The 54,216-nt window shown below is 73.3% G+C and carries 53 protein-coding genes and 3 pseudogenes (1 of these 56 only partly in view); 27 read left to right on the top strand and 29 right to left on the bottom strand.

The annotated features are described in order from the left end of the window. The 10 genes from ABZ457_RS05080 to ABZ457_RS05125 all read right to left on the bottom strand — a co-directional run. Nucleotides 1-227, bottom strand: the 5' portion of a protein-coding gene (locus ABZ457_RS05080; RefSeq protein WP_359153981.1) for a cytidine deaminase. It extends 178 nt beyond the left edge of the window; the window shows 227 of its 405 coding nt (coding positions 1-227); it begins with the start codon at nt 225-227; the stop codon falls past the left edge of the window. Further along, nucleotides 224-1,495, bottom strand: a complete 1,272-nt coding sequence (locus ABZ457_RS05085; RefSeq protein ID WP_359153983.1) for an ABC transporter permease — start codon at nt 1,493-1,495, stop codon at nt 224-226. The genes ABZ457_RS05080 and ABZ457_RS05085 overlap by 4 nt, the downstream gene beginning before the upstream one ends. Continuing rightward, nucleotides 1,492-2,601: an ABC transporter permease gene (locus ABZ457_RS05090; protein WP_359153985.1), complete on the bottom strand. Its 1,110-nt coding sequence runs from the start codon at nt 2,599-2,601 to the stop codon at nt 1,492-1,494. Before ABZ457_RS05090 ends, ABZ457_RS05085 begins: the two co-directional genes overlap by 4 nt. Next, nucleotides 2,598-4,259, bottom strand: a complete 1,662-nt coding sequence (locus ABZ457_RS05095; protein ID WP_359154104.1) for an ABC transporter ATP-binding protein — start codon at nt 4,257-4,259, stop codon at nt 2,598-2,600. The genes ABZ457_RS05090 and ABZ457_RS05095 overlap by 4 nt, the downstream gene beginning before the upstream one ends. 277 nt (nt 4,260-4,536) lie before the next feature. Continuing rightward, nucleotides 4,537-5,589: a BMP family ABC transporter substrate-binding protein gene (locus ABZ457_RS05100; RefSeq protein WP_359153987.1), complete on the bottom strand. Its 1,053-nt coding sequence runs from the start codon at nt 5,587-5,589 to the stop codon at nt 4,537-4,539. Nucleotides 5,590-5,891: 302 nt separating this feature from the next. After that, on the bottom strand, nt 5,892-7,178 hold the full coding sequence (locus ABZ457_RS05105; RefSeq protein WP_359153989.1) for an amidohydrolase: 1,287 nt from the start codon (nt 7,176-7,178) through the stop codon (nt 5,892-5,894). A 252-nt stretch (nt 7,179-7,430) separates the two neighbouring features. Then, the gene (locus ABZ457_RS05110; protein WP_359153991.1) at nt 7,431-8,459 is read right to left on the bottom strand and encodes a hypothetical protein; all 1,029 of its coding nucleotides are present in this window, start codon (nt 8,457-8,459) and stop codon (nt 7,431-7,433) included. Between the two features lie 225 nt (nt 8,460-8,684). Next, on the bottom strand, nt 8,685-9,608 hold the full coding sequence (locus tag ABZ457_RS05115; protein ID WP_018847338.1) for an N-acetylneuraminate synthase family protein: 924 nt from the start codon (nt 9,606-9,608) through the stop codon (nt 8,685-8,687). 51 nt (nt 9,609-9,659) lie between these two features. Continuing rightward, nucleotides 9,660-10,886 carry an acylneuraminate cytidylyltransferase gene (locus tag ABZ457_RS05120; protein WP_359153993.1) on the bottom strand — a complete coding sequence of 409 codons (1,227 nt, stop codon included), beginning with the start codon at nt 10,884-10,886 and terminating at the stop codon, nt 9,660-9,662. Nucleotides 10,887-11,136: 250 nt separating this feature from the next. Beyond that, nucleotides 11,137-12,528: a DUF6716 putative glycosyltransferase gene (locus ABZ457_RS05125; RefSeq protein ID WP_359153995.1), complete on the bottom strand. Its 1,392-nt coding sequence runs from the start codon at nt 12,526-12,528 to the stop codon at nt 11,137-11,139. Nucleotides 12,529-12,716: 188 nt separating this feature from the next. Here ABZ457_RS05125 and ABZ457_RS05130 point away from each other — a divergent pair, with 188 nt between their 5' ends. After that, on the top strand, nt 12,717-13,700 hold the full coding sequence (locus ABZ457_RS05130; protein ID WP_018847341.1) for a glycosyltransferase family 2 protein: 984 nt from the start codon (nt 12,717-12,719) through the stop codon (nt 13,698-13,700). Continuing rightward, nucleotides 13,700-15,025 carry a polysialyltransferase family glycosyltransferase gene (locus ABZ457_RS05135; RefSeq protein ID WP_359153998.1) on the top strand — a complete coding sequence of 442 codons (1,326 nt, stop codon included), beginning with the start codon at nt 13,700-13,702 and terminating at the stop codon, nt 15,023-15,025. The genes ABZ457_RS05130 and ABZ457_RS05135 overlap by 1 nt, the downstream gene beginning before the upstream one ends. 165 nt (nt 15,026-15,190) lie before the next feature. Here the strand turns inward: ABZ457_RS05135 and leuE are convergent, their stop codons facing one another. Next, nucleotides 15,191-15,856: a leucine efflux protein LeuE gene (gene leuE / locus ABZ457_RS05140; RefSeq protein WP_359154000.1), complete on the bottom strand. Its 666-nt coding sequence runs from the start codon at nt 15,854-15,856 to the stop codon at nt 15,191-15,193. A gap of 247 nt (nt 15,857-16,103) precedes the next feature. Between leuE and ABZ457_RS05145 the strand changes: the two genes are divergently transcribed. Next, entirely contained in the window at nt 16,104-17,003 is a 900-nt protein-coding gene (locus ABZ457_RS05145) for a L,D-transpeptidase family protein (protein WP_359154002.1), read from the top strand. A gap of 353 nt (nt 17,004-17,356) precedes the next feature. Here ABZ457_RS05145 and ABZ457_RS05150 read toward each other — a convergent pair whose 3' ends face one another. Together ABZ457_RS05150 and ABZ457_RS05155 are read right to left on the bottom strand one after the other, a co-directional pair. Next, entirely contained in the window at nt 17,357-18,445 is a 1,089-nt protein-coding gene (locus tag ABZ457_RS05150; protein WP_359154004.1) for a hypothetical protein, read from the bottom strand. A 629-nt stretch (nt 18,446-19,074) separates the two neighbouring features. Then, nucleotides 19,075-19,614: pseudogene (locus ABZ457_RS05155) on the bottom strand (RNA polymerase sigma factor); the annotation flags it as partial. Nucleotides 19,615-20,204: 590 nt separating this feature from the next. Here ABZ457_RS05155 and ABZ457_RS05160 point away from each other — a divergent pair. Further along, nucleotides 20,205-21,035: an SMI1/KNR4 family protein gene (locus tag ABZ457_RS05160; protein ID WP_359154006.1), complete on the top strand. Its 831-nt coding sequence runs from the start codon at nt 20,205-20,207 to the stop codon at nt 21,033-21,035. Here the strand turns inward: ABZ457_RS05160 and ABZ457_RS05165 are convergent. Both ABZ457_RS05165 and ABZ457_RS05170 read right to left on the bottom strand, forming a co-directional pair. After that, nucleotides 20,960-21,532: an ATP-binding protein gene (locus tag ABZ457_RS05165; protein ID WP_359154008.1), complete on the bottom strand. Its 573-nt coding sequence runs from the start codon at nt 21,530-21,532 to the stop codon at nt 20,960-20,962. The two genes, ABZ457_RS05160 and ABZ457_RS05165, sit on opposite strands and share 76 nt — an antisense overlap. Continuing rightward, nucleotides 21,532-21,759 carry a hypothetical protein gene (locus tag ABZ457_RS05170; RefSeq protein WP_359154010.1) on the bottom strand — a complete coding sequence of 76 codons (228 nt, stop codon included), beginning with the start codon at nt 21,757-21,759 and terminating at the stop codon, nt 21,532-21,534. The genes ABZ457_RS05165 and ABZ457_RS05170 overlap by 1 nt, the downstream gene beginning before the upstream one ends. A gap of 115 nt (nt 21,760-21,874) precedes the next feature. Between ABZ457_RS05170 and ABZ457_RS05175 the strand changes: the two genes are divergently transcribed. Together ABZ457_RS05175 and ABZ457_RS05180 are read left to right on the top strand one after the other, a co-directional pair. Beyond that, nucleotides 21,875-22,720, top strand: a complete 846-nt coding sequence (locus ABZ457_RS05175) for a helix-turn-helix transcriptional regulator (protein ID WP_359154012.1) — start codon at nt 21,875-21,877, stop codon at nt 22,718-22,720. Beyond that, nucleotides 22,707-22,988, top strand: coding sequence for a DUF397 domain-containing protein (locus ABZ457_RS05180; protein WP_359154014.1), 282 nt, complete (start codon nt 22,707-22,709; stop codon nt 22,986-22,988). Before ABZ457_RS05175 ends, ABZ457_RS05180 begins: the two co-directional genes overlap by 14 nt. 9 nt (nt 22,989-22,997) lie before the next feature. Here ABZ457_RS05180 and ABZ457_RS05185 read toward each other — a convergent pair whose 3' ends face one another. Both ABZ457_RS05185 and ABZ457_RS05190 read right to left on the bottom strand, forming a co-directional pair. Beyond that, entirely contained in the window at nt 22,998-23,849 is an 852-nt protein-coding gene (locus ABZ457_RS05185; RefSeq protein WP_359154016.1) for a helix-turn-helix transcriptional regulator, read from the bottom strand. A gap of 15 nt (nt 23,850-23,864) precedes the next feature. Beyond that, the gene (locus ABZ457_RS05190; RefSeq protein WP_359154018.1) at nt 23,865-24,623 is read right to left on the bottom strand and encodes a DUF6879 family protein; all 759 of its coding nucleotides are present in this window, start codon (nt 24,621-24,623) and stop codon (nt 23,865-23,867) included. Between the two features lie 159 nt (nt 24,624-24,782). Between ABZ457_RS05190 and ABZ457_RS05195 the strand changes: the two are divergent. Beyond that, a pseudogene (locus ABZ457_RS05195) lies at nt 24,783-25,061 on the top strand (hypothetical protein); the annotation flags it as partial. Between the two features lie 47 nt (nt 25,062-25,108). Continuing rightward, nucleotides 25,109-25,758 (top strand): annotated as a pseudogene (locus ABZ457_RS05200) (class I SAM-dependent methyltransferase); the annotation flags it as partial. Nucleotides 25,759-25,921: 163 nt separating this feature from the next. On the opposite strand, the gene ABZ457_RS05205 reads toward ABZ457_RS05200, so the two are convergent. The 3 genes from ABZ457_RS05205 to ABZ457_RS05215 all read right to left on the bottom strand — a co-directional run bounded on the left by ABZ457_RS05205 (nt 25,922) and on the right by ABZ457_RS05215 (nt 27,954). Next, complete coding sequence (locus ABZ457_RS05205) at nt 25,922-26,443, bottom strand: hypothetical protein (protein ID WP_359154020.1); 522 nt, start codon at nt 26,441-26,443, stop codon at nt 25,922-25,924. 169 nt (nt 26,444-26,612) lie between these two features. After that, nucleotides 26,613-27,059 (bottom strand): peptidoglycan-binding domain-containing protein, encoded by a 447-nt coding sequence (locus tag ABZ457_RS05210; protein WP_359154022.1) that lies wholly within the window; start codon nt 27,057-27,059, stop codon nt 26,613-26,615. A gap of 364 nt (nt 27,060-27,423) precedes the next feature. Further along, nucleotides 27,424-27,954, bottom strand: coding sequence for a hypothetical protein (locus tag ABZ457_RS05215; RefSeq protein WP_359154024.1), 531 nt, complete (start codon nt 27,952-27,954; stop codon nt 27,424-27,426). 239 nt (nt 27,955-28,193) lie between these two features. Between ABZ457_RS05215 and ABZ457_RS05220 the strand changes: the two genes are divergently transcribed. Beyond that, entirely contained in the window at nt 28,194-28,370 is a 177-nt protein-coding gene (locus ABZ457_RS05220; protein ID WP_359154026.1) for a hypothetical protein, read from the top strand. Nucleotides 28,371-28,477: 107 nt separating this feature from the next. On the opposite strand, the gene ABZ457_RS05225 is transcribed toward ABZ457_RS05220, so the two are convergent. Then, nucleotides 28,478-29,383: a DUF4328 domain-containing protein gene (locus ABZ457_RS05225; protein ID WP_359154028.1), complete on the bottom strand. Its 906-nt coding sequence runs from the start codon at nt 29,381-29,383 to the stop codon at nt 28,478-28,480. A gap of 226 nt (nt 29,384-29,609) precedes the next feature. Continuing rightward, nucleotides 29,610-31,295, bottom strand: coding sequence for a glycoside hydrolase family 20 protein (locus tag ABZ457_RS05230; protein WP_359154030.1), 1,686 nt, complete (start codon nt 31,293-31,295; stop codon nt 29,610-29,612). 408 nt (nt 31,296-31,703) lie between these two features. Between ABZ457_RS05230 and ABZ457_RS05235 the strand changes: the two genes are divergently transcribed. The 6 genes from ABZ457_RS05235 (at nt 31,704) to ABZ457_RS05260 (ending at nt 36,637) form a co-directional block, all read left to right on the top strand. Further along, nucleotides 31,704-32,213 (top strand): 2-oxo-4-hydroxy-4-carboxy-5-ureidoimidazoline decarboxylase, encoded by a 510-nt coding sequence (locus ABZ457_RS05235; RefSeq protein WP_359154106.1) that lies wholly within the window; start codon nt 31,704-31,706, stop codon nt 32,211-32,213. Between the two features lie 188 nt (nt 32,214-32,401). Beyond that, nucleotides 32,402-32,782 carry a succinate dehydrogenase, cytochrome b556 subunit gene (sdhC, locus tag ABZ457_RS05240; protein ID WP_359154032.1) on the top strand — a complete coding sequence of 127 codons (381 nt, stop codon included), beginning with the start codon at nt 32,402-32,404 and terminating at the stop codon, nt 32,780-32,782. Nucleotides 32,783-32,790: 8 nt separating this feature from the next. Next, nucleotides 32,791-33,267: a succinate dehydrogenase hydrophobic membrane anchor subunit gene (locus ABZ457_RS05245; RefSeq protein ID WP_359154034.1), complete on the top strand. Its 477-nt coding sequence runs from the start codon at nt 32,791-32,793 to the stop codon at nt 33,265-33,267. Between the two features lie 23 nt (nt 33,268-33,290). Further along, nucleotides 33,291-35,045 carry a succinate dehydrogenase flavoprotein subunit gene (sdhA, locus tag ABZ457_RS05250; RefSeq protein ID WP_359154035.1) on the top strand — a complete coding sequence of 585 codons (1,755 nt, stop codon included), beginning with the start codon at nt 33,291-33,293 and terminating at the stop codon, nt 35,043-35,045. Further along, entirely contained in the window at nt 35,045-35,803 is a 759-nt protein-coding gene (locus ABZ457_RS05255; RefSeq protein WP_018847370.1) for a succinate dehydrogenase iron-sulfur subunit, read from the top strand. The genes sdhA and ABZ457_RS05255 overlap by 1 nt, the downstream gene beginning before the upstream one ends. A gap of 261 nt (nt 35,804-36,064) precedes the next feature. Then, the gene (locus ABZ457_RS05260; RefSeq protein ID WP_359154037.1) at nt 36,065-36,637 is read left to right on the top strand and encodes a hypothetical protein; all 573 of its coding nucleotides are present in this window, start codon (nt 36,065-36,067) and stop codon (nt 36,635-36,637) included. 158 nt (nt 36,638-36,795) lie between these two features. Here ABZ457_RS05260 and ABZ457_RS05265 read toward each other — a convergent pair whose 3' ends face one another. Continuing rightward, nucleotides 36,796-37,602, bottom strand: a complete 807-nt coding sequence (locus ABZ457_RS05265; protein ID WP_359154039.1) for an alpha/beta hydrolase — start codon at nt 37,600-37,602, stop codon at nt 36,796-36,798. 133 nt (nt 37,603-37,735) lie between these two features. Here ABZ457_RS05265 and ABZ457_RS05270 point away from each other — a divergent pair, with 133 nt between their 5' ends. From ABZ457_RS05270 to ABZ457_RS05285, 4 genes are all read left to right on the top strand, one after another. Beyond that, on the top strand, nt 37,736-38,179 hold the full coding sequence (locus tag ABZ457_RS05270; RefSeq protein ID WP_359154041.1) for a hypothetical protein: 444 nt from the start codon (nt 37,736-37,738) through the stop codon (nt 38,177-38,179). A gap of 3 nt (nt 38,180-38,182) precedes the next feature. Next, complete coding sequence (locus ABZ457_RS05275) at nt 38,183-38,596, top strand: DCC1-like thiol-disulfide oxidoreductase family protein (protein WP_359154043.1); 414 nt, start codon at nt 38,183-38,185, stop codon at nt 38,594-38,596. 11 nt (nt 38,597-38,607) lie between these two features. After that, on the top strand, nt 38,608-39,390 hold the full coding sequence (locus ABZ457_RS05280) for a TetR family transcriptional regulator (protein ID WP_359154045.1): 783 nt from the start codon (nt 38,608-38,610) through the stop codon (nt 39,388-39,390). A 165-nt stretch (nt 39,391-39,555) separates the two neighbouring features. After that, nucleotides 39,556-40,506: a DUF5996 family protein gene (locus tag ABZ457_RS05285; RefSeq protein WP_359154047.1), complete on the top strand. Its 951-nt coding sequence runs from the start codon at nt 39,556-39,558 to the stop codon at nt 40,504-40,506. A 37-nt stretch (nt 40,507-40,543) separates the two neighbouring features. On the opposite strand, the gene ABZ457_RS05290 is transcribed toward ABZ457_RS05285, so the two are convergent. Both ABZ457_RS05290 and ABZ457_RS05295 read right to left on the bottom strand, forming a co-directional pair. Further along, nucleotides 40,544-42,187, bottom strand: a complete 1,644-nt coding sequence (locus ABZ457_RS05290) for a metallophosphoesterase (protein WP_359154049.1) — start codon at nt 42,185-42,187, stop codon at nt 40,544-40,546. A 12-nt stretch (nt 42,188-42,199) separates the two neighbouring features. Next, on the bottom strand, nt 42,200-42,454 hold the full coding sequence (locus ABZ457_RS05295) for a hypothetical protein (protein WP_359154051.1): 255 nt from the start codon (nt 42,452-42,454) through the stop codon (nt 42,200-42,202). On the opposite strand from ABZ457_RS05295, the gene ABZ457_RS05300 reads away from it, so the two are divergent. Next, on the top strand, nt 42,393-43,937 hold the full coding sequence (locus ABZ457_RS05300) for a D-alanyl-D-alanine carboxypeptidase (protein WP_359154053.1): 1,545 nt from the start codon (nt 42,393-42,395) through the stop codon (nt 43,935-43,937). The genes ABZ457_RS05295 and ABZ457_RS05300 overlap by 62 nt on opposite strands. On the opposite strand, the gene ABZ457_RS05305 is transcribed toward ABZ457_RS05300, so the two are convergent. From ABZ457_RS05305 to trpS, 3 genes are all read right to left on the bottom strand, one after another. Further along, on the bottom strand, nt 43,888-44,859 hold the full coding sequence (locus ABZ457_RS05305) for a YihY/virulence factor BrkB family protein (RefSeq protein ID WP_359154055.1): 972 nt from the start codon (nt 44,857-44,859) through the stop codon (nt 43,888-43,890). The genes ABZ457_RS05300 and ABZ457_RS05305 overlap by 50 nt on opposite strands. A 105-nt stretch (nt 44,860-44,964) precedes the next feature. Further along, complete coding sequence (locus ABZ457_RS05310) at nt 44,965-45,543, bottom strand: 2'-5' RNA ligase family protein (RefSeq protein WP_359154057.1); 579 nt, start codon at nt 45,541-45,543, stop codon at nt 44,965-44,967. Between the two features lie 225 nt (nt 45,544-45,768). Beyond that, on the bottom strand, nt 45,769-46,848 hold the full coding sequence (trpS, locus tag ABZ457_RS05315) for a tryptophan--tRNA ligase (protein WP_359154059.1): 1,080 nt from the start codon (nt 46,846-46,848) through the stop codon (nt 45,769-45,771). Between the two features lie 322 nt (nt 46,849-47,170). Here trpS and rocD point away from each other — a divergent pair, with 322 nt between their 5' ends. The 3 genes from rocD (at nt 47,171) to ABZ457_RS05330 (ending at nt 50,163) form a co-directional block, all read left to right on the top strand. Then, nucleotides 47,171-48,451, top strand: coding sequence for an ornithine--oxo-acid transaminase (gene rocD / locus ABZ457_RS05320; protein WP_359154061.1), 1,281 nt, complete (start codon nt 47,171-47,173; stop codon nt 48,449-48,451). A gap of 168 nt (nt 48,452-48,619) precedes the next feature. Continuing rightward, nucleotides 48,620-49,477: a hypothetical protein gene (locus ABZ457_RS05325; RefSeq protein ID WP_359154108.1), complete on the top strand. Its 858-nt coding sequence runs from the start codon at nt 48,620-48,622 to the stop codon at nt 49,475-49,477. A gap of 98 nt (nt 49,478-49,575) precedes the next feature. Continuing rightward, nucleotides 49,576-50,163 carry a DM13 domain-containing protein gene (locus ABZ457_RS05330; RefSeq protein WP_359154063.1) on the top strand — a complete coding sequence of 196 codons (588 nt, stop codon included), beginning with the start codon at nt 49,576-49,578 and terminating at the stop codon, nt 50,161-50,163. A gap of 44 nt (nt 50,164-50,207) precedes the next feature. On the opposite strand, the gene ABZ457_RS05335 is transcribed toward ABZ457_RS05330, so the two are convergent. Continuing rightward, a complete protein-coding gene (locus ABZ457_RS05335) occupies nt 50,208-51,650 on the bottom strand; it encodes a PLP-dependent aminotransferase family protein (RefSeq protein ID WP_359154065.1) in 1,443 nt (480 codons plus the stop codon). A gap of 46 nt (nt 51,651-51,696) precedes the next feature. Here ABZ457_RS05335 and ABZ457_RS05340 point away from each other — a divergent pair, with 46 nt between their 5' ends. From ABZ457_RS05340 to ABZ457_RS05355, 4 genes are all read left to right on the top strand, one after another. After that, on the top strand, nt 51,697-52,203 hold the full coding sequence (locus tag ABZ457_RS05340) for a carboxymuconolactone decarboxylase family protein (protein ID WP_359154067.1): 507 nt from the start codon (nt 51,697-51,699) through the stop codon (nt 52,201-52,203). A 10-nt stretch (nt 52,204-52,213) separates the two neighbouring features. Further along, nucleotides 52,214-52,990 (top strand): isocitrate lyase/phosphoenolpyruvate mutase family protein, encoded by a 777-nt coding sequence (locus ABZ457_RS05345; protein WP_359154069.1) that lies wholly within the window; start codon nt 52,214-52,216, stop codon nt 52,988-52,990. A 51-nt stretch (nt 52,991-53,041) separates the two neighbouring features. Continuing rightward, nucleotides 53,042-53,383 carry a hypothetical protein gene (locus tag ABZ457_RS05350; RefSeq protein ID WP_359154072.1) on the top strand — a complete coding sequence of 114 codons (342 nt, stop codon included), beginning with the start codon at nt 53,042-53,044 and terminating at the stop codon, nt 53,381-53,383. Between the two features lie 212 nt (nt 53,384-53,595). Further along, a complete protein-coding gene (locus ABZ457_RS05355; protein WP_359154074.1) occupies nt 53,596-54,210 on the top strand; it encodes a hypothetical protein in 615 nt (204 codons plus the stop codon). Nucleotides 54,211-54,216: the final 6 nt, after the last annotated feature.

Raw genomic sequence — 54,216 nt, forward strand, 5'->3', positions numbered from 1 at the left:
CCGCCGCCCGTCGCCTGGAGCTGCGAGACGAGCCCGCACTCGGCGCACAGGCTCAGTCCGTACGAGGCGTTCTCGACGTTGCAGCCGGTGACCACCCGGCCGTCGTCGACGAGGGCGGCGACCCCGACCGGGTAGCCCGAGTACGGCGCGTACGCGTGGGACATGGCCTCACGCGCCCGCTCCCGCAGGGCGTCCCAGTCGGCGGTCTCGACGGCCCGAGCCGTCATTTGCCCTGGCCCTTGCGGTACGGCATGCCGTTCGCCTTGGGCATCCGCAGCCGTTGCGCGGAGAGCGCGAGGACCAGCAGCGTGGTGACGTACGGCGCGGCGTCCACGAACTGGCTGGGCAGCACGTCGGTGAGCGCGTACCAGGTGAACAGCAGGGCCGAGAAGGCGCCCGCGATCACGGCCGAGAGGTACTTCTTCTTGTAGAGCTGCCAGACGACCGCGATCACCAGCAGGATCGCGAGGAGCAGCAGCATCGCGTGGACGTTCACCGCGCCGCCGCGCAGCTTGAGGCTGTCGGTGAAGCCGAAGAGGCCCGCGCCCAGCGCCATGCCGCCCGGCATCCAGTTGCCGAAGATCATCGCGGCGAGACCGATGTAGCCGCGGCCGCCGGTCTGGCCCTCCTGGTAGATACCGGTGGAGACGATCGCGAGGAACGCGCCGCCGAGGCCGGCCAGGGCGCCGGAGACGATCACGGCGATGTACTTGTACTTGTAGACGTTGACGCCCAGGGACTCGGCGGCGATCGGGTTCTCGCCGCAGGAGCGCAGGCGCAGACCGAAGGAGGTCCGCCACAGCACCCACCAGGTGCCGGGGATCAGCAGCAGGGCGACCACGGTCAGCAGGGACAGGTTGGTCACCAGACCGCCCAGCACACCGGCCAGGTCGGAGACGAAGAACCAGTGCTTGCCCTGGAGGTCGGCCAGCCAGTCGGAGAGTCCTGGAATGGTGATCCGGTCGATCTGCTCGATGCGCGGGGACTGCTTGGAGGAGCCGCCGTCCGCCTCGGCGAAGGTGAAGTTGGACATGTACCGGGTCAGGCCGGTGGCCAGGATGGTGACGGCCACACCCGAGACGATGTGGTTGACGTTGAACGTCACCGTCATCACCGCGTGCAGCAGACCGCCGACCGCGCCGCCGGCGATGCCGACGAGGACACCGGTCCAGGGGCCCCACTGGTAGCCCGCCCAGGCGCCGAACCAGGTGCCGAGGATCATCATGCCTTCGAGGCCGATGTTGATGACGCCCGCGCGCTCGGCCCAGAGGCCGCCGAGACCGGCGAGGCCGATCGGGACGGCGAGCTGAAGGGCGCCGGAGACCTGGCCGGTCGACGTGAGGTCGTCGGCGCCGCTGATCATGCGGACCAGCGAGAACAGCAGCAGCCCCGCGGCGATGATCAGGAGGATGACGGGCAGGGACAGCTTGCGGCGGCCGCCGCCCTTCTTGGGCGCGGTGCTCGCCATCGAGACCGTGCTCGTGCTCTCCGTCATGCCGCTGCCACCTCCTTGTTCTTGCGGGCCTGCGCGGCGAGTTCCTCGCCGACCTTCTGCTGCTGGCGGCGGAGCCCGTACTGGCGGACGAGTTCGTAGGACACGACGACCGAGATCACGATCAGGCCCTGCATGATGAGGGCGATCTCCCGGGGGTAGCCGGCGATGCCGAGGCCCTCCGCCGTCTTGTCCAGGAAGGCGATGAGGAGGGCGGCGAAGAAGATGCCGACCGGGTTGTTGCGGCCGAGCAGCGCGATGGTGATGGCGGTGAAGCCGACGCCGGTCGGGAAGCTCAGGCTGTAGGTGTGGGTCTGGCCCAGCAGCATCGGCATACCGGCCAGGCCCGCGACGGCGCCCGAGATCAGCATGGCGGTGAGCACCATCTTCTTGGCGTCGACGCCGCTCGCCTGGGCGGCGGACTGGCTGGCGCCGGTGGCGCGCAGGTCGAAGCCGAAGCGGGTGCGGTTGAGGACGAACCAGTAGACGATGCCGAGCGCGAAGGCGACGAAGGTGAAGCCGTAGATGGTGCCGCCGTCGAGTTCGAGGCCCGGGAACCAGCCGGACTCGGGGATCTCGCCGGTGGTCAGCTCGTTGGAGCCGGCCACCTGCTCGCCGAGGTTGGCGGGGAGGATCATCCAGGCGATCAGGCTGGTCGCGATGGCGTTCAGCATGATCGTGGAGACGACCTCGCTGACCCCGCGGGTGGTCTTGAGGATGCCCGCGATGCCGGCCCACATGGCGCCGACGAACATGGCGGTGAGCACGATCAGCAGGATGTGCAGCGGACCGGGCAGGTCCACGGAGGCGCCGACGACGGCGGCGAGCATGACCGCCAGGCGGTACTGCCCGTCGACGCCGATGTTGAAGAGGTTCATCCGGAAGCCGACGGCGACGGCGAGAGCGGCGAGGTAGTAGATGCCGGTCTGGTTCAGGATGAGGACCTGCACATCGGTGAACTCGACCTGCTCGATCATGAGCTGGTACGGCTCGAAGGCGCTGAGGCCGGAGAGGACCAGCACCACCGAGGTGAGCAGGAAGGCCACGACCAGGGCGAGCACCGGGCCGGCGAGGCCCAGGACCAGCCGGTCCTTGTCGAACTTCTTCATCGGCCCTCACCGTTCCTGGGCGTCGTGCCGTCCTGCGGCGTCGTCGTGCCGTTCTGCGGCGCGGTGCCGTCCTGCGGCGCGGTGCCGTCCTGCGGCGTCTCGGGTGCTTCGAGGTGTCCGGTGGCGGCGCCGGTCATGGCCGAGCCCAGCTCCTCGGGGGTGATGGTGGCGGGGTCGGCGTCGGCGACCAGGCGGCCGCGGTACATCACCCGCAGGGTGTCGGAGAGCCCGATGAGCTCGTCCAGGTCGGCGGAGATCAGCAGCACGGCCAGTCCCTCGCGGCGGGCCTCGCGGATCTGGTCCCAGATCTGCGCCTGCGCGCCGACGTCCACGCCGCGCGTGGGGTGGGCGGCGATGAGCAGCTTGGGCGCGTGGCTCATCTCGCGGCCGACGATCAGCTTCTGCTGGTTGCCGCCGGAGAGGGAGGCCGCGGTGACCTCGATGCCGGGCGTGCGCACGTCGTACTCGCGGACGATGCGCTCGGTGTCCTTGCGGGCGGCCTTGAGGTCGAGGACGCCCTTGCGGCTGTTGGGGGCCTCGGTGACATGGCCGAGGATGCGGTTCTCCCACAGCGGGGACTCCAGCAGGAGCCCGTGGCGGTGGCGGTCCTCGGGGATGTAGCCGATGCCGCGCTCGCGCCGCTTGCGGGTGGGCGCGTGCGAGATGTCGGCGCCGTCGAGGGAGATGGTGCCGCCGTCGGGGTCGCGCAGGCCGATCAGGGCCTCGATCAGCTCGGTCTGGCCGTTCCCCTCGACACCGGCGATGCCCATGACCTCGCCCTTGTGGATGGTGAAGTCGATTCCGGCGAGGACCTCGCGGACGATGCCGTCGGGGTCGGTCTCGGTGAGGGTCAGGCCGGTGACGTCCAGCATCGCGACGTCGGTGACGGTGGACTCGCGGGTCTCCGGCGAGGGGAGTTCGCTGCCGACCATCAGCTCGGCGAGCTGCTTGGTGGTGGTGGTCCTCGGGTCCGCCGTGCCCACGGTGGTGCCGCGGCGGATGACGGTGATGTCGTCGGCGACCGACAGGACCTCACCCAGTTTGTGCGAGATGAAGATGACGGTCAGGCCCTCGGCCTTGAGCTCGCGCAGGTTGGCGAAGAGGGCGTCGACCTCCTGCGGGACGAGGACCGCGGTGGGCTCGTCGAGGATCAGGGTGCGGGCGCCGCGGTAGAGGACCTTGAGGATCTCGACGCGCTGGCGGTCGGCGACGCCGAGGGTCTCCACCATGGCGTCGGGGCGGACGCCCAGCCCGTAGGCGTCGGAGATCTCCTTGATCTTCTTGCGGGCTCCGGCGCCGATGCCGTACAGCTTCTCGCCGCCGAGGACGACGTTCTCCAGCACGGTGAGGTTGTCGGCCAGCATGAAGTGCTGGTGGACCATGCCGATCCCGCGCGCGATGGCGTCGGACGGGCTGGAGAAGGTGACCTGCTCACCGTCGACGGTGATGGTGCCCTCGTCCGGCTTCTGCATGCCGTAGAGGATCTTCATCAGGGTCGACTTGCCGGCACCGTTCTCCCCCACCAGGGCGTGCACGGTGCCCTTGCGGATGGTGATGTCGATGTCGTGGTTGGCGACGACGCCGGGGAATCGCTTGGTGATGCCGTGCAGTTCGACGGCGGCAGCAGCCGGCGACTTTGACGGACTGGACGCGTTGATGACGCACTCTCCTTGGCGGGACAGGGCCGGGCGGGAGGGCAGGGCGGGCGCCTGCGGGCGGTGGGGGGACGGCAAAGCGGGCTGGGCGGGCAGGGGGCGGGGCGAAGTTATCGCGCCGGAGAGGGTTCTACGCGCGTAGCGATGCCGAATAGCAAAAACCGATGGCCATGGCTCTGGTCCGGGGCCCGCGGGGCGGCTGACCGCCGCCGCGGGCCCCGGGTACCGGACCGTCCGGCCCGGGAGGGGCCGGACGGATCCGACGAGCGGGCCTCGGCGGTTACGGAGCCGTCTTGACCTTGATCGTGCCGGCGATGATGTCGGCCTTGGCCTTGTCGACGGCGGAGATGACATCGGTCATCTCGGTGAAGGCCGGGTTCGAGCGGGACAGGGCGACACCGTCGTCCTCCAGCCCGTAGCGGATCTCACCGGTCTGCGGCTTGCCGTCCTGGACCGACTTGATCAGGTTGAACACGGCGCCCGAGATGTTCTTGGTCACCGAGGTCAGGATCTGGTCCTTGTAGGCGGCCAGACCCTCCTGGTTGTACTGGTCGGAGTCGACGCCGATGGCCCACTTGCCGGCCTTGGAGGTCGCCTCGATGGCACCCGCGCCCGCGAGACCGGCGGCGGAGTAGATCACGTCGGCGCCGGCGTCGAGCTGGCCCTGCGCGGCGGCCTTGCCGAGGTCGGGCTTGGAGAAGCCACCGAAGTCCGGCGGCTGCGTCAGGTACTGGACCTTGACGTTGACGTTCTTGTTGGTGTCCTTGACGCCCTGGACGAAGCCCGCCTCGAACTTCTTGATCAGCGGGGTCTCGACACCGCCGATGAAGCCGACCGTGTTGGACTTGGTCACCTTGGCGGCGGCGACGCCGGCGAGGTAGGAACCCTGCTCCTCGTTGAACACCAGGTTGGCGATGTTCGGGCCGGTCTTCGACGTGTCGTCGATGAGGCCGAAGGTGGTGTCCTTGAACTTCGGGGCGACCTCGGCGATGGCCGGGGCGTAGGCGAAGCCGACACCGATCACCGGGTTGTTGCCGGCACGGGCGAGCGAGGTCAGGCGCTGGACCTTGTCCGGGTCGCCCTCGCCTTCGCTGGGCTCCGCCTCGGTGCCGTCGACGTCGAGTTCCTTCTCGGCCTTCTCGAGACCGGCGTAGGCGGCGTCGTTGAACGACTGGTCGCCGCGGCCGCCGATGTCGTAGGCGATGGCGGCCTTGCCGCCCTTGTCGTCCGAGCTCGACGAGCCGGAGGACGAGTCGCTGCCACACGCGGTGACAGACAGTGCGAGAGCCGTGGACGCGATGCCCACGGTGGCGATCCTGGTGATCCGGCGCACTGGGAGGCTCCTTTAAACCTGACCGAAAGCGCCACTTCCGGCGCTGGGTTCGCGGCGATCGTAACGCGCGTAGATGTCAGTTAAAGACCCGTTCATCAGTCGTTATCGGATCGTCGCGAACAAGCCACGGGCCCGGCACGGCGTGCCGGGCCCGTGGCGCTTCCCGTACGGCTCCGGCGTGTCGCCGGGCCGCTACCCGGTGACAGCGGGCGGCGGGTGGGACGGTGGCGGGCGTCCTGTGTCCGGCGGACGCCCCGGAACCCGTACCGCGCGGAGTCCGGGCCGGGCCCCGCCGGGGGTGTTCAGCCGCCCGCCATGCCGTCCAGCAGGGCGGCGGCGGTGAAGAGTTCGACGCCCGCGGTGATGGACTCCTCGTCCACGTCGAAGTCCCCGCGGTGCAGATCGCGGCGGACGGTGTCGCCCGGGACGCGGACGCCGAGCCGGGCCATCGCGCCCGGGACGTGCTCCAGGTACCAGGAGAAGTCCTCGCCGCCGAGGCTCTGCTCGGTGTCCTCGATCGCATACGGTCCGCGCCGCGCGGCGTGCGCGTCGCGCAGCAGTTCGGTGACGCCGGGGTCGTTGACGACCGGCGGGACGCCGCGGATGTAGTCGATCTGGGACTTGGCGCGGTGCAGGGTGGCGATCTCGTCGATCGCCGCGTGCACCAGGTCCGGGGCCTCGCGCCAGGCCGCCAGGTCCAGGCAGCGCACGGTCCCGGAGAGTTCGGCGTGCTGGGGGATGACATTGGGCGCGTGGCCGGAGGAGATCCGGCCCCAGGTGACGGCGAGCCCGGAGCGGGCGTCGACGCGGCGGGCCAGCAGGGCGGGGACCTCGGTGGCGACCTTGGCGGCGGCGGTGACCAGGTCGGTGGTCAGATGCGGGCGGGCGGTGTGGCCGCCGGGGCCGTCGAGGGTGACCTCAAGCCGGTCGCAGGCGGAGGTGATCGGGCCGGGCCGCAGTCCGATGGAGCCCGCGTCGACCTTGGGGTCGCAGTGCACGGCCACGATCTTGCCGACGCCGTCCAGCACACCGCAGTCGACCGCGTCGGCGGCGCCGCCCGGCAGGACCTCCTCGGCGGGCTGGAAGATCAGCCGCACCGGCTGGGTCAGCAGCCCCTGCCGGTCCAGGTCGGCGAGGACCAGGCCGGCGCCGAGGACGGCGGTGGTGTGGACGTCGTGGCCGCAGGCGTGCGCCCGGTCGGGGACGGTGGAGCGGTAGGGCACCCCCGTCTTGGTGTCCGGAATCGGCAGGGCGTCGATGTCGGCGCGGAGCGCGAAGAGGGGGCGGCCCTGCGCCTCGGGCGCGTCGGTGCCGATGTCGCAGACGAGTCCGGTGCCCATCGCGAGCACCTGCGGCCGCAGTCCGGCCTGCTCCAGGCGGGCCTTGATCGCCGCCGTGGTGCGGAACTCCTGGTTGCCCAGCTCGGGGTGCATATGGAGATCGCGGCGGAACGCGATGAGCTCCGCGCGCAGCGGCTCGGACAGCCGACCGGGCAGGACGGCGTCACCCGGTGCCGCGCCCGGGTGGGCCGGGGCGCCGGGGCCGGGTCGTTCGGCTTCTTCGGACTCGCGGGACATCAACTGGTTCACCCAGTGAAGGTTATGCCCCCTTGACCGCCAACTGCCGTGCGATCAACAAAAGATCAGCCTCATAGGGGAAGAAAAGCCGGTCAGAGCGGCATGCTCGCGACACCCGGTGGGTAAACTCACTGGCTCGTCTCACCAGGTGGACACTTTTCGGCCAGGCAAGGGATCGGAGGGGGTTCCGCCGTCTCAGGGTACGGACGGCAGCGCCGCGGGATACGGACGGCAGCACACCGCTCAGTGCGGCCGGTCCGCTCTTCAAGCGGGCGCGGCGGGCCGGTGCACCCCCCGGGCCGATCCGGTGACGACGGAGAGGAAGCCCTCGGCGCGGGGCGAGGCGGAGGCGCGCAGCCACTCGGGGGCGATGTCGCAGACGGAGACCGTGACGCCGGTGCCCGCGAGGGCCAGCGGCAGGGTGTGCAGAACGGTCGACGGGAAGCTCAGCACGGCCTCCCCGATCGGCCCCCGGCGGGCGATCAGCTCCAGCGGCAGGTCCGGCCGGACCACCTCCAGTCCGGTCGCGGCGGCCAGCCGGCGCAGCTTGTCGGGGCTCTCCCGGCGGTGCGCGAAATACCGGGTCGCCCCGTGCGCCCGGGTGAGTGACACGACCGCGTCGAGGTACCGCTCGGGCTCCACCACGCCCGTCTCCACGAGGGAGGTGCCGACCAGGTCGGCCCCCCGGGTGATCCGGGGCGGCCCGAACCGGGAGCGGGTCCAGGCGTAGTCGTTGGCCCGGACGGTGATCCCGGGCGCCGGGTCGACCGGCATGGAGGTGAACACCTCGACCGGGCGGTCCGCGGAGGGGCCGAGGCGGCGGCGGGCCGCCCGGGTGACGGGCGCGAGCGCCAGCTCGCGCGGCCCGCGCCGCCCGCCGCGCCGGTGCCAGCGCACCAGCCGCTCGCCGCGGACGGCCTGCTCGACGAACTCCATGGTGGCCGTGCCGTCGTCCACGACGGTCAGCTCACGGCCGCCGGTGAGGGTCAGCAGCAGCTGGACGTAGCGGGAGAACGGGTCCCCTATGACGATCCGGTCGGCGCGGCGCAGCAGCGGGCCGAGGTCGCGGACCGTCCGCAGCGGGGCGGACGCGCCGCCGCGGGCCTCCTGCCAGCGGACGGTGTACCCCTCGTCGCGGGCCAGTTCGGCGGTCCGGCGGAGCTGGCCGCGCGACATGGGGTCGGTGGGCGACAGCACGACCACGGTCAGGGCGTCGGGGGACGCCCCTTCGGCATGGGCCCACTCCAGGGTGTTCAGGAGCTGGACCGGGCTCTCGACGAAGGCGAGATTCACGTCAGGTCACCTCGTGGTTCCTGGCTGGTGCTTCCGGGGGTCCGGGGGCCCGGGGGTGGCGTCCCGGGGTTCCCGGACAGGTCCGGGCAGGGGTCCCGGACGGGTCCGGGCGGGTGCCCGGACGGGTACGGGTGGGGTGCCCGGGTGGTCGCGGGCGGGGCCGGGACCACCCGGGGCGGGGTGCCGGGAGCGGACCGGCCGGGTCCGCCCGCGCGGCGGAGGCGGTCAGACCGCGGCCGGCTCACGGTCGCCCGCCTCGGCGACGACGCCCGCGACCCGGCGGAGCTTCTTCATCGGGCCCAGCTCGCTCTCGTAGACCTTCTTGACGCCGTCGCCGAGGGACTCCTCCACCACGCGGATGTCGCGGACGAGGCGGGCGAGGCCCTGCGGCTCGACGGAGGCGGCCTGGTCGGAGCCCCACATGGCGCGGTCCAGGGTGATGTGGCGCTCCACGAAGGCGGCGCCGAGGGCGACGGCGGCCAGGGTGGTCTGGAGGCCGGTCTCGTGGCCGGAGTAGCCGATGGGCACGTTCGGGTACTCGGCCTGGAGGGTGTGGATGACCCGCAGGTTCAGCTCCTGCGCCTTCGCCGGGTAGGTGGAGGTGGCGTGGCAGAGCAGGATGTTGTCGCTGCCCAGGACCTCGACCGCGTGCCGGATCTGCTTCGGCGTCGACATGCCGGTGGAGAGGATGATCGTGCGGCCGGTGGCGCGCAGGGCGCGCAGCAGCTCGTCGTCGGTGAGGGAGGCGGAGGCGACCTTGTGGGCGGGGACGTCGAACTTCTCCAGGAAGGCGACGGCCTCGGTGTCCCACGGGGAGGCGAACCAGTCGATGCCCCGCTCGCGGCAGTGGGCGTCGATGGCGCGGTACTCGTCCTCGCCGAACTCGACCCGGTGGCGGTAGTCGATGTAGGTCATCCGGCCCCAGGGGGTGTCGCGCTCGATGTCCCACTGGTCGCGCGGGGTGCAGATCTCCGGGGTGCGCTTCTGGAACTTGACCGCGTCGCAGCCGGCGTCGGCGGCGGCGTCGATCAGCTTGATGGCGTTGTCCAGGTCGCCGTTGTGGTTGATGCCGATCTCGCCGGTCACGTAGACGGGGTTGCCCGGGCCGGCGGTGCGGGTGCCGAGGGTGCGCAGGCGGGTGGTGCTCATGGGGATGGTTCCTTACCTGTGAGGAGGCGTCCGGAGGGACCGGGGGGTGGATCAGGGGACGGCCGGGAGGGCGTCCGGGGAGGCGGTGTCAGGAGTGGTGTCGGGCGTGGTGTCGAGGTGCGGGCCGAGGAGCCAGCCGGCGATCTCGCGGACCGCTCCCTCTCCGCCGGGGGTGGCCGTGACCGCGCGTGCGGCGGCCCGGACGGACCCGTGCGCGCTCGCGACGGCCACGGGCCAGCCGACGAGGTCGAAGCACGGGAGGTCGTTGACGTCGTTGCCGGCGTAGAGGACCCGCTCGGGGGCGAGGCCCTGCTCGTCGCACCACTGCTTGAGCGCGGCGTCCTTGCGGTCGATGCCGTGCAGGACGGGGATGCGCAGCTTGCGGGCGCGGGCGGCGACGACGGGGTTCTCCTCGGTGGAGAGGATCAGCAGCTTCAGCCCGGCGGCGCGCAGCCGGGCCACGCCGAGGCCGTCGCCGCGGTGCACGCCGACGAACTCGCGTCCGTCGGCGTCGATCAGGACCCGGTCGTCGGTCTGGGTGCCGTCGAAGTCGAGGACGACGGCGTCCACGTCGGCCCGGGTGGGCAGCGGGGCCGCGTCCAGCAGCGGGGCGAGGGCGCGGGCCCGGGCGAGGTCGTGCGGGTCGTCGACCTCCAGGACCCGGGCGGGGTCGGTGCGCACCAGGGCGGTGCGGCCGAAGAAGCGGTGCCCGGCGGCGCGGAAGCCGGCCGCGTCCATGGCGTAGGCGGCGCCGGTCTCCAGGAAGTCCCGGGGGCGGTCCTGGCGGCGGGGGCGGTGGGCGGAGTCGTGGTTGACCCCGGCGCCCGACGCGGAATCCGTGTCCTCGCGCCAGACGAAGCCGTGGAAGGGGGCGACGGTCACCGCGCTGTCCGCGCCGTCCCGGGCGACGGCGGCGGCGACGCCCCCCACGTCCTCGGGGGTGAGGAAGGGGCTGGTGCACTGGACGAGGAGGACCACGTCGACGGGGGCGCCGTGCGCGGCCTCGTGGGCGTCCATGGCGTGCAGGACGGCGGACTCGCTGGTGGCGGTGTCCCCGGCGATGGCCGGGGGCCGCGTGACCACCTCGGCGCCGGCCGCGCGGGCGGCGGCGGCGATGCCGGGGTCGTCGGTGGAGACGGCGACATGGGTGACCAGGGGCGCGTCCAGGCAGGCGCGTACGGCGCGGGCGACGAGGGGGCGGCCGGCGACGGGGGCGAGGTTCTTGGCGGGCACCCCCTTGGAACCGCCCCGGGCGGGGATCACGGCGAGGACGTTCATCGGGGCTCCGTAGGGACGACGGGGTGGGTCCGGGCGGCGCGACTCGGGCGCGGGGTGACGGCGGTGGTTCGCGTCGCCGGCCGGTGACGGACGGTGGCCGCGGGGCGAGGTGCCACCGGGGCCGGGCGCCCGGCGGCCGAACGGCGGCGCGCCACGGCCCGGAACACCGGCGCGGACGTCGGCGGGGCGGCCCGGAACACGGGCGCGGGCCCGGGCCGGCGGAGGCCGGGCTCCCCCGGCGCGGGGCGGGTCACAGCTCCCCCATGCGGCGGATCACCGGCGCCACCCGCTGGACGCCGTGCCGGTAGGCGCCCCGGGCCGCCTCGCGGACCGCGTCGCGCACCACCCGGCGGACGCCGGTCGGCGCCGCCTTCGGCGCGGCGCCGGAGAGCGGGGTGCCGTCGGGGGCCAGGTGGTGGCGGGCGAGCAGGGCGGGGAGGTAGCCGGGGGCGGTGGCCGGGGTGTACCAGGGCGCGAGGGCCGGCAGCCGGGGCGCGAGCAGCAGTTCGGCGACCCGGGTCCGGGCCTCGTCGAAGGCGTGCTCGTAGCCGCCGTCCGCCGCGACGCCCTGCCGGGCGAGCCATACGGGATCGGGCTCCGGGCGGTGCCCGCCGTCGAGCAGGTCCCAGGAGGCGAGCAGGCCCGAGCCGAGGAAGTGGTGGTTGCCGAGGACCTCGCGGACCCCGAGGTCGGTAAGGACGGCGGTCGGGATGCGCCGGTGCAGGGCTTCGAGGGCGGCCGTGGACGAGACGGTGACCAGCAGGTCGGTCCGGTCCAGGACCTCTCCCATGTTCCCGTACACCAGGCGGAAGTTGGGCGGGGTGCCGCCGGGGAGGCGTTCGGCGAGGCGCTGGTAGGGCAGCTCCTCCAGGTGGGTGGTGTGCTCGCCGGGCCGGGAGCGCAGCTTGAGCAGCACCTCGCGGTGCGGGTGGAGCCGGGCGTGCTCGACCAGGCGGCGCAGCAGATGGCCGCGGTCGGCCCGGGTCTCGGGCACGGAGGGCTGGGCGGCGAAGACGACGGTGTCCCGGCCCTCCTCGGGGGCGTAGGGCGCGCCGCCGAGGAAGGGCAGCGCGGCCTCGGTGACCGCGCCCGGGTCGGCGCCGACCCCTTCGTACACGGCGCGGAAACGCTCCGCGTCGTGGCGGGAGTTGGCGAGGACCACGTCCGCGCCGTGCCGCAGCAGCAGGCCGTCGGCGAGCTTCTCGTAGACGACGCCGACATAGCCGGTGACGACCACGGGCCGCCGGGCGGGGCCGTCCCCGGAAGCGGCGAGGGCCGGGGGGGCGTCACCGGACGCGCCCGGGGCCGCGAGGCCGTCACCGAAAGCGGCGGGGGCCGCGAGACCGTGCAGCATCGCCTGCACCCCGCCGCCGACGAGGGCGAGGACGACCACGTCGTACCCGCCCTCCCGTACCGCGCGCAGGAACTCCGCTCCGGTGACCTCCCGCAGCTCGTCCGCGCGGACACCCACCTCGGCGAGCTGGCGGGCGGTCGGGGTGGCCCGGCCGCGCAGCAGGAAACCGCTCAGCTCCACGGAGGTGCTGGGGGCGATCCGGCGGGCGGTGAGGGCGCCCCATTTCCACCGGGTGTCGGAGTCGGCGAGTACGGCGATCCGTACGGCCTCGCGATTGCGTGTTGGCACGTCCAGGACGCTAGGAAGGCATTCCGTTTCACGGCCCAACTCGACTGCAACAAAGGGTTAACAGAGCGCCTACGGAAGGAGCACCAGGGCAATTGCCCGGCGGGTTAACGGTCTCGATGCCGGCCGTTCATATTCCGTCCCGCCGGGCTTCAGCACGTATGACGGGCGGGCGTCCTAGCGTCGGCCGGGTGGTCAAGCTCTCCGTCATCGTGCCGTTCTACAACGTGCAGACATACGCGCCCGACACCCTGCGAAGCCTGCGGGCCAACGCCCGGGACGACTTCGAGTTCCTGCTGGTCGACGACTGCTCGACGGACGGGACGCCGGAGATCCTGCGGCAGGCGGAACGGGAGGTCCCCGGCGCGGTCCTGATCAGACACGAACGGAACGGCGGTCTGGCCACCGCGCGCAACACCGGTCTGGACGCGGCCCGCGGCGAGTACCTGGCCTTCCTGGACGGGGACGACTGGCTGGCCCCGGGGCACTTCGCCGGTCTGCTGGCCGCCATGGAGGACCTGGGCTGCGACTTCGTGCGCACCGACCATGTGCAGTGCACGGCGCGGGCCCGCACGGTGCACCGGGTGCCGGTCGGGCCGCGCGGCGAGGTGCTGCGCCCGCGCGACTGGATCCTCCCGGCGGACCGCTCGACCGGTGTGGACTACCCGTACGCCTGGGCCGGGATGTACCACCGGCGGCTGGTGGACCGGGGGCTGCTCCATTTCACGGACGGGCTGCGCACCGCGGAGGACCGGCCGTGGATCTGGCGGCTGCACCGGGACGCCGAATCCTTCGCGGTCGTCGGCCGGCTGGGCATTTTTTACCGGCGCGGGGTCGCGTCCTCGCTCACCCAGATCGGTGATGTCCGCCAGCTCGATTTCCTCCGCGCATTCGATCAGGTATTGGCGGAAACAGCGCAGGACCCGGAAGCGGAAAGGCTGTTGCCGAAAGCGGTGCGCACCTATTGCGCCGTCATCGCCCATCATCTGGGCGGCATCGGGCGGTTCGAACCGGCGGTCGCCAGAAAACTCCGCACCCTGAGCGCCGCCGCGCTGCGCTCGATGCCGCAGCCCGCCCTCCGGGAGGCCCTCGCCTCGATGGACGCGGACCGCGCCGCCCGGCTGCGGCGGGTGCGCCGCCGTCCGTCCGCCCGCACCACGGAGGCCGCGGCCTGATGTCCACGACCCAGATCTTCCTCGCGTCCTCCCTCTACGGCGCGGCCACGGTCGCCGCCGCGATCGACAGCGGCTGCTTCGAGGACGCGGACCGGCGGCTGCTGCTGGTCACCAACAACGCGGCCGTCCCCGAGACCGTGCCTGCCCTGGACACGATGCCCGGCTTCGGGCCGCTGCGGGAGCGGTTCGACGGGGTGGTCTCCTGGAACGAGGCCGTCTCCCCCTTCCACCCCTCCGCCTGGGCCCCGCGCGCCGACGACGTCCCGCTGTGGGAGCGCCATCTGCGCCGGCTGTGGGACCTCGGGGACGACCGGATCCATCTGGTCCTGGAATCCCTCCAGGTCGCCCCGGCGCTGACGGTGGGACAGCTCTTCCCGGACGCGTCGATCGACGTCTACGCGGACGGGCTGATGAGCTACGGCCCCACCCGCAACAAGATCGACCCGCTGGTCGGCGAACGGGTCCGGCGGCTGCTCCACCTCGACCTGGTGCCGGGGCTGCGGCCGCTGCTGCTGGGCGAGTTCGGGGTGGTCCCGGAGGTCGTGCCGGGTGGCGCGTTCCTGAAGGTGGTCGCCGAACTGTCGGACGCGCCGGCCGCCGGCGCCGTGGCGGACGCGCCCGGGGACGGGGAGCCCGGGCCCGTGCTGCTGCTGGGCCAGTACCTGGCCGCGCTCGGGATTCTGACGCCCGCGGAGGAAGAGGGGCTGCACCTGCGGATGCTGCGCGGGGTGGCGGCCCTGGGCCACCGGCGGGTGGTGCTCAAGCCGCATCCGACGGCCCCGCCCGCCTGGCACCGGGCCCTGGAGGCGGAGGCCCGCGCCCTGGGCGTCGAGCTGACCGTGGCCGGTGAGCCGGTGCTCGCTGAGGTGCTGCTGCGCAGGCTGCGGCCGTCGCTGGTGGTGAGCTGCTTCTCCACCGGGCTGTTCACGGCCGCCGCCTTCCACGGCGTCCCGGTGGCGCGGGTCGGCACGGAGCAGGTGCTCGCCCGGCTGACCCCGTACCGGAACAGCAACCGGGTGCCGCTGCTGCTGGCGGAGGCGCTGGTCCCGGACCTGGCGGCGGACGGGCCCGGGGCCGTCGCGGCGGCGGACGAGCGACTGACCGGGCTGCTCGACTCGGTGGCGTTCATGATGCAGCCGCAGGTCAGACGGGATCTGCGCCCGTCGGCGGAGCGCTTCCTGCGCACCGCGCGCCCGGCGGACCTCGCGGGGCACGCGACCCGCCGCCGTCTCACCGTCCTCGGCCTCCCGGGCGGGGTGCCGCTGCCCCGGAACGCGGCGGTGCGGGGCGTGGTGCGGCGGGCCCGGAAGTTGCGGCGGGGGTGACGCGGGGCCGACCCTCCGCCCCGATCGCGTCCACCGCGGCCGCGACGGCCTCGGTGGTGAACCGGATGCGCCGGGGGACGGAACGCCCGGCGGACCCGGCGCCCACCCCCGCCTGGCAGCCCGTGGCGGGCCCCGCGCCCAGTGGCCCCCGCGCCGGGGCACCGTCTAGGCGCTGCTGAGGGAGAGCTTCACCGCGAAGCCGAGGAACAGCGCGCCCGCCGCCGAGGTCGCCCCCGCCGAGAGGCGACGGCGGCGGCGGAACGCGGCGGCGAGACGGCTGCCGCTGAAGATCAGCATGGTCAGGTAGAGGAAGCTGCCGAGCTGGAGCAGCGCGCCGAGGACCACGAACGAGAGCGCCGGGTACGCGTACGACGGGTCGACGAACTGCACGAAGAAGGAGATCAGGAAGAGGATCGCCTTCGGGTTGAACAGGCTGATCACCAGCGCCCGGCGGTACGGGTTCTCCCGGGGCCCGGCCGCGGCACCCCGGGCCGGCTCCAATGCCTCCTCCGCGTTCGGCTCCCCGCGGGTGCGCCACATCGCGACCGCCGCGCGGAGCATCCCGACGGCCATCCAGGTCAGATAGCCCGCGCCCGCGTACTTGACGATCGTGAAGAGCAGCGGCGTGGTCTGGAGCAGGGACGCGGCGCCGAGCGCGGCCAGGGTCATCAGGATCGCGTCGCCGGTGAAGACCCCGGCGGCGGCCCGGTAGCCCGTGCGGGCGCCCTTGCGGGCGGCGACGGACAGCACATAGAGGGAGTTCGGCCCCGGCAGAAGGATGATGAGGACGAGGCCCACGAGGTAGGTCGGCAGATCGGTGACACCCAGCATGGGCGGAGTGTCGCACAGGAGTGCGACCCGGCGCCCGGGCGTTTCGGAGGGTGGGCGGTGACCTTCCGCGCCGCCCCCGGACCGCCCCCGCACCCGGCCGTCGCGTCGCCCCGCACGCGGCCTTCGCGCCGGTGTTCCCGCAGGCCGTGTCGTGCTCGTCCCCCAACCGTTACCCCCATGATGCCGGGGCCGTGCAACCCGGTCCGGCGGCTGTCTGTCTCTACGGGTACAGGTACGACAGGGGGGCATGATGCTCAGAAGGAACCTCACGGTCCGGACGCTGGCCGCCGCGGCCGCGCTGACCGTGGCCGCGGTGACGGCCGGCTGCGCGGGCGGCACGGCCAGGGACACGCTCGCCGCGGACGACGGCAAGCCCGGAGCGGCGAGCAGCGCGCCGGAGGCGACCGCGTCTCCTTCCGCGTCCTCCTCCCCCTCGGCCGCCGGCGAGCCCTCCGGCACCCCGAGCGCCTCCGCCTCTCCCACCCCGTCCGCGACCGCCTCCACGCCCCCGCCGAAGATCGTCATGGCACCCGGCGCGGAGGGCGAGCAGGTGCGCGAACTCCAGGCCCGGCTGGCCCAGATCGGCTGGTTCGACGACAAGCCGACGGGCTCCTACGGCCCGGTCACCACCACCGCCGTCAAGGGCTTCCAGGGCAAGCGCGGCCTGCCCGCCACCGGCAGCACGGACGAGGTCACCTGGCAGAAGCTGCTCGGCATGACGACGAAGCCGACCCGCGCGGAGCTGGACGGCAAGGACGTCGAGAAGCCGAAGGCGAAGCTGGACCCGCGCTGTATGGAGGGCCGGGTGATGTGCATCAGCAAGACCACCCGCACCCTGTCCTGGATGATCGACGGCAAGGTGCTGTCGACGATGGACGTCCGCTTCGGTTCGCAGTACACCCCCACCCGCGAGGGCGAGTTCAAGGTCGGCTGGAAGTCCCGGGACCATGTGTCGACGCTCTACGACACCCCGATGCCGTACGCGATGTTCTTCAGCGGCGGCCAGGCGGTCCACTACTCCTCCGACTTCGCCGCCCGCGGGTACAACGGCGCCTCGCACGGCTGTGTGAACGTCCGGGACAAGGCCGGGATCGCGGCGCTCTTCGACCAGGTGCGCACGGGCGACAAGGTCGTCGTCTACTGGTGAGACGCGGGGCCGGGGCCGGGCCCCGTACACCCGCCGCGTGCCGGTGATCCGGGGCGCGGCCGGGGCGCCGGTGATCCGGGGCGCGGCGCCGAGCTGCCCCCATCCTGGAGGCCGCTCGCGCGCATCTGGCCCCCGGCGGGCCGATCGGCCGATCGGCCGGGCGGGCGGCTCAGGAAGCGAGGAGAGGTTGAGAGGCGCGGGCGGGACCGGGGGAACGTGTCCCGCCCGCGCCGTGTGCGCTGAGCCGTAGGTACGGGGGGAACCCCGGCTCTTTCGCGCGGCCGATGACCAGTCGGCTCACTTCTTACTGCGCCGTAGCCCCGAAAAACGTCACACCCGGCGGAGCAGCCGCGTCACACAGGAAGAAGTCGCAGGTCAGAGGCTTGCGACAGGGTCATCGGCGACAGAGCCGCCTGCGGCAGCGGCGCCGGGGCCGTCTGCGGCAGGGACACCTGGGGCAGGGAGACCTGCGGCAGGCCGGGGAGCCCGCCGGCGCGGCCCGCGTCGCCGGAGTCGCCGCGTCCGTCCTCGTCACGGCCCTTGTCGTCGTCACGGCCGTCGTCGCCGTCCCAGTCGCCCGAGCCGCCGTCCCCGCCGCCGCTGTTGCCGCCGGAGCCGAATCCGCCACCCGAGCCGGTGGAACCGCTCGTGAGCAGGCGGTCGCAGAACCGTTTGATCCGCTCCGGGCCCTTGGCCCAGTCCTCCAGGCGCTGCTTGCGCTCGGGGGCCAGGCGCCCGCTGCGGTAGTCCTGGCACGCCTCGACCGCCTTCCGCCACCGGTCGGCGCCCTGATCGGGCCCGGTCCCGGGTGCGGAGGGGGTGGCGCGATCGCGGTCGTCCTCGCGTTCGGGGGGTGTCGTGGCGCCCGGCCGGGGCGTCTCCTCGTCGGGGCGACGGGTGTCCGGCGGCGGCGCGGGGGACGTGGTGACGGCCTCGGGGGGTGTGGTGACACCGCTCCCGGCCTCGCCGTCGGGGGACCGCGAGCTGAGCGGGTCGGGCGTGGCGGCGGCGGAGATCGAGGAGGCCGGGAGGGGGTGGTCGTCGCCGCGGAACGGGGACGGCAGCACGCCGGTGCCCGCCGCGACGGCGACCCCGCCGAGGGCGCAGCCCGCGAGGGCCGCGGCGAGCCCGAAACGAAGGGGTCCGCCGAAACGCACCCGGCGCACGCCGGGCGCGGGACGGGTGACGGTCACCGTGCCGAGGGAGTCGCCCGCGGGAGCGGCGCCATCCGCCCGGGTCTTGCGGAACGCGGCCAGGGCGGCGGCCTCGCCGGGGAGTTCACCGTCGTCGAGCCGGTACGCGGGCTCGGCGGCGCTCTCCAGGGCGGCGAGCAGACGGGCGGCCTCCAGGCGGGCGTGCTCGTCGGCGGCCTCGACCGGTACGCCGCGCAGCAGGTGCTCCGCCGCGTTCCCGTCAAGCCACTCGTAGCGCTCGTCCGCCATCACATGTCCTTCTGCGTACGCGCACGCGAATGCGTCACACCGGTGGAAGCGGCGGCTCCGCCGCTCCGGGCGCGTTGCGCAGGCAGTCCGTCCAGGTCCCGGCCGGGCGGATCGCCTCGGGTTCCGCTCCCGAGGTGGCCGCTGACCTGGTGTTTCATCCCGCCGGGCCGGGTGGCCCCGCCGGGCGTCCGCTGAACCGGACCGGGTGTCCGCTCAGGGGCCGGGGGCGTGGCGTCCCGCGGGCGGGCGGAGCTCGGGGGCACGGCGTCGCGCGGGGGCGCGGGGGCGGGCGCGCCGGCGGAGGCGTCGGGCACGGGAGTGGCGTCGGGGACGGGGGTGGTGGGCGCGGAGGCGTCGGGCGCGGGACCGGTCGCGGCGGGGCGCGTCACCGCGACGGGACCGGCGGGGCCTGCCGGACCGGCCGGGCCGCGGGTCTGGCGGGGGACACCGGGCGCGTCGGCGCCGGTGCCGCCGGGGCGGGGGCCCGGGTCGGGATCGGTGGCGGGGCCCTGGCCGCCGGCCGGGCCGTGGCCGTCACCCCGGTCCTGGTCGGGGTCCTGGCGGTGGTCCCGGGCGCGGTCGGCGACGGGCGCCGGGCCCGGCGCCGCCTCGGCCGTCCCCGCCTCGTCCAGCAGTTCCGCGAGCCGCTTCAGCCCCCGGTGCGCGGCGGTGCGCACGGCGCCGGGGCGCTTGCCGAGGGTCTGCGCGGCGCTCTTCGCGTCCAGCCCGACGACCACCCGCAGTACGACGGCCTCGGCCTGGTCCTGCGGGAGCCGGGCTATCAGGGCCATGGTCGAGCCGGTGCTGAGGGACTCCATCGCCTCGCCGGCGGTGTCGGAGTCGGCGGGGCGGCCCGTCAGCTCGGTCTCGTCGCCGCCGACGGCGGGCCTGCGCCCGCGCATCCGGATGTGGTCGAGGGCCCGGTTGCGGGCGATCCGGGCGGCCCAGCCGCGGAAGCGGTCCGCGTCGCCGCTGAACCGGTCGAGGTCACGCGCGATCTGGAGCCACGCCTCGGAGGCCACGTCCTCCGCGTCGGTGTCACCGACGAGCGTGCGCACATAGCCGATGAGCCGCGGATGCACGGCGCGGTACACGGTACGGAACGCGTCCTCGTCCCCGCCCTGAGCCGCGAGCACCGCGGCGGTCAGCTCCGCGTCGTCCCCCAGCACTACCTCAACCTGTCTGAATCGCGGCTGGTCACCACTGCCGCGCCACCCTGCGCGAACCAGCACGCTACGTCCTTTTCCGGGTGCCCGTCCATGCCTAGTACAACCCGCAACAACCTAACAACGCGGTCCTGTGTGACAGAAAACGCATGCACGGCGCTGAAGGGAGTACGGGGTGCCACTGCGACCCCGTTGCGAACGACGACCGGGGCCTCTCCTGTGGGGGGTGGCGGCCCCGGTCGTCCTTCATGATCGACACGGCGAGTGTTCTCGCCACCGCCCCGCGGTGTCCCGCCGGGCCCGAATCCGTAATGCATTCGATACCGGAATCCGCCGTTCATTGCTGACCGACGGATCAGTCGGACCACCATGGTCGCACGTGCGGCGGGTCCGCCGGGCGGCGGGCGTCGTCCCTGCGAGGGCCGGGGCGTTGCCCCTGCGGGGCCGGGCGTCCCGGGCCCGGCGGGCGGGCGGGCGTCCCGGGCCCGGGCGGGCGGGCGTCCCGGGCCCGGGCGGGCGGGCGCGGCTCCGAGGACAGGGCCGGGGGCCGGGGCCGGGGCCGGGGTGTCCGAGGCGCGGGCTACGTTCGCGCCATGACATCCGAGCCCGTCCCCCTCCCTCGCGACGCCGTCCGGCCCGACCCCCTCCCCTTCGACCTCGCCCGGTCGCTGTCCGAGGCGGTGTCCGGCGCCGCGTCCGGCGACCGCGCGGCCTGCTGGGACGCCGTCCGGGGCTTCGCCGCGCACTGGACGGACCGCCCCCTGGCCGAAGCCGACGGATCACCGGAGGCGGAACTCGCCGAGGCGGAACGCCGGCTCGGCCTGCGCCTGCCCGCCGCCCTCCGCGAGGCGTACGCGCTGCTGGGCCGCCGCAGCGACCTGACGGCCTTCCACAACCGCCTGCTCGCCCCGGCGGCGCTGCGCCTGGACGCGTCGGGCGAGGCGCTGGTGTTCCGCGAGGAGAACCAGGGTGTGGCGCACTGGGGCGTCCTCCTCACCGACCTGCGCGGCGCGGACGGCCCCGGTGGCGCGGACGGCCCCGGCGACCCGTGCGGCGGCCTCGCCGCGGACCCGCCCGTGCGGATGCGGGTCGACCTCGCCGACAAGCCGGCCGAGCGCTGGGAGCCGTGGTCGGACCGGACCTCACTCGCCCTCGTCGACCTGGTCCTGTTCGAGTCGCTGCACGGGCCGGAGGAGCTGTCCGACTGGCTCGACGGCCCGGAGCCGGAGACCGTCGCCGAGCTGGAGCGCCACGGCACGCTCCTCCCCCTCTCCGGCCTGCCCGCGGGCTCCGGCGCCCGCTGGTTCCTCTACGACGAGGTGCTGATCCGCGACGAGTCGGGCGTCGGCTACTGGGCCAGGTCCCGCGACGAGGCGGCGCTGGACCGGGTCCGGGAGGCGCTGGACGGGGAGTGGCTGTACTGACCCTCGGCCCGGGTCTCCGCCGCGATCTCCTCCGGTGCCTCCACCGGCCCGCGCCGGACTCGGTAGGCCGTGCCGCCGAGCACGAGCGCGTGCGTCGGGGCGGACCGGGTGGGCCCGTCGTCCGGCAGCCCCCCGTCCAGCTCGCACCACACGGTCTTGTCGGCGGGCCCCTGGTCCACGCCCCAGCGCAGGGCGACCGCGTCGAGCAGCGCGAGCCCCCGGCCGCCCTCCTCGTCCACGGTCGCGCCCGCGCGCAGGACGGGGAGCGCGCGGGGGTCGGGGTCCGTCACCTCCAGCCGCGTCCGCCTCTCGCCGGGGACCACCCGGACCGCGACGGGCACGCCCTCGCCCACGTGCCGCAGCACGTTCGTCACCAGCTCGGTCGCACACAACTGGAGGTCGTCGCAGGGCCCGCCGGCGTACGCCGCGAGGGTGCGCCGCACCTGGGCGACGGCCTCCGGGGTCGCGAGCAGCGCCATCGCCAGCGGCCCGCGCATCACGCGACTCCCTTGCGCAGCGCGGCGGTCAGCGCACGGGCGGTCGCGAGGTTGCAGTTGCCGAGCGCGAGCAGCGGGCGGACGGGGTGGCGGCCCGCGTAACTCGGCAGGTCGACGCGGAGCGACAGCAGGGTGATGCCGTGCGCGGCGAGCGCGTCCCGCAACTCGCCCGCGCAGACGTCGGCATCGTGGCCGGGGTCGAGATCGGGGCCGGTGGAGTCGTGCATGCGGGGGTCACCCTTCCTGTGCTTTCCGTGACGAACTCCTCACACAGTGGCGTCGGCCTGGCTACCGTGAAAGGGGTTTCGGCAACACGGCGCGAAGTGTGGAGGGCGGGCACCCATGGCCGCACGCAAGGAGATCGACGGCTCGGCGAGCGTCCCGGCCTTCTACGGCAAGGAGCTGCGCTACCGCCGCGAGCAGGCGGGCCTGACGCTCCAACAGGCGGTCGACGGCAGCTTCTACGGCGCGAGCTACCTGAGCGAGATCGAGCGCGCGACCCGCCGCATGCCGGCGGACCTGGCCCAGCACATGGACCGCCGCCTGAACACGGACGGCTTCTTCGAGCGGCGTTGCGAGGACGTGCGCAACGCCAAACAGGACGCGCACGCGGAGTACTTCGCACCGATCGCGGAGTCTGAGAAGCGTGCGGAGACCATCGAGGAGTGGGCCAACGCCCTGATCCCGGGCCTGTTGCAGACCGAGGACTACGCGCGGGCGGTCATCCACTCGACCCACCCGCTGGATCTACCCCACCAAGTCGATTTCAAGATCCGCAGCCGGGTGGAACGAGCGGAGCTGTTCGACGACCCCAAGAAGCCGGAGTACTGGGTGATCATGCACGAGTCCCTGCTCCGGGGCTCCTTGCTACCCCCGGCTCTCATGGCCGAGCAGTTGGATCGCATCACCGAGCTGGCCGCGCACCGGCGCATCGTTCCACAGATCCTCCCGTGGAACGCGGCGACCCAGCCTTTCATGCAGCTCTCGCTCAAGTTTCTGGACTTCGCCGACAAGCCGCCCCTGATGTACACCGAAGGCCCCTACCACGGCCAGACCTTCGACGATCCGACCGCTGTGCGTCAGTACCACAAGGCATACGATCGGCTGAGGGCCGCCGCGCTGTCTCCGGAGGCGTCCCTGGCCCAGATCGAGACCACAGCCGAGGACTACCGAAATGCCGCGCATTGACTTGAGCGCCGCCACGTGGCGCAAGTCCACCTACAGCAACGGCGACGGCGGCGACTGCCTCGAAGTGGGCGAGGGCTTCACCGGAGCCGCGCGGTGGCGCAAGTCGTCGCACAGCAACGGCGACGGCGGCGAGTGCGTCGAGGTCTGCGACGCCCACCCCGGCATCGTCCCGGTCCGCGACTCCAAGGTCCCCCACGGCCCGGTCCTCACCGTCACGGCCCCGGCCTGGACCGCGTTCGTCGGGCACCTGGTCTCCGACCCGGCGTGACCGCCGGGCTCACCGCGCGGCGACGGCCCTCCGCGCCGCGGTGATGAGGTTCTGCGCCCTGACCCCGTAGACGGCGGACTCGTGCAACGTCCGCCACACCCGCAGATGCGTGTCCACGCCGGGCTCGTCGTCGAGCCACAGCTCCGCGTGCCAGTTCTCGACGATCACCCGGCGGTCGTCGTATATCCAGAACGCGGTGGCCGGCGGGATCTTCAACGGTGCGGAGAAGGGGAGGATGCCGAGGTCCACTGTGTCCAGTCCGATGACGCCCGCCAGGCGGTCGAGCTGCGCGGCGAGCACCGACGGCGGGCAGATCAGGGCGTGCAGGGCCGCCTCCCACAGCACGAGGTGAAACCGTTTCGAGGAGTCGTACAGCGCCTCCTGCCGCTTCATCCGGGAGCGGACCGCCTCCTCGGTGTCCCGCGGTGAGCGTTGCAGCTCCGCGTAGCGCGTGAAGATCGACCGGGCGTAGTCCGGCGTCTGGAGGATGCCGAAAATCATCGACGCCTCCCAGCCGCGGAACACGGTCGCGTCGGAGTGTGCGCTCAGATGCACGTCCTGGACGGCCTTGTGCCCCGTGGCGAGCTGGCGTCGCCATGACCGGATGTGGGACTCGAAACCCTTCAGGCGCGCCAGCAGTTCATCGAGCGCCTCGGGTCTGCCGGTCGATTCCGCCCACTTGGCCAGGTCGTCGGGCGTGGCGGTCTGCCTGCCGTTCTCCAGCCTGCTGACCTTGGACTTGTTCCAGCCGTGGCGCTCGGCCAGTTCCGTACCGGTGAGACGGCCTCCGCGGGCGGATAGCCGGAGTTCACGCAGTCGAGCCCCGAGCGCCGCTCGCGCCTGCTGGTAGTCCGTGCTCACCGGTACGCACCTGCCTCAGTCCTCCTGTGCGGCCAGTCGTGCCGCGAACTCCTCGTACGGAAAGGCATGATGCAGTGCCGCGTCCCGCGCCGTCGCGTAGCGCAGGACCGCCGCGGGTTCCGTGATCAGCTCCACGCGGACGAGGTCGTCGGCGTCGTCGAAGTGGAGCAGGGCGACCAGGCGGGAGTCGAAGATCCAGAAGTCCTCCTCCGGGAGGCCCAGGCGGTCGGCGTCCTCCCGCCACAGGTTGTGGATCCGCTCACCGACGGCGCTGTTGCGGCGGGCGTTGTCGAGCAGGTAGCGCTGGCCGGGAGTGGGCGGGCGGTCCACGATCCGGACCCGCTCGAACCGCTTGCCGAGGGCCGTCTGCTCGCGCCGCTCCGCGCACCACTGCGCGTCCCGGCCTTCCCAGTCGACCGGTTCGCCCCGGCTGAACTGCGCATAGGTGGGTGTGAGTTCGTCGGAGGCGTACCGCCTGCGCGTCTCCAGACGCCAGGCCGTGTGCTCGAACCGTGTGAAGAGCCGGTCGAACTCGTCCAGTCCGATGATGCGGGGCACGCGGTTCACTTCCTTCGGGCCGAAGTCGACCAGCAGCTCGCGCGGAACCACGATGGGCACCTCGCCCTCGTTCAGGTGCCGGAGCCGGGCGATGTCGTCGGGGTCGGTGAGGGCGGGGCCGTGCACGATCACCTCGCCTGTGTCGAGGTCCTCGTGGATGGACGGGCATCCGTTGACTCCGCTGCCCGTTCCGTTGAATCGCAGCCGTCGGGCCATGAGCGTTTCCTTCCCTCGGTGGTCGCTCCCTCAAGCCTCCCTGCGGCCCGGACCCCGCACGCCGGAATCGGCCCGCCCGTTCGGCAACCTCGCACAACCCACCGGGCGGCGTGCGCAACTTCGCGCAACTCCGCTCGCACGGCCGGTTCCACGCTCCCTATGGAACGTCCGGACGTGCACCTCGGGGTCGGCAAGCTCGTCGACATCGGTGTGCACCAGCTGATCCTGGACACGCCCGTGTGGTGGGCCCTGTGCGACGTGTACAACGGAGGGCGCTACAAGCACCACGCGCCGTTCGTCGAGCGTCGCCGTGACGGCCTGTGCCTGCGCACGGCGGACTTCCTGAAGTCCCTCGGCTTCGCCGTCGACGCGGAACTGTGGGCGATCGACGGCACGGAGTGCTCGCCCTGCGACAACAAGGTCCCCGACAGCCACTGAACGGCCACCGCACCCGCCCTGCCCGGCCCCCACCGAAGGACAGCGCCTTGCCCGCACAGCACGACATCGCCGCGGAAGCGGACCTGTGGGACGCGTACGCCGCCTCCGCGTTCAAGGACAACGCGACGCCCGCCTTCTGCTGGACCAGTACGCCGGGCACGGGCCCGGCCCTGAACTGCTCGGCGATCCCCGGTCCGTGCTGGAGATCGGCTGCGGCACGGGCAGGGCGCTGGCCCACCTCGCCACCCGCGGGGTCGCCGCCCGCGGCGTCGATCTGTCCCCCGTCATGGTGGCGAAGACGACGCGCAAGTGGAACGCGACCGGGGCGGAGTTCGTGTGCGGCGAAGTGCTGGAGTACCTGGCCGGGCACGAGGAGACCTACGACGCGATCTACTCGGTCTTCGGGGCGGCCTGGTTCACCGACCCGGGCCGCCTCTTCCCGCTGGTGCGCCGGCGGCTCCGGCCCGGTGGCGTCTTCGTCTTCTCCCAGCCCCCGGCCATCCCCGGCGCGTACGGGCCGCAGGGGATGTACAAGGGCGGTTTCGCCGGCAAGGCGATGTTCACCTACCGCTACAGCTACCGTCCGGCCGTGTGGGCGCGACTTCTCACCAGGGCCGGGTTCACCGACGTCGAGGTGGACGTCCTCGCCGCTCCCGAGCCGGGTCACATCGGCACGTTGCTCGCGCGGGCGGTCGCGCCGCCGCAGGTAGTCGATCGCGATCGCACGCCGGAAGGCCCGTCACCCACGCCAGGAGGTCACGCGGGTACCTGAGTTGAAGCGGGTGACGGCGAGCGCGCCATCGGAATGGAGCCGGTCACCGAGCCGGGTATGCCCCGCCCAAGAAGAGCAGCCAGGCCGCTCAGCCCGCCGCCCGCGCCTGCCCGCCGCAGCTCAGGCCCGCGCGGTGGTGGGTGCCGCGGGTCGTGTAGGTGAGGCCCTTGCGGGAGGTCCGGCCGGCGAAACTGACGAACTCCGGCACGGTGACGCCGATATTGCTGCTGGGGCTGGCCGCGAAGAAGACCGCGAGGGGTAACAGGATGATCGACGCCGGGATGGCCAGGACCTGGAAGAGGATGCTGCCGCCGCCGAAGCCGATGATCCAGAACGACGCCACGACCGCCAGCAGCACCACGGCGGTGATCAGGGAGCGCGTCACCGGGGCCCGCCGCAGGCGCTTGGTCGTCTCCAGATCCTGGACGACGAAGACTCCCTGCCGCTTGCAGTGCCCGCACTCCAGGATCACGCGGGCCTCCCCCTGTGCGGGGCGTCCGACGAGGCAGGACGTCTCCCGGTAGCGGCCCCGGGTCAGGCCCGGTTCCTGGGAGAACTCCATCTGGTGCACCATCGTCAGCTTGATGGTCTCCGGCACGGTCCACGACATGACGCGCCCCCCTCCGGCCGTCCGCCGGACCCGGGTGGCCCGGCGCCGCCTCGGCCCGGTTGTAGTGATGCCCGGCAGGAGGGGCGCCGTACACGCGGAACGCGCCGGCGGGCGGCACGCGCCCGGTGGGGCACGTACCGCCCGTCGGCGGTCACGGATTCGGGCCCGCTCAGAGGCAGTTGGCGAACCGCTTGAACGCGGCCTGGGTGGCCGGGCCCGCGATGCCGTCGATGGCGCCGGTGTAGCCGAAGGCGCGCATGGAGCGCTGGAGCGCCTGCACCGTGCCGCTGCCGACGATTCCGTCGATCGCGCCGGTGTAGCCGTAGTGCCTCTTGAGGAAGCGCTGCATGGCCTTCCAGCTCTCGGTGCCGAGCTGTCCGTCGATGGCTCCGGTGTAGCCCCAGTTCGCCCGGAGCCCACGCTGGACCTTCTTCGCCTCCGTCGTCGTCAGGCCGAGGTTGACGACCGCGAGCGGGGCCAACTCCGCGCTCGCCGCCGGCTTCGCGGCCGGGGCGGGTGCGGCGACGGCGGCACCGGCTCCCGCCAGGGTCCCGGCGGCGAGTCCGGCGACGGCGGCCGCGCTGACGAGGGACCTCGTCAGGATGTTCGTTCGCATTCGGGTTCTCCGTTTTCCGTCAGGGGACGGCGGCCGACGCGGCCCTCGTGCGCGCTGGTCGGCGTCGGCACTGCCCTCGGTTACGGCGCAACTACCGCACGGCACGGGAGGGGTGGTCAACGCGGACGATCGCGTTCAGCGGGGCGGGCCTGTCGCCGCGACGGGCGCCCCGGCGGCCCCGGGGAAGCGCCCGTCCCGCTCGCATCGCACCCGGTGGACGGCGGTACCGGGGGCGTTGCCGGGACCTGGCGGAAGCAGATCCTCCGGGCCACCCCGCACCCGATGCAGGACGGCACGGCCCGTCAAGAGCCACGGCGCGAACGGTCAACTCGCCACATCTAATGCGGAGTTGAGGCGAGAAAGGTCAGCCGCGTACTGCCTGCCCCACCGCCCGCGCCCTGCGCGAGAGCGCCGCGCGGAGGACGCGGTTGCCCTCGGTGGAGACGTCGAGGGCGCGGCGCAGGCCCGCGCCGGTCGGGTCCTGGGCCGCGAGGTCCAGGACGCCGAGCTGGCGGCGGAGTTCGCCGTCGACCAGGGGGCCGGTCGCGCCGAGCGGGTCGACCTCGCGGTGGACGTCGGTGGCGAGCGCGGCGCAGAGGGCGGCCCAGTCGGCGAGGGGGCCGGCCGCCCAGTCGGACGGGGCCTCGTCGAGCATGCGGCGTACCAGCGCGGCGAGTTGGTCGCCCTGGGGCGCGTCCGGGAGGGCGGTGCGGGCGGTGGAGAGACGTTCCGCCCAGCCGTCGCCGCCCGCCGCGATGCCGGACCAGAGGGGGCGCAGGGGCTCGGAGTCGTCCGCGAGCAGCGGGAAGCAGCGCTCCAGACAGGCCAGGCCGCTCACCGCGAGCGCCCGCTCGCCCGCCGAGGCGATCAGTTCCGACAGGCTGCTCGACGTCATGCGGACGCCTCCCCTCACGGACGGGGCAAGCCACCCCCGCGCCCGCTGGCTCATTCTCGTCAGTCACTGGCTGAAACTCCGCCCTGACCCTACGGGAGCGGGGTGGGATTCCGCCATACCTCCGCGTCACGTTCTCACCACGGAGCATGACCTTGCATGCTTGCAGCGTGCTGACGGTGTGACACGGCTGCTTGCACCGCGACGATCTGCTCGTACGCGACCTGTCCGAGGAAGTCCTGATGGAGCCGAAGGTACGCACCACCCCCAACCCCCGCACCCCGTTGGACCAGGAGACCGCCGCCACCCCCTTGCCGGCAGAGGTGGTGGCTCGGGTCGAGAAGCGCGCCACGGCCCGGCTGTCGACCGGGGATGTGCTGGACGAGCTGCGCACCGGTCGGCGCCACCGCCACGAGTGATCGTGACCGCCGAGGGCAGCCGTGGCAGGGGGCGAAGTGCCGGGTTGAGGTTCAACGAGCGGACCGTGGCCGCGGGTGGCTGACACCGCGGCCCCGGTCCCGCCCTGCTACACCGCCGGAACCGGGCCCGCCGGACCCGGCGCGGTCGCCGCCGGGACCGGCGCCCCCGCGCCCGCCAAGGCCAGCGCCTTGGTGTGCTGCATCCGCGTCAGGCGGCGGACGAAGAGGATCGCCAGGACCGCCGCGAGGATGTCGACCGCGGTCGCGGCCATGACCGCGGTCGCCGCCGAGACGATCTGCTCGGGGGACTCCGCCTTGTCCCAGACGCGGTCGGCGTAGCGGGAGGCCAGCCAGGAGGCGACGAAGGCCGCCCACCACAGGTGCAGCAGGGTGCGGGGCTCGTGGTCGTCGGCCGCGTACGGGTCGGTGCGGCTGGCGCGCCAGGTCTGTATCGCGACGCCGCAGGGGATCCACAGCGCCGCGAACGGGATGAACCAGCCGCCGATCGCCCAGCCCGGACCCCGGGTGAAGCGGTCGGGCGCGAAGACGCCTCCGTTGCTGCGCACCCGGTGGAACCACACGATGAAGACCACCACGGAGGCGACGTACAGCAGGATCTGCGCCACCGTCGCCATCAGGAACAGGCTGTCGGCCAGTTCGGCGTCCCGGTCGGTGACCTCGGCGAAGGGCTGGTCGAGGAGGGACGCCATCAGCCGGCGGATGTTGTACGTGGCTCCGATCACCAGCACATCGGCGACGGCGACCAGCGCCAGCAGGATCACGACCGCGCGGCCGAGCCCCACCGGTGAGACGAGCGGGCGGTAGGGCGACGCGGGCGTGGGTGTCAGACCCGGCGTGGCCGTGAGCCCCGGCGTAGGCGTGAGACCCGGCGCGGGGACAGGGTCCAGCTCCGGGACGGGCTTCGGTTCCGGGACGACGGCCTTCGACAGGCGGTCGGAGCCGGGCTCCGGTTCCGGCGCGCCGGAACCGGACGCGGGCATGGGTGTGGACATGGGCGTACCCCCTGAGGACGTGGCAAGGCGCGGCGCCCCCGCTCTCCCCAAGCGGTGCGCGGCGCGGTAAGCGGCCGCGCACTCCGGCACGGCCGCCTGCGGAAGATACGCCCGGGTCGTGGTCCCCGTCCATTGCGAATCGGCCCGGGCCCGCCCGGTCGGACCAGGTCAGACCCGCCCGACCTCGACCCGGTCCAGGGCCGACCCTGGACCGGGCCCGCCCCCCTCACCCCGTCGCCCGGTCCGCCAGCGCGGTGAACTGCTCCCAGGTCTGCTGCGGCGGCCGCGGGTCCCACAGCTTCTGGGCGGTCGCCTGGAGGGGGCGGCGGATGCCGGCCGCGACCTGGGCCTGGGTCTGGGAGTCGGCCAGGTCGCACCAGATGGCGAAGCGGCCGCCGAGGATCTGGTCCGAGTAGCGGGCCGGGACCGGGTCGCTGCCGCGCAGGACCAGGGGGGTCCACTCCTCGTAGATACGCCGGCCGGTCGGGTAGACGAACTCGTTGGGCTCGCCGAGGACGTAGTAGAGGTACTCGTCGTTGAGGTTGACCACCTTGCGGCCCTCGGCCAGGTACTCCACGGGCGGGCGCATGCCGATCTCCTTGCCCGTCCAGTACTCGACCTCGATGTCCTTGGCCGCGGTGACGGTGCCCCCGGTGAAGAAGCCGTCGTTCCACGCCTTGGGGATCTTGCCCGCGTCCCGGACCACGGCCGCGCGGTCGTTCAGCCAGCCCTCGGCCAGGTCCTGGATGTCCGCGCCCGCGCCGTACTTCTCGCGGGCGGCGGTGGCGAGCTGCGGGTAGGAGGCGGCCGGGTCGCTCACGGTCAGGGCCTGGTACTCGTCGGCGCCGACGTGGAACCACCGCCCGCCGAACAGGGCCGTGTACTCGCGCAGCAGCTCGTCGATCAGCTCCGCGGACTGCGGCTTGGAGATGTCGATCGCGCCCTGCCGCGGCACACCCTGGACGTTGCGCAGCTGGAGCTGCGGGTACGCCCGCAGCACCGCGCCGAGGTGTCCGGGCGAGTCGATCTCGCCGAAGACGTCGATGTGCAGCCGCTCGGCCAGCGCCAGGATGCGGCGGATCTCCGCCTTGGTCAGATGGGGGTCGGTGACGATCTCCGGGTGCGTCTCGGACTCGATGCGCCACGCCTGGTCGTCGGAGAAGTGCAGGCCGAGCTGGTTGAGCTTGAGGTCGGCCATCTCGCGCAGCCGGTCCTCGATCCACTCGGCCGTGAAGTGCTTGCGCGCGATGTCGACGTTGAGTCCGCGCTGCGGGCGGTCGGGCCGGTCGCGGACCACGCCCTCCGGCATCGCGCCGCCGGTGCGCACCGCCTGCTTCAGGGTGCGGGTGCCGTAGAAGACGCCGGCCTGGTCGGGGCCGGTGATCCGGACCCGGCCGTCGCGGGTGGTGACGGTGTACGACTCGGCCGGGCCGCTCCCGGCGAGGGCCAGCTCCACATCACCGGCCCGGGCCGTGTTCACGCCCCGGTAGCCGAGGTCCAGCTCCTGGGCGATCAGCCGGCCCTCGTCGGCGAGCTGCTCGCTGCCTTTGGCGACGACGACGGCGGAGTCCGCCGCCTTCTTCCAGCCGGGCCCGCGCGCCGCCTCGTGCTCGCGTACGGCGGGGACGGTGGCGGGCGCCTGTGAGAGGGGGTGGCTGCGGGTGGGGCTGGGCGTCGGGGACGGGGTGGGCGCGGCCTCGTCCGGGGCGGCGGCGCTCTCGGGGCCGCCGGAGTCGTCCGCGTCGGAGCAGCCGGTGAGGGTGAGGGAGAAGGCGGCGAGGAGGGCGACCGCCGTGCCGCCCGTCCGCACCCACGGGTGCCGGCGGACGCGGACACGCCCGCGCCGCCCGGGTATGGGCCCGTCGGCTCCCTGCTCCGTGCCCCCGTCGTCGTTCCGTGAGCCCCAGATCATGACGTGACCTCCCAAAGGCGGCGAAAGCCGCACGTCGTACCCCCTCCAGCGTCCACCCTTCGCGTCCATTCCAGGAGTTCAAACTCTCCCGTCCGAGTGAAATTCGCGCATCCTTCGGACAGCTTTCGACACAGATCGATAGCGTTGCAACTCATCCGCACCTCTCTTCCCGGCTGTCCCGCCGGGCCCCACGAGGAGTCCCCGCTGTCCAGCGACACCCCCGCCGCCCTTCCGGAACGACCGCCGACGGCCCCGCCCACGGCCCCGGCGCCCGGACCGGCCCCGGCGACCGAGGAGCCGACCCGGGCGGTCCCGCCGACCGAAGCGCCCGCGCCGGACCCGCCCCGGGCCGAGGCGGCCTCCGCGCGGACCGAGGCCCCCGCGGCCATACCGTCCCCGCGGCGCACCCTGCCCGGCCTCACCTGGTTCAACCGCCTCCCCGCCCCGGCGGCCGAGGCCCTGCTGCTGGACTGCTACGGGAGCCACCGCTGGTCCCTCCGGGTGGCCGCCCACCGCCCCTACCCCGATCTGGACGCCCTCCTCGCCGCCTGCGACGAGGCCGCCTACGACCTCTCCCCGGCCGATGTCCACGAGGCTCTGGCCCTGGAGTGCTCGACCGGCATCTGCCCGGACGCCCCGCCGGCCGCGCAGACCGCCCTCGCCGCCGCGCACGCCGCCTACGAGAGCCGCTTCGGCCACGCCTTCGTGATCTGCCTCGACGGCCACCGCGCGGACGAGTACCTGGACCAGGTCCTGGCGGGCATCCGGCGGCGACTCGCCCATGAGCCGGACGAGGAGCGGTCGGTCTCCGCCGACGAGCTGCGCGCCCTCGCCCGCTGCCGGCTCGCCCACGCGCTGACCGAACACACGCAGGCCGGACCCGTACCGGAGTACGCGCGCGAACACGCCCGCCGGTAGCGCGGGCCCGCCCGCCAGTAGCCCGTACGAGGCTGTTTGATTGCCTGTTTGATCACACCGGTACACCCCGGGCGAACGAACCGACAACACGTCGCTACGATGGCCAGGGCCGGTGGACCGTACCCGGCCGGGCCGACCGACACCCACAAGCCGGCAGGCCCCAGTCCCCGCTCCCGGAGGGTTCTTCCGTGCCGGCTGGAACGCTGTACCGCGGCCGGGAAGGAATGTGGAGCTGGGTGGCTCACCGAGTCACCGGCGTCCTCATCTTCTTCTTCCTGTTCGTGCATGTGCTGGACACCGCCCTCGTCCGCGTCTCGCCCGAGGCGTACGACGAGGTGGTCGCCACCTACAAGACGCCGATCGTCGCGCTGCTGGAATACGGCCTCGTCGCCGCGATCCTCTTCCACGCGCTCAACGGCCTGCGCGTCATCGCCGTGGACTTCTGGTCCAAGGGCCCGCGCTACCAGAAGCAGATGCTCTGGACCGTCATGGGCATCTGGATCGTGCTGATGGCGGGTGCCCTGTACCCCGTGCTCGGCCACGCCGTCCGTGAAGTGTTCGGGAGCTGAGGCGAGAGATGTCCACTGACACGACTTCCGGGATCGGCCAGGTCGAGGGCGCGCCCGTCTACGACGTCGACAACCCGGCCCCGTACATCGAGGCGCCGCGCAAGCGCACCGGGAAGACCCCGCGGTCGACCCGCGGCAACTTCGAGATGGCCGCATGGCTCTTCATGCGCCTCTCCGGCGTGGTGCTCGTCGTCCTGGTCATCGGCCACCTGCTGATCCAGCTCGTGCTCGACGGCGGCGTCTCCAAGATCGGCTTCGCCTTCGTGGCCGGCCGCTGGGCGTCCCCGTTCTGGCAGACCTGGGACCTGCTGATGCTGTGGCTCGCCATGCTGCACGGCGCCAACGGCCTCCGCACGGTCATCAACGACTACGCGGAGCGCCCGAACACGCGCCTGTGGCTCAAGGGCCTGCTGTACACCGCCACGGTGTTCACCATCCTTCTGGGCACGCTGGTGATCTTCACCTTCGACCCGAACATCCGCTAGGCACGGGGCTGAGGCAACCACTGATGAAGATCCACAAGTACGACACCGTCATCGTCGGCGCCGGCGGCGCCGGCATGCGCGCCGCGATCGAGTCGACGAAGCGCAGCCGCACCGCCGTGCTGACCAAGCTCTACCCCACCCGCTCCCACACGGGCGCCGCGCAGGGCGGCATGGCCGCCGCGCTGGCCAACGTGGAGGAGGACAACTGGGAGTGGCACACCTTCGACACGGTCAAGGGCGGTGACTACCTGGTCGACCAGGACGCCGCCGAGATCCTGGCGAAGGAGGCCATCGACGCCGTCCTCGACCTGGAGAAGATGGGCCTGCCGTTCAACCGGACCCCGAACGGCACCATCGACCAGCGCCGCTTCGGCGGCCACTCCCGCAACCACGGCGAGGCCCCGGTCCGCCGGTCCTGCTACGCGGCGGACCGCACCGGCCACATGATCCTCCAGACGCTGTACCAGAACTGCGTCAAGGAGGGTGTGGAGTTCTTCAACGAGTTCTACGTCCTGGACCAGCTCATCACCGAGGTGGACGGCGTCAAGCACTCCGCCGGTGTGGTCGCCTACGAGCTGGCCACCGGCGAGATCCACGTCTTCCAGGCGAAGGCCGTGATCTACGCGTCCGGCGGCACCGGCAAGTTCTTCAAGGTGACCTCCAACGCGCACACCCTGACCGGTGACGGCCAGGCCGCCTGCTTCCGCCGCGGTCTGCCGCTGGAGGACATGGAGTTCTTCCAGTTCCACCCGACGGGCATCTGGCGCATGGGCATCCTGCTCACGGAGGGCGCCCGCGGCGAGGGCGGCATCCTGCGCAACAAGGACGGCGAGCGCTTCATGGAGAAGTACGCGCCCGTCATGAAGGACCTCGCCTCGCGTGACGTCGTCTCGCGCTCCATCTACACGGAGATCCGCGAGGGCCGCGGCTGCGGTCCCGAGGGCGACCACGTCTTCCTGGACCTCACCCACCTGCCGCCGGAGCAGCTGGACGCCAAGCTCCCGGACATCACCGAGTTCGCGCGGACCTACCTCGGCATCGAGCCCTACACGGACCCGATCCCGATCCAGCCCACCGCGCACTACGCCATGGGCGGCATCCCGACCAACGTCGAGGGCGAGGTGCTCGCGGACAACACCACCGTCGTCCCGGGCCTGTACGCCGCCGGCGAGGTCGCCTGCGTGTCCGTGCACGGCGCCAACCGTCTGGGCACCAACTCGCTCCTGGACATCAACGTCTTCGGCAAGCGCTCCGGCATCGCCGCCGCCGAGTACGCGGCCAAGCACGACTTCGTCGAGCTGCCCGAGAACCCCGCCTCGCTGGTCGAGGAGCAGGTCGAGCGGCTGCGCGAGTCCACGGGCAACGAGCGGGTCGCCGCCCTGCGCCTGGAGCTGCAGGAGACGATGGACGCCAATGTGATGGTGTTCCGCACCGAGCAGACGATCAAGACCGCGGTCGAGAAGATCGCCGAGCTGCGCGAGCGCTACAAGAACGTGTCCGTCCAGGACAAGGGCAAGCGGTTCAACACGGACCTGCTGGAGGCCATCGAGCTGGGCAACCTGCTCGACCTGGCCGAGGTCATGGCCGTCTCCGCGCTGGCCCGCAAGGAGTCCCGCGGCGGTCACTACCGCGAGGACTTCCCGAACCGCGACGACGTCAACTTCATGCGCCACACCATGGCGTACCGCGAGGTGGGCGCCGACGGCTCCGAGACCGTCCGTCTCGACTACAAGCCGGTCGTCCAGACCCGCTACCAGCCGATGGAGCGTAAGTACTGATGGCTACCCCCGTTCTGGAGAAGACCGCCGAGACGCAGGCAGCCTCTCCGTACATCACGGTCACCTTCCGCATCCGCCGCTTCAACCCGGAGCTGTCGGACGCGGCGGTCTGGGAGGACTTCCAGGTCGAGATCGACCCGAAGGAGCGTGTGCTCGACGGTCTCCACAAGATCAAGTGGGACATGGACGGCACGCTCACCTTCCGCCGCTCGTGCGCGCACGGCATCTGCGGCTCCGACGCGATGCGGATCAACGGCAAGAACAGGCTCGCCTGCAAGACGCTGATCAAGGACATCAACCCGGAGAAGCCCATCACGGTCGAGGCCATCAAGGGCCTGACGGTCCTCAAGGACCTGGTCGTGGACATGGAGCCGTTCTTCCAGGCGTACCGCGACGTGATGCCGTTCCTGGTCACCAAGGGCAACGAGCCGACGCGTGAGCGTCTGCAGTCCGCCGAGGACCGCGAGCGCTTCGACGACACCACCAAGTGCATCCTGTGCGCCGCGTGCACCTCCTCGTGCCCGGTGTTCTGGAACGACGGCCAGTACTTCGGCCCGGCGGCGATCGTCAACGCGCACCGCTTCATCTTCGACTCGCGTGACGAGGCGGGCGAGCAGCGCCTGGAGATCCTGAACGACAAGGACGGCGTGTGGCGTTGCCGCACCACGTTCAACTGCACGGACGCCTGCCCTCGCGGTATCGAGGTCACCAAGGCGATCCAGGAGGTCAAGCGGGCGCTGATCACGCGCCGCTTCTGACCGCTTCCGACCGCCGCGGACCTCTTCGGAGACCGCCGCTGCCGACGAGCGCTGATGCGCCGGGCGTGCGCCGGAGCGCGCGCCGGGTGCGTGCCGAGGGCCCCGACTCCCCCGTGGAGCCGGGGCCCTCGGCCGTGCGGGGACCGTCTCGGGGCCGTCTCGGGGCCGTGTCGCGGGCGGGCTTCACCCGGCGGGCCGGGAACTGGCAGGATCGGGGAGAACGTCTCACCCGACGCGTCGGCACACCAACGGGGAGCAGCGATGACCGAGCCCAATCCGTACCGGGAAGGGGAGCCGGAGTACAACTGGGGGCCCGACCAGGCGTCCGGGACCTCCGGTTACGGCTATCCGAACGCCGCTCCGGGCTACGGCTATCCGCAGCACCCGACCCTGGCGGACGGCGCGGCCGGCCACACCCCGCCGTACGCGATGACCCAGCCGGCCGGGGTCCCCGTGCCCCACCCGGGCATGTCGCCGGTGCCGACGGGCGGTCAGCCGCTGGTGTCCATCGGGGACATCACCGTCCTGCCGGACTCGATCGTCACCCCGGCCGGGACGCTGCCGCTGAAGGGCGCGGTGTGGAACGCGACGGACATGTCGCGCACCGAGGAGACGATCCCGGCCTATGCGATCGTCCTCGCGGTGGTGTTCTTCCTGGCCTGCCTGCTGGGGCTGCTGTTCCTGCTGATCAAGGAGCGGAAGACCACCGGCTTCATCCAGGTGACGGTCACCAGCGGCGGCCGGCACCACTCGACGATGCTCCCGGCGCGGGGCCCGGAGACCTTCCAGCAGGTCATGGGCCAGATCAACTACGCCCGTTCGATCAGCCTGTGACGCCGCCGCGCGGTGCGGCGGCGGCCGAATCGCCCAGCCACGCCGACGAGTCGACCCTCACGAAGGCGAGCACGCCCTGACCGGGGGCCGCCGGGCCCCGGCCGGGGGCGCGAGGCCGGGCCCGGCCGGGCTCCGGCGGGTGCCTCAGGCCGGGGGTCTCAGGCCGGGAGGGTGGCCAGGAAGCCGGTGAGCAGGGCCGTCGTCTCCGCCGGGCGCTCCAGGGCGGGCAGGTGGCCCGTGCCGGGCAGTTCGACGTGGCGGGCGCGCGGCAGCAGCGCGGACAGCGCGGCGGCGGGGCCGCGGAAGTCCGGCAGGTCGTCCGCCCCGGTGACGGCGAGTACGGGCACCTCCCGCAGCCCCGTCAGGTCGGGCGGCCAGACCTCCTCGTCCTGGTCGAGGACGTAGCCGGCGCCGTCCCGCTCGACCGCCTCCTCGGCCGCGGACTGCACCGCGAAGGCGTGCCGCTGCATCCGGTGCACGGCCGCGCGCGCCTCCGGTCCGGCCCCGGGGCCCAGCCAGGTGCGCACATTGAGTTCCGTCGCGCCGTCCAGGTCGTCGGCCTCGAAGAACGCGTCCTCGGCCTCGTCGAAGGCGGCCAGTTCGGGGCTCTTCCCGTCCTCGCCGGGGAGTCCGGGGAGGACCGAGTCGAGCAGGGCCAGTCCGGTCACCCGGTGCGGGGCGCGGGCGGCGGCGAGCAGGGCGACGCGCCCGCCCCAGGAGGCGCCGACCAGGGCGGCGCGCTCCACGCCGTGGGCGTCCATCAGGTCCAGCACGTCCCCGGTGTCGGTGTACGGGGCCTCGGCCACGGGCGTCTCGCCGTAGCCGCGGAAGTCGCACCGGAGCACCCGGTGGCCGGCCTCGACGAGTGCGGAGAACTGCGCGTCCCACATGCGCCGGTCGCACACACCCGCGTGCAGCAGCACGACGGCGGGGCCCTCACCGGCGATGTCACAACTGATCGTCATCCGGCCGACCTTACGCGGGGCCCGGCCGGGCGTCACGCGATTCCCCGGACCCGCCCAGCCGCTTGAACATGTTCAAAAGGAGGTCTACAGTCGGGGTCACCAGCTTTTGAACACGTTCAAGGGAGGGTGGGGCATGGACCTCACTGTCGTGGCGTATGTCGTCTACCTGCTGATCAGCGTGGCGCTCACCGTCTGGGTGGCCCGCACCCTCAGCCGGAACGGGAAGATCTTCCTCGCCGATGTGCTCAAGGGGAACGAGAAGCTCGCCGACGCGGTCAACCACCTGCTGGTGGTGGGCTTCTACCTCGTCAACCTGGGGTTCGTGGCCCTCTACCTCAAGGCGGCCGACGCCGTCGCCGACGCCCGCGGCCTCTTCGAGGCCCTGTCGGTGAAGATCGGCGTGGTGCTGCTCGTCCTCGGTGTGATGCACCTGGCGAACGTCTACGTCCTCAACAAGATCCGCCGGCGCGGGGTGATGGAGCGGGAGCAGACCCCGCCGGTCGGCCCGCAGGGGTGGACCAAGCAGGCCGCGACCGGACCGTGGGCCCCGCCCACCGCCGGCCCGGCACAGGGCTGAGCCGTGCTGACCAGCACCCCGGTCCGCGAGCTGACCGTCCTCTACGACGCCGGCTGCCCCCTCTGCGTCCACATCCGCAACTGGCTGCTCCGGCAGCCCCGGCTGGTGCCGCTGCGCGCGGTCGCCGCGAACTCCGAGGCGGCCCGCGCCCGGTACCCGGAACTGGACCACACCCGCACCCTGAGCGAGATCACCGTGATCGGCGACCGGGGCCAGGTGTGGACCGGGCAGGCCGCGTGGGTGGTCTGCCTCTGGGCCCTGACCGAACACCGGCCGCGGGCCCACTGGCTGGCCACCCCGGCGGGGGCGCCCTTCGTCCGGGTCTCGATGCTCGCCGCGGCCAAGTACCGGGAGACGCTCGCGCAGCGCGGGGACGCCCCGGCGGCCTGTGACGACCGGTGCGCGACACCCCGTTAGGCTCGTCGACCGTGACAGATGCGAAGGCCCCCACCGACGCGAAGGCGTCCAAGAGCGAGCAGACCCGCACGCTGATCCTGGAGACCGCGCTCCGGCTGTTCCAGGAGCGCGGTTACGACAGGACCACGATGCGGGCCATCGCCAAGGAGGCCGGCGTCTCGGTCGGGAACGCGTACTACTACTTCGCCTCCAAGGAGCACCTGGTCCAGGGCTTCTACGACCGGATCGCCGAGGAGCACCGCGCGGCGGTCCGGCCGGTGCTGGCGAAGGAGACCGATTTCGAGGCGCGGATGGCCGGGGTGCTGAGCGCCTGGCTGGACATCGCCGCGCCGTACCACGAGTTCGCCGCGCAGTTCTTCAAGAACGCGGCGGACCCGGACAGTCCGCTCAGCCCCTTCTCGCCCGAGTCGGAGCACGCGCGGGAGGCGGCCATCGATGTGCACCGCGAGGTGCTCGCCGGGGCGAAGTCCAAGGTTCCGGAGGAACTGCGGGACATCCTCCCGGAGCTGATGTGGCTCTCCCAGATGGGCCTGGTCCTGTACTGGGTGTTCGACCGCTCACCGGGCAGCGAGCGCAGCCGCCGCCTCGCGGTCCGGGGCGCCCGCCTCACCGGCCGCGGCGTCGCCCTGGCCCGCTTCCGGGTCCTGCGGCCCCTGGTGCGCGAGGTGCACGAGCTGTTCACGGACTTCCTGCCGGGGATGGCGCAGGGGGTCGCGGCGCGCAAGGCGTCGGGGGGCGGGGGCCCGGAGGACTCCGGCACGGGGAGCGCGGGGGCCGCCGGCGCGGTGGACTGAGCAGGGCGCGCGCCCGGGCCCCGGCCCGTCGTCCACGGGGGTGGTGACGGGCCGGGGGCCGGGCGCGTCCGGCCGGTGCGCGGCTCGGTTCGCCGCGGTCCACCGGGCGGACGAGAATGTTGCCGAGAACATTCCGCCCGCTGCGCGACACCCGGGAGGCTCACGGTGAGCGAATCCGACCAGCCGTGGCCCGAGGTGGACCACGGCGATCTGGCGCCCACGATCGGCTATGTGAACCGGATCGTCCAGGTCGCCGGCAAGTACACCCTCGACGCACCCTTCGAGGTCGCCTGGGGCAACATCGTCCTCGACGTCACACCACGCGGCTTGCGGACGCCGACGCTCCGGAAACCCGGGGTGACCTTCACGGTGCACTACCGGCTCCTCGACGGCGATGTGGTGATCGAGGCGGACACGGGATGCCGGACCCTCCCCCTCGGCAAGGGGTCCGTCGCCTCGTTCTACGCGGCCTTCTGCGAGGCGGTGGCCGAGCTGGGCGTGCACCCGCCGCGTTCGGAGACGATCTGCGAGATCCCGGGGTCCGCGCCGACCTTCCCGGACGACCGCGCCGAGCACACCTGGAACCCGCACGCCGCACGGCGGATGTGGGAGGCGTGGAACCTGGCCGCCCGGGGGCTGGAGGCCTGGCAGGCGCCCTTCCTCGGCAACCACCCCAGGGTCGGCCTGATGTGGGGCGGCTTCGACCTGTCGGCGACACGGCACCGGGCGCAGCCCACCGAGCCGCCGGCGGGCCGTCCGCCGTTCCAGCAGAACGCCCAGCTCGACTCGTATGTGGCGGTGGGCTTCGCCTTCGGCGACGGCAAGGCGCAGCCCCCCGGCATGTACGCCTACATCTGGCCCCCGCCGGACGGGCTCGGAACCCGCTCCTGGGGTGTGGACGGCGCGGCCTGGCACCCCGACGCCGGTCTGGTCCTGCTGCCGTGGGACAGGCTCGGCGCGACGCCCGACCCGCACGAGTCCATCGTGGCCTTCGGCGACGCGGTGTACGAGGCCGCCGTCGAGCTGGCGGGGTGGCCCGACACCCTGGGACCGCGCGTCGACGGCTGGTACATGAGCCGGACCCCGCCGGAGCTGGTCCGGAGCCGGCACTCCTGAGCGGACCCCTCGACCCGGCGGGCGCGGGGGTGCCGGCTCAGGCCCGCAGGGAGGCCAGGCGGACGATGGTGATGTCGGACTCCGCGCCGACGCGCACCGGCGGTCCCCAGGCGCCCGCGCCCCGGGAGACATAGAGCTGGGTGTCGCCGTAGCGCTCCAGACCGGCGACGGTCGGATTGGCCAGCTCGGCGAGGTAGTTGCCGGGCCAGAGCTGGCCGCCGTGGGTGTGGCCGGACAGCTGGAGGTCCACGCCGTGGTCCACGGCGTCGTGGATGACGACGGGCTGGTGGGCGAGGAGCACGGAGGCGCGGGCCCGGTCGCGGTCGCCGAGGGCGCGGGCGAAGTCCGGGCCCTGGCCCATGTCCTCGCCCGCGACGTCGTCGACGCCGGCGAGGTCGAACCCGCCCGCGATCTCGACGCGTTCGTTGCGCAGGGGCCGCAGACCCAGGTCGCGGACGTGGTCCACCCACTCGTCCGCGCCGGAGAAGTACTCGTGGTTGCCGGTCACGAAGAACGAGCCGTGCCGGGCGCGGAGCTGCGCGAGGGGCTCGGCCGCCGAGCCGAGGTCGGCCACCGTCCCGTCGACGAGGTCGCCGACGACCGCGACCAGGTCGGGCTGCGCGGCGTTGATCGAGTCGACGATCCGCTGGGTGTGGGCCCGGCCGAGGACCGGACCGATGTGGATGTCGCTGACGACCGCGATCCGGTAGCCGTGGGCGGCGCGGGGCAGCTTGGCGAGGGGCACGGTGACGTTCTTGACGCGGGGGCCGCGCAGGACGCCGTACGTGCCGTACCCGACGGTCCCGAGCGCGGCGGCGGCCGCGGCGCCGCCGACGATCCGCGACACGAAGAGGCGGCGGGAGGGGCCCGCGGGTGGGGGTGTGGAGGTGGCGGGCGTCCCGGCGTCCGGCTCCGGGCCGGAGGGGGCGGCGGCCGTGGGCGCGTCCGCGTCCGGCTGCCTGCCGGAGGGGGTCGCGGGCGGGGCCGGGTCCGCGTCGGACCGGGCCGGGCCGGGCGCGCCCGTCTCCGGGGCGGCCTCGTCCCGGACCGGGCCGGGCGCAGCCGCTGGCGATGCGCCACCCGCGTCCGCCGCGCCCTCGCCCTTGCGCTCCGAGGCCGGCGGAGCAACGGCCCCCACGGCGACCGGCTCCCCGCCGGAGGAGGTGGCGGCAGTCGACTCCCCGCCAGAGAGGGGCGCGCCCGTCTCCGAGGCGGCCTCGCCCCGTGCTGCACCGGGCGCAGCCGCCGACCCGGCGCCGGGCTCCCCGCCGGAGGAGGGGGCGGGCGGCTGCCCGCCGGCCGCCGCCCCGGGCCCGGCCGCGGCGCCCGCGCCCCGCGCGGCCCCCGCGCGGTTCGCGTCGCGGCGGGCGAGGGCGCGCAGGAGGAGGGGGCGGACGGCCTCGCCCACCAGGAGGGCGAGGACCAGGTAGAGCAGGACCGGCAGCCACAGGTACCCCGGCCACGCCAGGACCTGCTTCGCCCAGAACGGCACCCCCGACCGCGACGACAGGAACGCGCCGAAGGTCACCAGCGGCAGGACGAAGACCGCGACGGTGCCGGCCCGCCGCAGGGCCGACCCGGGCGCGGTCGTGTCACCCACCAGCCGCCGCCAGACGTACCGGTGCGCCCCCACGAGCACCGTGAGGACCAGAATGATCACGAGGACGGCGACAGCCACCATGGTCGGTTTCCCCTACCCCTTGTGCGTGCGCTCACGGCGCAATGCGCGCACCCCGCGCAACCCGATGGTCCCCACAACCGTCCCCAGGACAAAGGACGTGATGGCGAGCAGCAGATGGACCCAGAAGTACCCCGTCGGGTCGCCCGCGTCGTCGAAGGCGAGACCGCTCCCGTCCTGCCACAGGTTTTTGACGAAAGTGACCCAGATGAACCAGCTCCACACCCCGAAGGCGAGCAGGAACCAGGAGACGGGGCGGCTGAGCTTCATGCGTCAAGTATCGCGGGCGCCCGGCGCGGCGGACGCCCGGGGTGTCCTCTCCCGGGACGAGGCCCGAAGTCCCCGTGAGAGCGCCCTGAGTTCCCGTGAAGGGGCCGCGCGTGGGCTGTCCCGGCGGTCCCCTCGGCGGGTCTCCGGTGTGATCTCCATATTTTCTGCAACGCCCTGTACGTTCTCGTCCGTGTCTGCACTGTCTGCTGCCCTGCCCGCCGCCTTCAGGTCCGCCGCCGGGTCCGCCGCGCGCCGCGCCGTGCCCGCTCTCGCCGCCGTCGCCCTGCTGCCCGCCCTGACCGCCGCGCCCGCCGTCGCCGCGGTCCACGACGACAAGCCGGGCACCGAGAAGAAACAGCCGCAGCCCCCGGCCGGGATGTCCACGGTCGGCGGCGTCCAGCTCGGCAAGCCGGGCACCCAGGTCAATCTGCGCCCCGGCGCGCCCGTGCTGCCGAAGGAGGTCAGCGGCCGCTCCTGGATCGTCGCCGACGCCGAGAGCGGCGAGGTGCTCGCCGCGCACAACGCCCACTGGCGGCTGCCCCCCGCGTCGACGATGAAGATGCTGTTCGCCGACGCCCTGCTGCCCAAGCTGCCCAAGAGCACCGAGCACAAGGTGACCACCGCCGAGCTCTCCGGGGTCGGCGAGGGCAGCAGCCTGGTCGGGGTGAAGGAGGATCACACCTACTCGGTCCACGACCTGTGGCTCGGGGTGTTCCTCCAGTCGGGCAACGACGCCGTGCACGCCCTCGCGGCGATGAACGGCGGCATCGAGAAGTCCGTCGCGGACATGCAGGCCCACGCCGAGGAGCTCCAGGCCCTCGACACCAAGGTCGTCTCCCCCGACGGCTACGACGAGCCCGGTCAGGTCTCCTCCGCGTACGACCTCACCCTGATCGCGCGCAGCGGGCTCCAGAAGAAGGACTTCCGGGAGTACTGCTCCACGGTGACCGCGGAGTTCCCCGGGGAGCAGAAGCCCGGCAAGAAGCGCGAGAAGTTCACCATCCAGAACACCAACCGGCTGCTGACCGGCGCCAACGGCGTGACCCCGTACAAGGGCGCGGCGGGCGTCAAGAACGGCAACACCACGCACGCCGGGTCCACCTTCACCGGCGTCGCCGAACGCAACGGGCGGGTCCTGCTGGTGACGGTGATGAACCCGTCCTCGGAGGAGAGCCAGGCGGTCTACAAGGAGACGGCCCGGCTGTTCGACTGGGGCTTCGCCGCGCACGGCAAGGTGACACCGGTCGGCGAGCTGGTCCCGCCGCGCTCGGCCGAGCAGGAGGAGCCCAGCACCGAGCCCGTGCGGGACGGCGCCGGCAAGGGCTCCCCCGCCACGCCGGTCGCCGCGGCCCAGAGCGGTTCGAGCGGGATGGGCACGGGGCTGGCCGTCGCGGGCGGGGCGCTGGTGGTGCTCGGGGCGGGCGCGTACCTGGTCAGGCGCCGCTGGCCGCTGCCGGACCGGGCCTCCCGTCCGCGTCCCTGACGACGGGTCCCTTGTCCTCGGTGAGCAGCCCGTCGTCCTCGGCGGGCTGTTCGTCGTCCCCGGCCGGCTGCTCGTCCCTGCTCGGCGTGGCCGTCCACGCCGAGCAGAACAGCAGCAGCTTGGCGGTGAAGTTGATCCACAGCAGCAGCGCGATCGGGACACCGAACGCGCCGTACATGCTCTTCGCCGCCACCCCGCTGATGTAGCCGCTGAGCAGCAGCTTCAGCAGCTCGAAGCCGATCGCGCCGATCAGCGCCGCGACCATCAGACGGCGGCGCGGCGGATGCACCCCGGGCAGCAGGGTCAGGACGTAGAGCAGGATCAGGAAGTTCGCGATCACCGCGACGGCGATGGCCGCGATCCGCAGCAGAATCCCGCCGACGCCGCCGTGCTCCAGGCCGATCCGGTCGGCGACCCAGCCGACCGCGGAGGACCCCAGGGTGGACGCGGCGAACGAGGCGAGGCCGATGCCGCCGAGGCCGGCGAGCACCCCGACGTCCTTCACCTTGCGGACGATCGGGTTCTCGTCCTCCTCGTCCCGCTCCCACACCGCCCGCAGGCAGTCCCGCATGGAGCCGATCCAGCCGACGCCGGTGAAGAGCAGCAGCGCGCCGGCGACGATCCCGACGGTGCCCGCGTTGTCCACCAGCGCGTTGATGTCGAGCTGGTCCGAGATCCCGGGGACCTGCTCGGACAGCTTGTCGTTCAGGGTGTCCAGCGCGTCCTGGTCGAGCGCGGCGGCGACGATCGCCGCGGCGACGGTGATCAGCGGGAAGAGCGCGAGGAAGCTGAGGAAGGTGATGGCCGCGGCGAGCCGCGTCCAGTGCACCCGGTCGAGGGTCTCGTAGCTTCGCCACGCGTGCGTGCGCATCAGCCGTTCGACGAGCGGGCCGACGACGGGGAGCTTGATCAGCCAGTCCATACGGCTACGCCTACCCCCGGACGGCGGCTCCAGCGCCCGCGACCCGCCGGGGGCCGGCCCCTCGAACAAAGGACCCGCCGGGGCCCGGCGCTCGGGGCGGCGGGCTCAGGTGGTCGCGTGCTCGTCGACCGGTGAGCCCTGGGCGGGCACCCCGGTGATCCCGCCGCCGAAGGCGAAGGTGCGCAGCTTGCGCCAGACCGCGTCCGAGCCCTGCTCGTAGAGGGCGAAGGAGGCGCACGTCCACTGGGCCCCGTACTCGGACAGCTCCTCGTACGCCCGGTCCATCGCCTCCTCGGAGATGCCGTGGGCGACGGTGACGTGCGGGTGGTACGGGAACTGGAGCTCGCGCACCAGGGGCCCCGAGGCGTCCCGGACCCGCTTCTGGAGCCAGGAGCAGGCCGAGCCGCCCTCGACGACCTGGACGAAGACGACGGGTGACAGCGGGCGGAAGGTGCCCGTGCCGGAGAGCCGCATCCGGAACGGGCGGCCGGCCGCGGCCACGGTCGCGAGGTGCGCCTCGACGGCGGGCAGCAGGGCCGCGTCGGCCTCGGTCGGCGGCAGCAGGGTGACGTGCGTCGGGATGCCGTAGGCAGCGGGGTCGCCGAAGCCCGCGCGGCGCTCCTGGAGCAGGCTGCCGTGTGGCTCCGGGACCGCGATCGAAACGCCGAGCGTTACGGTCCCCACGTCGTTCTCCTTGGTCTTCGTGCCGGAAGGTCCGGTACCGGGTCGGTTGTGGTGGTGCAGGGTGGTCCAGCGCCAGTGTGGCGGGTGCACCCGGGTCGTGGCCAGAGTCCTTGGTCACGGGCCCTGTGGCCCCCGCGCGGACGTGCCGCTTCCGTGACGGCGCGGTGACGGGGCGCTGCGCCGGCGGGGGCGGTGCGGCGGCCCGGACGGCCGCCGCACGGGCGCTCAGTGCTTCGCGGGGAGGAATCCCACCCTCTCGTATGTGCTGGCCAGGGTCTCGGCGGCGACCGCGCGGGCCTTCTCCGCTCCCTTGGCCAGGATGGAGTCCAGCGTCTCGGTGTCGTCCAGGTATTCCTGGGTGCGGGTCCGGAACGGTGTGACGAAGTCGACCATCACCTCGGCGAGGTCGGTCTTGAGCGCACCGTAGCCCTTGCCCTCGTAGTTCTGCTCCAGAACCGGCACGGGTGTACCCGTGAGGGTGGACAGGATGGTGAGGAGGTTGCTGACGCCGGGCTTGGCCTCCGGGTCGAAGCGGATCACGGTGTCGGTGTCGGTGACCGCGCTCTTGACCTTCTTCGCCGTGGCCCTGGGCTCGTCGAGCAGGTTGATCAGGCCCTTGGGCGTGGAGGCGGACTTGCTCATCTTGATCGCCGGGTCCTGGAGGTCGTAGATCTTGGCGACCTCCTTGAGGATGTGCGGCCGCGGGACGGTGAAGGTGGCGCCGAACCGGCCGTTGAAGCGCTCGGCGAGGTCCCGGGTGAGCTCGATGTGCTGGCGCTGGTCCTCACCGACCGGCACCTCGTTCGCCTGGTACAGCAGGATGTCCGCGATCTGCAGGATCGGGTAGGTGAACAGGCCGACGGACGCGCGGTCCGCGCCCTGCTTGGCCGCCTTGTCCTTGAACTGCGTCATCCGGGACGCCTCACCGAAGCCGGTGAGGCAGTTCATCACCCAGGCGAGCTGCGCGTGCTCGGGCACGTGGCTCTGCACGAACAGGGTGCAGCGCTCGGGGTCGAGCCCGGCGGCGAGCAACTGGGCGACCGCGAGCCGGGTGTTGGCGCGCAGCTCGGCGGGGTCCTGCGGGACCGTGATCGCGTGCAGGTCCACGACCATGTAGAACGCGTCGTGCGTCTCCTGGAGCGCCACCCACTGGCGGACCGCGCCGAGGTAGTTGCCGAGGTGGAAGGAGCCCGCGGTGGGCTGGATCCCGGAGAGCACACGGGGACGCCGCGCGGCAGCGGAGCCGCCACCCTGCTGGGGGTGGTGCTGCTCGGCGGCGACGGGCGGAAGGTCAGACGAGGCCATGCACATCATTCTCTCAGGTGCGCCACGCGCCCCGGGACGGGCGGGGCGGGGGCGTCGCCCTGCGGGGCGGGGGCCGGGGGCTTCGCGGGCCCCGGCCGGCGGACTGCGGCACAACCGGGCGGGGCGCGGGCCGGGGACTTCGCGGGCCCCGGCCGGCGGACTGCGGCACAACCGGGCGGGGCGCGGGCCGGGGACTTCGCGGGCCCGGGCCGGCGGACTGCGGCACAACCGGGCGGGGCGCGGCGGGCACGGGGTGTCCCCGCACGGGCGGCGAGCGACGATGGAACGGAGGGACGGTACGCACCGACGATCGGAGCAGCCTGTGTCGACCACCACGTCTTCCGCGTCCGCGGCGTCCGGCGACGCGTCCGGGGGCACACCAGAGGGCGCGTCCGGGGGCGCGTCCCGGGGCGCCTTCGCGCATGCCGAGGCGCACTGCGCGCACACGTACCACCCCCTGCCGGTCGTCGTCGCCTCGGCCGAGGGCGCGTGGATGACCGATGTCGAGGGGCGGCGGTACCTGGACCTGCTGGCCGGGTACTCGGCGCTGAACTTCGGGCACGGGAACCACCGGCTGATCGAGGCGGCGAGGGCGCAGCTGGACCGGGTGACGCTCACCTCGCGCGCCTTCCAGCACGACCGTTTCGGGGACTTCTGCGAGCAGCTCGCCGAGCTGTGCGGCATGGAGACGGTGCTGCCCATGAACACCGGCGCGGAGGCGGTGGAGACGGCGGTGAAGACCGCCCGGAAGTGGGGCCACAAGGTCAAGGGCGTCCCGGACGGCCAGGCGAAGATCGTGGTCGCGGGCAACAACTTCCACGGCCGGACGACGACCCTGATCAGCTTCTCCACCGACCACGAGGCCCGCGCGGACTTCGGCCCGTACACCCCCGGCTTCGAGATCGTGCCGTACGGGGACCTGACCGCGATGGAGGCGGCCGTGTCGGCGAACACGGTGGCCGTGCTGCTGGAGCCGGTGCAGGGCGAGGCGGGGGTGATCGTGCCGCCGGCCGGCTATCTGCCCGCGGTGCGCCGGCTCACGCGCGAGCGCGGGGTGCTGTTCGTCGCGGACGAGATCCAGTCCGGGCTGGGGCGCACCGGCCGGACCTTCGTCTGCGAGCACGAGGGCGTCGTCCCGGACATGTACGTGCTCGGCAAGGCGCTGGGCGGCGGGGTGGTGCCGGTCTCCGCGGTGGTCTCGTCCCAGGAGGTGCTGGGCGTGTTCCGGCCGGGCGAGCACGGGTCGACCTTCGGCGGGAACCCGCTGGCCTGCGCGGTCGCCCTGGAGGTGATCGCGATGCTGCGCACCGGCGAGTACCAGCGCCGGGCGGCCGATCTCGGCGGCCATCTGCACCGGGAGCTGCGCACCTGGCACGACGAGGGGCTGGTGGACGCGGTGCGCGGGCGCGGGCTGTGGGCGGGGATCGACGTCCCGGCGACGGTGGGCACCGGGCGGGAGGTGTCGGAGCGGCTGATGGACCGGGGTGTGCTGGTGAAGGACACCCACGGCGCCACGATCCGGCTCGCGCCCCCGCTGGTGATCTCCCAGGAGGACCTGGACTGGGGGCTGGCGCAGTTGCGGGCGGTGCTGGCGGAGGGGTGAGGGGCGGGCGGCCTCGCCCGGGCCGGGGGGGTTGGGGGGTGGGGGTGCCCCGGGCCGGGTGTACCCAGGGCCCGGGCGCGCCCAGCGCGGGCGGACGCCCGGGCCCTGGGTGCGGCGGTCCCCCGGCGGAACGGCCCCGCTGCCTAGAGTCCCCTCGTGCTCCTCGGGATGATCTGCGCGCTCGCCTCGGCCGTCTGCTACGGCACGGCCTCCGTCCTCCAGGCCATGGCCGCGCGCAGCGCCGCGCCCGGCAGCGGCTCGGGCGTCGACGCGGCGCTGCTGCTGCGGGCGCTGCGCCAGTGGCGCTACCTCGTCGGACTCACCCTCGACGGCGCGGGGTTCGTGCTCCAGGTCGTCGCCCTGCGCGCGCTGCCGATCTACGCGGTCGGGGCGGCGCTCGCCGCGAGCCTGGCGGTCACGGCCGTGGTCGCGGCGCGGCTGATGCGCATCCGGCTGAAGCGCGCCGAGTGGACGGCGGTCGCCGGGGTCTGCGTCGGCCTGGCGCTCCTCGGCCTCGCCTCCGGCCACGAGGGCGACCGGGCGGGCTCGGACGCGCTGCGCTGGTCGATGCTCGGCGCGGCGGTGGGCGTCCTCGTCATCGGCGCGCTCGCGGGACGGCTCCCGGCCAAGCCGCGGGCCCTGGTGCTGGGCCTGGGTTCGGGCTTCGGGTTCGGTGTGGTGGAGGTGTCCGTCCGGCTCATCGACTCGGTCGCGCTGCCGGGGCTGTTCGCCAACCCTGCCCTGTACGCGCTGCTGCTCGGCGGCGGGGCGGCGTTCCTGCTGCTGACCTCGGCGCTGCAACGCGGCTCGGTGACCACCGCGACCGCGGGCATGGTCATCGGCGAGACGATCGGCCCGGCCCTGATCGGCGTCGTCTGGCTGGGCGACCGCACCCGCGAGGGCCTGGCCCCGCTGGCGGTCGCGGGCTTCACGATCGCGGTCGCGGGCGCCCTCGCCCTGGCCCGCTTCGGCGAGCCCCCGGCCCAGCCGAAGCCTGCGCCGGGCCCGGGGCACTCTTCCGGGTGAACCGCGGGGGCGCGGGAACCGGGTGCGAGGGCCCGCGCGTTGGGCGGTCGACGGGGATACGCGGCGGGGGCCGCGGCACACGGGGGAAAGGGCACACGATGAACGGCACACGGAAGAGGCGGCGGCCGGCGCTCGCGGTGGCGGCGGCGGTCCTCACCGTCGCGCTCGGCGCCGGGCTGTACTGGTTCCAGCCGTGGAAGCTGTGGCAGGACCGCACGGTCGAGGAGTCGCTGACGGACGCGACCGCCGCGCAGCCCGCCCGCACCGGCGACGCGACCGACCCGGCGGACGGCGGCGGGGCGGACGGCGGTGGCGGCGGGGCCACCGGGCCGCGGACGCTCGCCGACGGCAAGCTGATAAGCCACGAGCACGCCACCTCGGGCACGGTGAAGCTCGTCCGCCTCGCCGACGGCTCCCAGGTGATCCGTCTGGAGGACCTGGACACCAGCAACGGCCCGGATCTGCGGGTCCTGCTGACGGACGCTCCGGTCAAGGATGGCCGCGCGGGCTGGCACGTCTTCGACCAGGGCAAGCACATCAGCCTGGGCAAGCTCAAGGGCAACAAGGGCAGCCAGAACTACCGCATACCCGAGGGCATCGACCCGGCCGCCTACAGCAGCGTCAGCATCTGGTGCGACCGCTTCGACGTCTCCTTCGGCGCGGCGGAGTTGACCAGGGCGGTGTGACACCGGGGCCGGTCGCGTACCGGGGTCCGGCACCCCCGCGTGCCTCAACTCCCGCTCGCCCGCAGCACCTCGCACAGCACCTCCAGCGTGCCCGCCCACGCGCTGTCCGAGGGGGTGCCGTAGCCGACGACCAGGCCCTCGGGGGCGGGGAGGTCCGCCGGGGCGGACGGGTGGCGGAAGCGGGCGAGGCCCTGGACCTGGAGACCCTGCCAGGCCGCGGCGCGCAGGGCGTCCTGCTCGGTGCCCGGCGGGAGTTCGAGGACCGCGTGCAGCCCGGCCGCGATCCCGCTCACCCGGACCCGCGGAGCGCGTTCCGCCAGCACCGCCACCAGTTCGTCGCGCCGGCGCCGGTAGCGCAGCCGCATCCCGCGCACATGCCGGTCGTACGCGCCCGAGGCGATGAAGTCCGCCAGGGTGAGCTGGTCCATGGCCCCGCACGCCCACTCCTCCACGCCCTTGACCGCCAGCACCTCCGGCACCACGTCCGGCGGCAGCACCATCCAGCCGAGCCGCAGCCCGGGGGCGAGCGACTTGCTGGCCGTCCCCAGGTACACCACCCGGTCCGGGTCGAGCCCCTGGAGCGCGCCCACGGGCTGGCGGTCGTAGCGGAACTCGCCGTCGTAGTCGTCCTCCAGGACCAGGCCACCGGTGCGGCGCGCCCAGTCGACGGCCGCGACCCGCCGGTCCGGGTGGAGCGCGCCGCCGAGCGGGAACTGGTGCGCGGGCGTCATCAGGACCGCGCCCGCGCCCCGCGTCCCCGCCAGCGCCTCGGTGCGCGTGCCCCGTTCGTCGAACGGCAGCGGGACGGTGGTCAGCCCCGCGCCCGTCAGCAGGTCCCAGTGGATGTCCAGCCCGTACGACTCGACGGCCGCCTCCCGGGCGCGGCGCCGCCGCAGGACCGCGCCCATCAGCCGCAGGCCGTGCACGAAGCCCGCGCACACCACGATCTGCTCGGGTGCCGCGTGCACGCCCCGTGCCCGGGCGAGGTAGTCGGCGAGGACGGTCCGCAGTTCGACGCGCCCGTGCGGGCCGCCGTAGCCGAACGCCTCGTCCGGCGCGGCGTTCACCGCCCGCCGGGCCGACGCCAGCCACTGGGCGCGCGGGAAGGACGCCAGGTCGGGGCGGCCGGGCATCAGGCTGTACGCGGGCCGGGCGCGGGCCCCCGCCCGGTCCGGAGCACCCGCCCCGGCCGGAGCCGGCCCGCGTCCCGGCCGGCGCGGCGCGGACCGCTGGGCGACGCGGGTGCCCGAGCCCTGCCGGGCGGTGAGCCAGCCCTCGGCGACGAGTTCGGCGTACGCGTCGGCCACCGTGTTGCGGGCGATACCGAGGTCGGCGGCGAGGGTACGGGACGAGGGCAGCCGGGTCCCGGGCGCGAGCCTGCCACCGCGCACCGCCTCGCGCAGGGCGTCCGTCAGGCCCGTGCGCAGCCGTGGACCGCGCAGTTCCAGGTGCAGGTCGGCGCCGAAAGTGGCCCATTGTTCGGTCATGGAAATGGACCATAGCGGGGTGCCACACAGCCCGTACGGTCGAGGCATGACGACGCACACACACCCCACCGGGGACCTTGCCCCCGAGCACACCCCGCGCATCTCCGTCGCCGCGCTGCTGCCCGACGTCTACCAGGCCATGGTCAAGCTGGACGCGGCCGCCGCGAAGGGCCTCGACCCGCTGCTGCTGGAGCTGGTGAAGATCCGCGCCTCGCAGCTCAACCACTGCGCCTTCTGCATGGACATGCACACCAAGGACGCGCTGGCGGCCGGGGAGTCCGTGGAGCGGATCATCCAGCTCAGCGCCTGGGAGGAGTCGCGGCACTTCTACACGGAGAAGGAGCTGGCGGCGATCGAGCTGACCGAGGCGGTGACCGTCCTGACCGAAGGCTTCGTCCCGGACGAGGTCTTCGAGAAGGCGGCGGCCCACTTCGAGGAGGCCGAACTCGCCCGGCTGATCGCGGCGATCACCGTCATCAACGCGTGGAACCGCTTCGCGGTGACCGGCCGTCTCGTCCCGGGCCACTACAAGCCCGGCTCCCTGAAGCACTGAGGCGGGCGGCATGGCCAGGTCTGCGGTGGGGACGTTCCGCGCCCTGCACCACGGCCGCGCGGCGGACGACCCGCTCGTCCTCCCGGGGCCGTGGGACGCGGCGAGCGCCCGCGCCTTCGCGGACGCGGGCTTCCCCGCCCTGGCGACGCCGAGCGCGGGGGTCGCGGCGTCGCTGGGGTACGCGGACGGGGAGGTGGCCGCCGGAGAGATGTTCGCGGCGGTCGCCCGGATCGCCCGGGCGGTCGACGTGCCGGTGAGCGCGGACGTGGAGGCCGGCTACGGCCTCGCGCCCCGGGAGCTGGTCGAACGCCTCCTGGACGCGGGCGCGGTCGGCTGCAACCTGGAGGACGGCGACGCGGCGACGGGCGGCCCCCGGGACGCGCACCGGCACGCGGACTGGCTGGCGGAGGTCTGCGCGGCGGCGGGTGGCGAGTTGTTCGTCAACGCGCGCGTGGACACGTACCTGTACGCCGGTGGCGCCGACCCGGCCGCCGACGCGGCGGCCCGGATCCGGCTGTACGCGGCGGCCGGGGCGGACTGCGTCTACCCGATCCGGGCGCCCGAGGCCCATCTGCCGCTGCTGCGGGCCGCGTCGGACCTCCCGTTCCTCCCGCTGAACGTCCTGGCCGCCCCGCCCGGGCCCACCGGCCCGGACCTGGCCGCGCTGGGGCGCCTGGGCGCCACCCGGATCACCTTCGGCGGCGGCCTCCAGCACCTCGCGCTGAAGGCGGTCGACGCCCTGGCCGGGGCGCTGGCGGGCCTCCGGTCCCGCCGCCCCGACCTCTGAAGTCCCTCAACTTCCTTGCCCAGTAACGGGGTACGGCAGCAGGATCGTTTCATGTTCGGACAGAGGAAGCGGGAAGTGCACACCATCGTCGTACGGGACGGGGACGTGATCACGTCGGCCCTCCGCGACGCGCTGGAACAGGCGTCCCCCGAGGAGCGCCCGGGCCTGGAACGCGCCCTGGCGGTCGTCGCGGACGCCGCCCTCACCGAGGAGGAGACCCAGGCCCGCTGGGTCCGCACCCGCCTGGACGCGGCGGCGGTGAAGGGCCCGGCCGACTCCGTCCCCGCGATCAAGGCCCTGCGCGAGTCGACTCCTGGCCTGAGCCTGCTGGTGGCGGTCGAACTGGCCCGCACCACCAAGTCGGTGGAGGACGGGCGGTGTGGAGCGGCGTAGGAGGTAGTGGGCGGGGCGCGCGGCGGGTGATCCTGCGGTGTGCCCCGCCGCTGTCGGTGGGCGCCGTTAAGGTGTCTCCCATGTCCTCGCACCGCGAACCCGGGAGTGCGCTCGGCCCCGCCGCCGACCGTGCGCGTCGGTCGCGTTGGCGGATCGCCGGCGAGGATCCCGACGCAAGCGCGAGGCTGTCCCAGCAGCGCTTTCACGCCCTGATGGATCACCATCTCGACCGTGCCGAGCGGTTCGTGGTCACGGGGCCGCCGGGCACGGGCAAGAGCATGGTCGTTGCCAACGCGGTGGCGGCAGCCATGGCCGCCGGGCAGAAGATCGTCGTGCTCTCCGGGATGGGCGGCGTAGGAAAGTCGACCGCAGCCTTTTGGTGGGCGGCACTTCAAGCAGCCTCCGCCACACGCGCCCGTATCCGCCGCCAGCTCGAAGCGGAACGGCAGCGCGCGACGGCGCCCAGCACGACCACGGCCGCCCTGCTGGCCTCCGCGGAGAAGGACACGGGCATCCCGGGCATCAGCGCCCCGCATGCCCCCGGCCATCCGCAGGCCGAAGTCGGTTCGGCCCTGGTGGAGGCCACGGTCCGTATCGAGCAGTTGCGACTGCTGGACGCGGTGCTCGCTGCGCTGATCACCCTTCTCCGTGAGCAGCTCGACCTCGCCCTGGGCAACGCCCCGGGCGATTTCGCGGTCACCCCGCCGCCGCATGCCACCTCCCCGTGCGGAGTGATCGGCCTCGCCGCCCCACGCGTGCCACGCGCCCCCGGACGGACCCGTGCCACACGGAATCCATCCCACCCCGGGGCGCTCACCGCCGCCTGACTCCCG

Source organism: Streptomyces sp. NPDC005805 (assembly GCF_040630445.1).
Taxonomy (GTDB): Bacteria; Actinomycetota; Actinomycetes; order Streptomycetales; family Streptomycetaceae; genus Streptomyces.

Excerpts from the sequence above, each read along its gene's own strand:
- ABZ457_RS05295 (WP_359154051.1), bottom strand. The coding sequence starts at position 42,454 with ATGAAGCTCAGCCGCCCCGTCTCCTGGTTCCTGCTCGCCTTCGGGGTG.
- ABZ457_RS05190 (WP_359154018.1), bottom strand. The coding sequence starts at position 24,623 with ATGGCCCGACGGCTGCGATTCAACGGAACGGGCAGCGGAGTCAACGGA.
- ABZ457_RS05115 (WP_018847338.1), bottom strand. The coding sequence starts at position 9,608 with ATGAGCACCACCCGCCTGCGCACCCTCGGCACCCGCACCGCCGGCCCG.
- ABZ457_RS05330 (WP_359154063.1), top strand. The coding sequence starts at position 49,576 with ATGAACGGCACACGGAAGAGGCGGCGGCCGGCGCTCGCGGTGGCGGCG.
- ABZ457_RS05225 (WP_359154028.1), bottom strand. The coding sequence starts at position 29,383 with ATGTCCACACCCATGCCCGCGTCCGGTTCCGGCGCGCCGGAACCGGAG.
- ABZ457_RS05345 (WP_359154069.1), top strand. The coding sequence starts at position 52,214 with ATGGCCAGGTCTGCGGTGGGGACGTTCCGCGCCCTGCACCACGGCCGC.
- ABZ457_RS05170 (WP_359154010.1), bottom strand. The coding sequence starts at position 21,759 with ATGCACGACTCCACCGGCCCCGATCTCGACCCCGGCCACGATGCCGAC.
- ABZ457_RS05150 (WP_359154004.1), bottom strand. The coding sequence starts at position 18,445 with ATGGCGGACGAGCGCTACGAGTGGCTTGACGGGAACGCGGCGGAGCAC.
- ABZ457_RS05215 (WP_359154024.1), bottom strand. The coding sequence starts at position 27,954 with ATGACGTCGAGCAGCCTGTCGGAACTGATCGCCTCGGCGGGCGAGCGG.
- ABZ457_RS05135 (WP_359153998.1), top strand. The coding sequence starts at position 13,700 with ATGTCCACGACCCAGATCTTCCTCGCGTCCTCCCTCTACGGCGCGGCC.
- ABZ457_RS05290 (WP_359154049.1), bottom strand. The coding sequence starts at position 42,187 with ATGGTGGCTGTCGCCGTCCTCGTGATCATTCTGGTCCTCACGGTGCTC.
- ABZ457_RS05300 (WP_359154053.1), top strand. The coding sequence starts at position 42,393 with ATGAACCAGCTCCACACCCCGAAGGCGAGCAGGAACCAGGAGACGGGG.
- ABZ457_RS05350 (WP_359154072.1), top strand. The coding sequence starts at position 53,042 with ATGTTCGGACAGAGGAAGCGGGAAGTGCACACCATCGTCGTACGGGAC.
- ABZ457_RS05175 (WP_359154012.1), top strand. The coding sequence starts at position 21,875 with ATGGCCGCACGCAAGGAGATCGACGGCTCGGCGAGCGTCCCGGCCTTC.
- ABZ457_RS05145 (WP_359154002.1), top strand. The coding sequence starts at position 16,104 with ATGATGCTCAGAAGGAACCTCACGGTCCGGACGCTGGCCGCCGCGGCC.
- ABZ457_RS05245 (WP_359154034.1), top strand. The coding sequence starts at position 32,791 with ATGTCCACTGACACGACTTCCGGGATCGGCCAGGTCGAGGGCGCGCCC.
- ABZ457_RS05305 (WP_359154055.1), bottom strand. The coding sequence starts at position 44,859 with ATGGACTGGCTGATCAAGCTCCCCGTCGTCGGCCCGCTCGTCGAACGG.
- ABZ457_RS05165 (WP_359154008.1), bottom strand. The coding sequence starts at position 21,532 with ATGCGCGGGCCGCTGGCGATGGCGCTGCTCGCGACCCCGGAGGCCGTC.
- ABZ457_RS05220 (WP_359154026.1), top strand. The coding sequence starts at position 28,194 with ATGGAGCCGAAGGTACGCACCACCCCCAACCCCCGCACCCCGTTGGAC.
- sdhA (WP_359154035.1), top strand. The coding sequence starts at position 33,291 with ATGAAGATCCACAAGTACGACACCGTCATCGTCGGCGCCGGCGGCGCC.
- ABZ457_RS05120 (WP_359153993.1), bottom strand. The coding sequence starts at position 10,886 with ATGAACGTCCTCGCCGTGATCCCCGCCCGGGGCGGTTCCAAGGGGGTG.
- ABZ457_RS05270 (WP_359154041.1), top strand. The coding sequence starts at position 37,736 with ATGGACCTCACTGTCGTGGCGTATGTCGTCTACCTGCTGATCAGCGTG.
- ABZ457_RS05265 (WP_359154039.1), bottom strand. The coding sequence starts at position 37,602 with ATGACGATCAGTTGTGACATCGCCGGTGAGGGCCCCGCCGTCGTGCTG.
- ABZ457_RS05325 (WP_359154108.1), top strand. The coding sequence starts at position 48,620 with ATGATCTGCGCGCTCGCCTCGGCCGTCTGCTACGGCACGGCCTCCGTC.
- ABZ457_RS05230 (WP_359154030.1), bottom strand. The coding sequence starts at position 31,295 with ATGATCTGGGGCTCACGGAACGACGACGGGGGCACGGAGCAGGGAGCC.
- ABZ457_RS05160 (WP_359154006.1), top strand. The coding sequence starts at position 20,205 with ATGACATCCGAGCCCGTCCCCCTCCCTCGCGACGCCGTCCGGCCCGAC.
- ABZ457_RS05090 (WP_359153985.1), bottom strand. The coding sequence starts at position 2,601 with ATGAAGAAGTTCGACAAGGACCGGCTGGTCCTGGGCCTCGCCGGCCCG.
- ABZ457_RS05355 (WP_359154074.1), top strand. The coding sequence starts at position 53,596 with ATGGATCACCATCTCGACCGTGCCGAGCGGTTCGTGGTCACGGGGCCG.
- ABZ457_RS05210 (WP_359154022.1), bottom strand. The coding sequence starts at position 27,059 with ATGCGAACGAACATCCTGACGAGGTCCCTCGTCAGCGCGGCCGCCGTC.
- ABZ457_RS05260 (WP_359154037.1), top strand. The coding sequence starts at position 36,065 with ATGACCGAGCCCAATCCGTACCGGGAAGGGGAGCCGGAGTACAACTGG.
- ABZ457_RS05255 (WP_018847370.1), top strand. The coding sequence starts at position 35,045 with ATGGCTACCCCCGTTCTGGAGAAGACCGCCGAGACGCAGGCAGCCTCT.
- trpS (WP_359154059.1), bottom strand. The coding sequence starts at position 46,848 with ATGGCCTCGTCTGACCTTCCGCCCGTCGCCGCCGAGCAGCACCACCCC.
- ABZ457_RS05205 (WP_359154020.1), bottom strand. The coding sequence starts at position 26,443 with ATGTCGTGGACCGTGCCGGAGACCATCAAGCTGACGATGGTGCACCAG.
- ABZ457_RS05085 (WP_359153983.1), bottom strand. The coding sequence starts at position 1,495 with ATGACGGAGAGCACGAGCACGGTCTCGATGGCGAGCACCGCGCCCAAG.
- ABZ457_RS05340 (WP_359154067.1), top strand. The coding sequence starts at position 51,697 with ATGACGACGCACACACACCCCACCGGGGACCTTGCCCCCGAGCACACC.
- ABZ457_RS05335 (WP_359154065.1), bottom strand. The coding sequence starts at position 51,650 with ATGACCGAACAATGGGCCACTTTCGGCGCCGACCTGCACCTGGAACTG.
- leuE (WP_359154000.1), bottom strand. The coding sequence starts at position 15,856 with ATGCTGGGTGTCACCGATCTGCCGACCTACCTCGTGGGCCTCGTCCTC.
- ABZ457_RS05180 (WP_359154014.1), top strand. The coding sequence starts at position 22,707 with ATGCCGCGCATTGACTTGAGCGCCGCCACGTGGCGCAAGTCCACCTAC.